The 55991-nt window shown below is 37.6% G+C and carries 73 protein-coding genes, 1 rRNA gene and 1 other annotated feature (1 of these 75 running past the window's edge); of the genes, 71 read left to right on the top strand and 3 right to left on the bottom strand.

All coding sequences use genetic code 11. The features are described 5' to 3' along the window. From cysS to D8M05_RS13445, 66 genes are all read left to right on the top strand, one after another. A protein-coding gene (gene cysS / locus D8M05_RS13765) for a cysteine--tRNA ligase (protein ID WP_121132772.1) crosses the window boundary here: on the top strand, window positions 1-1111 show its 3' portion. Its footprint begins 293 nt before the window's first position; only the last 1111 of its 1404 coding nucleotides appear in the window; the start codon falls outside the window, past its left edge; it ends in the stop codon at window positions 1109-1111. 6 nt (window positions 1112-1117) lie between these two features. Beyond that, window positions 1118-1516 (top strand): Mini-ribonuclease 3, encoded by a 399-nt coding sequence (locus D8M05_RS13760; protein ID WP_121132770.1) that lies wholly within the window; start codon window positions 1118-1120, stop codon window positions 1514-1516. A 1-nt stretch (window position 1517) separates the two neighbouring features. After that, window positions 1518-2264: a 23S rRNA (guanosine(2251)-2'-O)-methyltransferase RlmB gene (rlmB, locus tag D8M05_RS13755; RefSeq protein WP_121132768.1), complete on the top strand. Its 747-nt coding sequence runs from the start codon at window positions 1518-1520 to the stop codon at window positions 2262-2264. Next, a complete protein-coding gene (locus tag D8M05_RS13750; RefSeq protein ID WP_121132766.1) occupies window positions 2264-2773 on the top strand; it encodes an NYN domain-containing protein in 510 nt (169 codons plus the stop codon). The genes rlmB and D8M05_RS13750 overlap by 1 nt, the downstream gene beginning before the upstream one ends. Before the next feature lie 195 nt (window positions 2774-2968). Next, complete coding sequence (gene sigH / locus D8M05_RS13745) at window positions 2969-3577, top strand: RNA polymerase sporulation sigma factor SigH (protein ID WP_121132789.1); 609 nt, start codon at window positions 2969-2971, stop codon at window positions 3575-3577. 125 nt (window positions 3578-3702) lie between these two features. Next, window positions 3703-3852, top strand: a complete 150-nt coding sequence (gene rpmG / locus D8M05_RS13740; RefSeq protein WP_220667589.1) for a 50S ribosomal protein L33 — start codon at window positions 3703-3705, stop codon at window positions 3850-3852. Window positions 3853-3886: 34 nt separating this feature from the next. Continuing rightward, window positions 3887-4054 (top strand): preprotein translocase subunit SecE, encoded by a 168-nt coding sequence (secE, locus tag D8M05_RS13735; protein ID WP_121132763.1) that lies wholly within the window; start codon window positions 3887-3889, stop codon window positions 4052-4054. A gap of 171 nt (window positions 4055-4225) precedes the next feature. Next, a complete protein-coding gene (gene nusG / locus D8M05_RS13730; protein WP_121132761.1) occupies window positions 4226-4759 on the top strand; it encodes a transcription termination/antitermination protein NusG in 534 nt (177 codons plus the stop codon). 192 nt (window positions 4760-4951) lie between these two features. Beyond that, window positions 4952-5377 (top strand): 50S ribosomal protein L11, encoded by a 426-nt coding sequence (rplK, locus tag D8M05_RS13725; protein ID WP_147405182.1) that lies wholly within the window; start codon window positions 4952-4954, stop codon window positions 5375-5377. Between the two features lie 185 nt (window positions 5378-5562). Next, on the top strand, window positions 5563-6255 hold the full coding sequence (rplA, locus tag D8M05_RS13720; RefSeq protein WP_121132757.1) for a 50S ribosomal protein L1: 693 nt from the start codon (window positions 5563-5565) through the stop codon (window positions 6253-6255). A 47-nt stretch (window positions 6256-6302) separates the two neighbouring features. Beyond that, window positions 6303-6447, top strand: a sequence feature (ribosomal protein L10 leader region). A 31-nt stretch (window positions 6448-6478) separates the two neighbouring features. Continuing rightward, a complete protein-coding gene (rplJ, locus tag D8M05_RS13715) occupies window positions 6479-6979 on the top strand; it encodes a 50S ribosomal protein L10 (protein WP_121132755.1) in 501 nt (166 codons plus the stop codon). A gap of 58 nt (window positions 6980-7037) precedes the next feature. After that, window positions 7038-7403, top strand: a complete 366-nt coding sequence (gene rplL, locus D8M05_RS13710) for a 50S ribosomal protein L7/L12 (protein ID WP_121132753.1) — start codon at window positions 7038-7040, stop codon at window positions 7401-7403. Window positions 7404-7512: 109 nt separating this feature from the next. Beyond that, window positions 7513-8121, top strand: coding sequence for a class I SAM-dependent methyltransferase (locus tag D8M05_RS13705; protein ID WP_121132751.1), 609 nt, complete (start codon window positions 7513-7515; stop codon window positions 8119-8121). Between the two features lie 403 nt (window positions 8122-8524). Then, a complete protein-coding gene (gene rpoB / locus D8M05_RS13700; RefSeq protein ID WP_121132750.1) occupies window positions 8525-12061 on the top strand; it encodes a DNA-directed RNA polymerase subunit beta in 3537 nt (1178 codons plus the stop codon). 91 nt (window positions 12062-12152) lie between these two features. Then, entirely contained in the window at window positions 12153-15761 is a 3609-nt protein-coding gene (gene rpoC, locus D8M05_RS13695) for a DNA-directed RNA polymerase subunit beta' (RefSeq protein ID WP_121132748.1), read from the top strand. A 148-nt stretch (window positions 15762-15909) separates the two neighbouring features. Continuing rightward, window positions 15910-16161: a ribosomal L7Ae/L30e/S12e/Gadd45 family protein gene (locus D8M05_RS13690; RefSeq protein ID WP_121132746.1), complete on the top strand. Its 252-nt coding sequence runs from the start codon at window positions 15910-15912 to the stop codon at window positions 16159-16161. 137 nt (window positions 16162-16298) lie between these two features. Continuing rightward, complete coding sequence (gene rpsL / locus D8M05_RS13685; RefSeq protein ID WP_121132744.1) at window positions 16299-16718, top strand: 30S ribosomal protein S12; 420 nt, start codon at window positions 16299-16301, stop codon at window positions 16716-16718. Between the two features lie 38 nt (window positions 16719-16756). Next, on the top strand, window positions 16757-17227 hold the full coding sequence (gene rpsG / locus D8M05_RS13680; RefSeq protein ID WP_121132743.1) for a 30S ribosomal protein S7: 471 nt from the start codon (window positions 16757-16759) through the stop codon (window positions 17225-17227). Between the two features lie 42 nt (window positions 17228-17269). Continuing rightward, complete coding sequence (fusA, locus tag D8M05_RS13675) at window positions 17270-19348, top strand: elongation factor G (protein WP_121132741.1); 2079 nt, start codon at window positions 17270-17272, stop codon at window positions 19346-19348. A 117-nt stretch (window positions 19349-19465) separates the two neighbouring features. Next, on the top strand, window positions 19466-20656 hold the full coding sequence (gene tuf, locus D8M05_RS13670; protein WP_121132739.1) for an elongation factor Tu: 1191 nt from the start codon (window positions 19466-19468) through the stop codon (window positions 20654-20656). 430 nt (window positions 20657-21086) lie between these two features. Beyond that, window positions 21087-21395, top strand: coding sequence for a 30S ribosomal protein S10 (gene rpsJ / locus D8M05_RS13665; RefSeq protein ID WP_121132737.1), 309 nt, complete (start codon window positions 21087-21089; stop codon window positions 21393-21395). A gap of 30 nt (window positions 21396-21425) precedes the next feature. Then, complete coding sequence (gene rplC / locus D8M05_RS13660) at window positions 21426-22058, top strand: 50S ribosomal protein L3 (protein ID WP_121132735.1); 633 nt, start codon at window positions 21426-21428, stop codon at window positions 22056-22058. Between the two features lie 26 nt (window positions 22059-22084). Further along, a complete protein-coding gene (gene rplD / locus D8M05_RS13655; RefSeq protein WP_121132734.1) occupies window positions 22085-22708 on the top strand; it encodes a 50S ribosomal protein L4 in 624 nt (207 codons plus the stop codon). Beyond that, a complete protein-coding gene (rplW, locus tag D8M05_RS13650; protein ID WP_121132732.1) occupies window positions 22708-22995 on the top strand; it encodes a 50S ribosomal protein L23 in 288 nt (95 codons plus the stop codon). Before rplD ends, rplW begins: the two co-directional genes overlap by 1 nt. 27 nt (window positions 22996-23022) lie before the next feature. Beyond that, window positions 23023-23853 (top strand): 50S ribosomal protein L2, encoded by an 831-nt coding sequence (rplB, locus tag D8M05_RS13645; RefSeq protein ID WP_121132730.1) that lies wholly within the window; start codon window positions 23023-23025, stop codon window positions 23851-23853. Between the two features lie 55 nt (window positions 23854-23908). After that, the gene (gene rpsS, locus D8M05_RS13640) at window positions 23909-24187 is read left to right on the top strand and encodes a 30S ribosomal protein S19 (protein ID WP_121132728.1); all 279 of its coding nucleotides are present in this window, start codon (window positions 23909-23911) and stop codon (window positions 24185-24187) included. 18 nt (window positions 24188-24205) lie between these two features. Then, window positions 24206-24547: a 50S ribosomal protein L22 gene (gene rplV / locus D8M05_RS13635; RefSeq protein ID WP_121132726.1), complete on the top strand. Its 342-nt coding sequence runs from the start codon at window positions 24206-24208 to the stop codon at window positions 24545-24547. Window positions 24548-24550: 3 nt separating this feature from the next. Continuing rightward, window positions 24551-25192, top strand: a complete 642-nt coding sequence (gene rpsC / locus D8M05_RS13630; RefSeq protein WP_121132725.1) for a 30S ribosomal protein S3 — start codon at window positions 24551-24553, stop codon at window positions 25190-25192. 20 nt (window positions 25193-25212) lie between these two features. Then, window positions 25213-25647, top strand: coding sequence for a 50S ribosomal protein L16 (gene rplP, locus D8M05_RS13625; protein WP_121132723.1), 435 nt, complete (start codon window positions 25213-25215; stop codon window positions 25645-25647). Continuing rightward, the gene (gene rpmC, locus D8M05_RS13620) at window positions 25637-25837 is read left to right on the top strand and encodes a 50S ribosomal protein L29 (protein WP_047185895.1); all 201 of its coding nucleotides are present in this window, start codon (window positions 25637-25639) and stop codon (window positions 25835-25837) included. The genes rplP and rpmC overlap by 11 nt, the downstream gene beginning before the upstream one ends. Before the next feature lie 27 nt (window positions 25838-25864). Further along, window positions 25865-26128 carry a 30S ribosomal protein S17 gene (gene rpsQ, locus D8M05_RS13615; protein WP_121132721.1) on the top strand — a complete coding sequence of 88 codons (264 nt, stop codon included), beginning with the start codon at window positions 25865-25867 and terminating at the stop codon, window positions 26126-26128. A 45-nt stretch (window positions 26129-26173) separates the two neighbouring features. Continuing rightward, entirely contained in the window at window positions 26174-26542 is a 369-nt protein-coding gene (gene rplN, locus D8M05_RS13610; RefSeq protein WP_121132719.1) for a 50S ribosomal protein L14, read from the top strand. Between the two features lie 36 nt (window positions 26543-26578). Continuing rightward, window positions 26579-26890 (top strand): 50S ribosomal protein L24, encoded by a 312-nt coding sequence (gene rplX, locus D8M05_RS13605; RefSeq protein ID WP_121132717.1) that lies wholly within the window; start codon window positions 26579-26581, stop codon window positions 26888-26890. 26 nt (window positions 26891-26916) lie between these two features. Then, complete coding sequence (gene rplE / locus D8M05_RS13600; protein WP_121132715.1) at window positions 26917-27456, top strand: 50S ribosomal protein L5; 540 nt, start codon at window positions 26917-26919, stop codon at window positions 27454-27456. A 29-nt stretch (window positions 27457-27485) separates the two neighbouring features. Further along, complete coding sequence (locus D8M05_RS13595; RefSeq protein WP_047185890.1) at window positions 27486-27671, top strand: type Z 30S ribosomal protein S14; 186 nt, start codon at window positions 27486-27488, stop codon at window positions 27669-27671. 29 nt (window positions 27672-27700) lie between these two features. After that, the gene (gene rpsH, locus D8M05_RS13590) at window positions 27701-28099 is read left to right on the top strand and encodes a 30S ribosomal protein S8 (protein WP_121132713.1); all 399 of its coding nucleotides are present in this window, start codon (window positions 27701-27703) and stop codon (window positions 28097-28099) included. Window positions 28100-28130: 31 nt separating this feature from the next. Beyond that, window positions 28131-28667: a 50S ribosomal protein L6 gene (rplF, locus tag D8M05_RS13585; protein WP_121132712.1), complete on the top strand. Its 537-nt coding sequence runs from the start codon at window positions 28131-28133 to the stop codon at window positions 28665-28667. A 27-nt stretch (window positions 28668-28694) separates the two neighbouring features. Then, window positions 28695-29057, top strand: a complete 363-nt coding sequence (gene rplR / locus D8M05_RS13580) for a 50S ribosomal protein L18 (RefSeq protein ID WP_121132710.1) — start codon at window positions 28695-28697, stop codon at window positions 29055-29057. Between the two features lie 21 nt (window positions 29058-29078). Then, the gene (rpsE, locus tag D8M05_RS13575; RefSeq protein ID WP_121132708.1) at window positions 29079-29582 is read left to right on the top strand and encodes a 30S ribosomal protein S5; all 504 of its coding nucleotides are present in this window, start codon (window positions 29079-29081) and stop codon (window positions 29580-29582) included. Window positions 29583-29598: 16 nt separating this feature from the next. Further along, window positions 29599-29781, top strand: coding sequence for a 50S ribosomal protein L30 (rpmD, locus tag D8M05_RS13570; protein WP_121132706.1), 183 nt, complete (start codon window positions 29599-29601; stop codon window positions 29779-29781). A gap of 31 nt (window positions 29782-29812) precedes the next feature. After that, a complete protein-coding gene (gene rplO, locus D8M05_RS13565) occupies window positions 29813-30253 on the top strand; it encodes a 50S ribosomal protein L15 (RefSeq protein WP_121132704.1) in 441 nt (146 codons plus the stop codon). Continuing rightward, window positions 30253-31542: a preprotein translocase subunit SecY gene (gene secY, locus D8M05_RS13560; RefSeq protein ID WP_121132702.1), complete on the top strand. Its 1290-nt coding sequence runs from the start codon at window positions 30253-30255 to the stop codon at window positions 31540-31542. Before rplO ends, secY begins: the two co-directional genes overlap by 1 nt. Window positions 31543-31576: 34 nt before the next feature. Next, complete coding sequence (locus D8M05_RS13555) at window positions 31577-32221, top strand: adenylate kinase (RefSeq protein ID WP_121132700.1); 645 nt, start codon at window positions 31577-31579, stop codon at window positions 32219-32221. A gap of 137 nt (window positions 32222-32358) precedes the next feature. Then, a complete protein-coding gene (locus D8M05_RS13550; RefSeq protein ID WP_121132698.1) occupies window positions 32359-32685 on the top strand; it encodes a KOW domain-containing RNA-binding protein in 327 nt (108 codons plus the stop codon). After that, on the top strand, window positions 32672-32890 hold the full coding sequence (gene infA / locus D8M05_RS13545) for a translation initiation factor IF-1 (protein WP_010095735.1): 219 nt from the start codon (window positions 32672-32674) through the stop codon (window positions 32888-32890). Before D8M05_RS13550 ends, infA begins: the two co-directional genes overlap by 14 nt. 31 nt (window positions 32891-32921) lie before the next feature. Beyond that, entirely contained in the window at window positions 32922-33035 is a 114-nt protein-coding gene (gene rpmJ, locus D8M05_RS13540) for a 50S ribosomal protein L36 (RefSeq protein WP_121132696.1), read from the top strand. Window positions 33036-33055: 20 nt separating this feature from the next. Then, on the top strand, window positions 33056-33421 hold the full coding sequence (gene rpsM, locus D8M05_RS13535) for a 30S ribosomal protein S13 (protein ID WP_121132694.1): 366 nt from the start codon (window positions 33056-33058) through the stop codon (window positions 33419-33421). An 18-nt stretch (window positions 33422-33439) separates the two neighbouring features. Continuing rightward, complete coding sequence (gene rpsK, locus D8M05_RS13530) at window positions 33440-33829, top strand: 30S ribosomal protein S11 (protein ID WP_121132693.1); 390 nt, start codon at window positions 33440-33442, stop codon at window positions 33827-33829. 195 nt (window positions 33830-34024) lie between these two features. Then, window positions 34025-34969, top strand: coding sequence for a DNA-directed RNA polymerase subunit alpha (locus D8M05_RS13525; RefSeq protein WP_121132691.1), 945 nt, complete (start codon window positions 34025-34027; stop codon window positions 34967-34969). A 44-nt stretch (window positions 34970-35013) separates the two neighbouring features. After that, window positions 35014-35367, top strand: coding sequence for a 50S ribosomal protein L17 (gene rplQ / locus D8M05_RS13520; protein WP_121132689.1), 354 nt, complete (start codon window positions 35014-35016; stop codon window positions 35365-35367). A gap of 243 nt (window positions 35368-35610) precedes the next feature. Then, complete coding sequence (locus D8M05_RS13515; RefSeq protein ID WP_121132687.1) at window positions 35611-36450, top strand: energy-coupling factor ABC transporter ATP-binding protein; 840 nt, start codon at window positions 35611-35613, stop codon at window positions 36448-36450. Beyond that, window positions 36426-37295 carry an energy-coupling factor ABC transporter ATP-binding protein gene (locus tag D8M05_RS13510; protein WP_121132685.1) on the top strand — a complete coding sequence of 290 codons (870 nt, stop codon included), beginning with the start codon at window positions 36426-36428 and terminating at the stop codon, window positions 37293-37295. The genes D8M05_RS13515 and D8M05_RS13510 overlap by 25 nt, the downstream gene beginning before the upstream one ends. Then, window positions 37289-38092: an energy-coupling factor transporter transmembrane component T family protein gene (locus D8M05_RS13505; protein WP_121132683.1), complete on the top strand. Its 804-nt coding sequence runs from the start codon at window positions 37289-37291 to the stop codon at window positions 38090-38092. The genes D8M05_RS13510 and D8M05_RS13505 overlap by 7 nt, the downstream gene beginning before the upstream one ends. 17 nt (window positions 38093-38109) lie before the next feature. Next, entirely contained in the window at window positions 38110-38862 is a 753-nt protein-coding gene (gene truA, locus D8M05_RS13500; protein WP_121132681.1) for a tRNA pseudouridine(38-40) synthase TruA, read from the top strand. Window positions 38863-39047: 185 nt separating this feature from the next. Beyond that, entirely contained in the window at window positions 39048-39485 is a 438-nt protein-coding gene (rplM, locus tag D8M05_RS13495; RefSeq protein WP_121132679.1) for a 50S ribosomal protein L13, read from the top strand. A 21-nt stretch (window positions 39486-39506) separates the two neighbouring features. After that, window positions 39507-39899 carry a 30S ribosomal protein S9 gene (gene rpsI / locus D8M05_RS13490; protein ID WP_121132677.1) on the top strand — a complete coding sequence of 131 codons (393 nt, stop codon included), beginning with the start codon at window positions 39507-39509 and terminating at the stop codon, window positions 39897-39899. A 646-nt stretch (window positions 39900-40545) separates the two neighbouring features. After that, entirely contained in the window at window positions 40546-40923 is a 378-nt protein-coding gene (locus D8M05_RS13485; protein ID WP_281271917.1) for a group II intron maturase-specific domain-containing protein, read from the top strand. Window positions 40924-41213: 290 nt separating this feature from the next. After that, a complete protein-coding gene (locus tag D8M05_RS13480; protein WP_121132675.1) occupies window positions 41214-42668 on the top strand; it encodes a polysaccharide deacetylase family protein in 1455 nt (484 codons plus the stop codon). Window positions 42669-43592: 924 nt separating this feature from the next. After that, a complete protein-coding gene (locus tag D8M05_RS13475) occupies window positions 43593-44363 on the top strand; it encodes a spr1630 family ClpXP-sensitive toxin (protein ID WP_147405181.1) in 771 nt (256 codons plus the stop codon). Window positions 44364-44383: 20 nt separating this feature from the next. Next, complete coding sequence (locus tag D8M05_RS13470; RefSeq protein WP_121132671.1) at window positions 44384-45571, top strand: spr1629 family repressor/antitoxin; 1188 nt, start codon at window positions 44384-44386, stop codon at window positions 45569-45571. Between the two features lie 97 nt (window positions 45572-45668). Continuing rightward, window positions 45669-45812: a hypothetical protein gene (locus D8M05_RS20245; RefSeq protein ID WP_183072800.1), complete on the top strand. Its 144-nt coding sequence runs from the start codon at window positions 45669-45671 to the stop codon at window positions 45810-45812. A gap of 372 nt (window positions 45813-46184) precedes the next feature. Continuing rightward, complete coding sequence (locus D8M05_RS20760; protein ID WP_121132669.1) at window positions 46185-47015, top strand: methyl-accepting chemotaxis protein; 831 nt, start codon at window positions 46185-46187, stop codon at window positions 47013-47015. 263 nt (window positions 47016-47278) lie between these two features. After that, on the top strand, window positions 47279-48691 hold the full coding sequence (gene gndA, locus D8M05_RS13460) for an NADP-dependent phosphogluconate dehydrogenase (RefSeq protein ID WP_121132667.1): 1413 nt from the start codon (window positions 47279-47281) through the stop codon (window positions 48689-48691). Between the two features lie 200 nt (window positions 48692-48891). Then, window positions 48892-49302: a methylglyoxal synthase gene (gene mgsA / locus D8M05_RS13455; protein WP_121132666.1), complete on the top strand. Its 411-nt coding sequence runs from the start codon at window positions 48892-48894 to the stop codon at window positions 49300-49302. A 191-nt stretch (window positions 49303-49493) separates the two neighbouring features. Then, the gene (locus D8M05_RS13450) at window positions 49494-49910 is read left to right on the top strand and encodes a DUF948 domain-containing protein (protein ID WP_121132664.1); all 417 of its coding nucleotides are present in this window, start codon (window positions 49494-49496) and stop codon (window positions 49908-49910) included. 22 nt (window positions 49911-49932) lie between these two features. After that, a complete protein-coding gene (locus D8M05_RS13445) occupies window positions 49933-50358 on the top strand; it encodes a DUF948 domain-containing protein (protein WP_121132662.1) in 426 nt (141 codons plus the stop codon). 31 nt (window positions 50359-50389) lie between these two features. Here D8M05_RS13445 and D8M05_RS13440 read toward each other — a convergent pair whose 3' ends face one another. After that, on the bottom strand, window positions 50390-50803 hold the full coding sequence (locus tag D8M05_RS13440) for a DUF948 domain-containing protein (protein ID WP_121132660.1): 414 nt from the start codon (window positions 50801-50803) through the stop codon (window positions 50390-50392). Between the two features lie 167 nt (window positions 50804-50970). Here D8M05_RS13440 and cwlD point away from each other — a divergent pair, with 167 nt between their 5' ends. Together cwlD and D8M05_RS13430 are read left to right on the top strand one after the other, a co-directional pair. Further along, complete coding sequence (cwlD, locus tag D8M05_RS13435) at window positions 50971-51702, top strand: N-acetylmuramoyl-L-alanine amidase CwlD (protein WP_121132658.1); 732 nt, start codon at window positions 50971-50973, stop codon at window positions 51700-51702. 90 nt (window positions 51703-51792) lie between these two features. Beyond that, complete coding sequence (locus tag D8M05_RS13430; RefSeq protein ID WP_121132656.1) at window positions 51793-52851, top strand: Mrp/NBP35 family ATP-binding protein; 1059 nt, start codon at window positions 51793-51795, stop codon at window positions 52849-52851. Between the two features lie 36 nt (window positions 52852-52887). Here the strand turns inward: D8M05_RS13430 and gerD are convergent, their stop codons facing one another. Then, the gene (gene gerD, locus D8M05_RS13425) at window positions 52888-53529 is read right to left on the bottom strand and encodes a spore germination lipoprotein GerD (RefSeq protein WP_121132654.1); all 642 of its coding nucleotides are present in this window, start codon (window positions 53527-53529) and stop codon (window positions 52888-52890) included. A 138-nt stretch (window positions 53530-53667) separates the two neighbouring features. On the opposite strand from gerD, the gene D8M05_RS13420 reads away from it, so the two are divergent. After that, window positions 53668-54306: a KinB-signaling pathway activation protein gene (locus tag D8M05_RS13420; protein ID WP_121132652.1), complete on the top strand. Its 639-nt coding sequence runs from the start codon at window positions 53668-53670 to the stop codon at window positions 54304-54306. Between the two features lie 25 nt (window positions 54307-54331). Here D8M05_RS13420 and pdaB read toward each other — a convergent pair whose 3' ends face one another. Continuing rightward, window positions 54332-55090 (bottom strand): polysaccharide deacetylase family sporulation protein PdaB, encoded by a 759-nt coding sequence (gene pdaB / locus D8M05_RS13415; protein ID WP_121132650.1) that lies wholly within the window; start codon window positions 55088-55090, stop codon window positions 54332-54334. 227 nt (window positions 55091-55317) lie between these two features. On the opposite strand from pdaB, the gene D8M05_RS13410 reads away from it, so the two are divergent. Together D8M05_RS13410 and D8M05_RS13405 are read left to right on the top strand one after the other, a co-directional pair. Further along, a complete protein-coding gene (locus D8M05_RS13410; protein WP_121132648.1) occupies window positions 55318-55539 on the top strand; it encodes a hypothetical protein in 222 nt (73 codons plus the stop codon). A gap of 355 nt (window positions 55540-55894) precedes the next feature. Then, window positions 55895-55991: ribosomal RNA gene (locus tag D8M05_RS13405) — 16S ribosomal RNA — on the top strand; the annotation flags it as partial.

Genomic DNA, 55991 nt, shown 5'->3' with positions numbered 1-55991 from the left:
AGAGGACGTTAAGAAGCTAGGTGTGAAGGAAGCAACCCATCATCCACGTGTAATGGATACAATGGAGGATATTATTGCATTCATTGATGCGCTTGTGCAGCAGGGGTTTGCATACGAAGCACAAGGTGATGTATATTTTAAACCGCGAGCTTTTGACGGATATGGTAAATTATCCCACCAATCAGTAGATGAATTACGTTCAGGTGCCCGTATTCAAGTTGGCGAGAAGAAAGAAGACCCGCTCGATTTTGCCTTATGGAAAAAAGCAAAGGATGGAGAAATAGCTTGGGAATCACCATGGGGAGATGGACGGCCTGGTTGGCATATTGAGTGTTCCGCAATGGCTAAAAAATACCTTGGAGATACGATTGACATCCATGCAGGTGGCCAGGATCTAACTTTTCCGCATCATGAGAATGAAATTGCTCAATCAGAAGCGCGAAATGGGAAAGCGTTCGCTAATTATTGGATGCATAATGGATATATTAATATTAATAATGAAAAAATGTCTAAATCGCTCGGCAACTTTGTTTTAACAAGAGAACTGATTGAAATGCATGATCCAAAGGTATTACGATTCTTCATGTTAAGTGTCCATTATCGTAACCCGATTAATTTTACAGAGGAATTACTCGAAAGTGCGAAACATAGTTACGACCGCATAAAAACAGCTTATCACAACCTTGAGCACCGAAAGGCTTCCAGTATGAATTTAGTAGACGATGATCATACATGGTTACAGGAAATTGATTCGCGTAAGAAACAGTTTGAAGCGGCAATGGATGATGACTTTAATACAGCGAATGCTATCTCTGTTCTATTTGACCTAGCTAAAGAAGCGAATCTTTACTTGAAATTAGAACAGACATCTACAAAAGTTATAGAAGCATTCCAAGAAACAATTGTCTCCTTGTTCAATATACTAGGGATTCAGATAACAGAAGAAGAAAAGGAATTACTTGATGAGGATATTGAAAATCTAATTAAGGAAAGAAATAATGCTAGAAAGAGCCGTGACTTTGCGCGTGCAGATGAAATAAGGGATATGCTAAAACAAAAAGGCATTATATTAGAAGATACCCCCCAAGGAGTGCGCTGGAAACGAGGATAGTAACAGATGAATGTAGACGTAAAACAAATGAAAAGCTTAAGCCTTGCATATATGGGTGATGCGATATATGAGGTGTATATTAGAGAGCACCTAATACGAAATGGGCTAGTGAAGCCAAACAATTTGCACCAGTTAGCGATTACCTTTGTATCCGGGAAAGCCCAAGCAAAGGTAATCTTAGATTGGATAGAAAAGGGTATACTAACAGAAGAGGAAGAACGAGTTGTAGCAAGAGGTAGGAATGCAAAATCAGGCTCAACACCTAAGAATATTAGTATTCAAACCTATCGTTACAGTACAGCCTTCGAGGCGTTAATCGGATATCATTATTTAGCAAATAATGAACAAAGACTAAAGGATTTATTGCAAAAAGCAGTTCAATTCATTGAGGAAAGGAGTGAATAAGGTGGATCAAGAATTCATTGTTGGGAAAAACCCAGTAATAGAAGCATTAAAATCAGGCAGATCAGTAAATAAAGTACTTGTTTCCGAACAATTAAATGCAAATACCCAAGGAAAGCTTCGTATGTTAGTGAAAGAGGCAGGTACAGTTATACAGAAGGTGCCTAGGAATAAGCTAGACCAAATTACTTCAGAAAATCATCAAGGTGTTATTGCATATGTTGCTTCTTATCAATATGCTACACTTGATGACCTATTTAATCGTGCGACAAAGAGAAATGAAGATCCCTTTTTTATTATTCTCGACGAGCTAGAGGATCCGCATAATTTAGGTTCTATTTTACGTACAGCAGATGCAGTCGGAGCACATGGGGTGATTATTCCAAAAAGGAGGTCTGTTGGTTTAACAGCCACGGTTGCGAAGACAGCTGCTGGAGCCATGGAACATATTCCGGTCGCAAGAGTAACAAATATTGCAAATACAATTGATGAACTAAAGGAGCGAAATGTCTGGGTAGTTGGGACGGAAGCGGAAGCAACGCAAGATTACAGAAGACTAGATGGTACATTACCAATTGCGGTTGTAATTGGTAATGAGGGCAAGGGCATGAGCAGATTAGTACAGAAAAAATGTGATTTTACGGTAAGTCTTCCGATGAAAGGGAAAGTATCTTCCCTTAATGCATCTGTTGCTTGTAGCTTACTACTTTATGAAGTATATAGAAAAAGGTATTCGTTAGGTGAATCGTAATGGTTATCGTTGTAGTGGATGGATACAATATTATTGGGGCGTGGGAAGAACTAGAGCGTTTAAAAGAAAAAGATATCTCTCAGGCGAGGGACCGCTTAATAGAGTTAATGGCAGAATATCAGGCATACTCAGGTTACCGAGTGATTATTGTGTTTGATGCATACTACGTTCGGGGTATCTCGAGTAAACTAAAGGAATTAAAGGTAGAAATTATTTATACCAAAGAAAAAGAGACTGCTGATGAATGCATTGAAAAACTTGTAAGGAAATTAAAAAATATAAAAACACAAGTATATGTGGCTACATCTGACTATGCGGAGCAACGGACGATTTTTGGGCAAGGTGCACTAAGAAAGTCAGCACGTGAATTATATATAGATTTAAAAGATATCGAACGCCAAATTAATGAGAATATAGAAAGTCATCAATACCAGAAGCCACAATCTAAAATAGAACTAGATGAGGAATTGCTTGAAAAATTTGAGAAAATGAGGCGTGGAGAAATATAGGTATCTTTAAAGATGGAAAATCTACACAGTTCCCCTGGTGTGAAATTTTTAGCCTTTTCTATATTTTTCTGCAAATTTCTAGACCTTTATTGACGATTTCTGAATCCTTGCTGTATAATGGCGATAAAGTGGCTATAGTTGGGGGTATTTTTCTTGAAGATCGAGCGATTAGACGAAATTACTAAAAACATACATATGCTTGATGATGAAGAAATTATACGCTTAATCCATCAAGGGGAAAGTCATGCCCTTGATTATCTAATTAATAAATATAAAAACTTTGTTCGAGCAAAAGTGCGAACGTACTTCTTAATTGGAGCCGATAAAGAAGATATCATTCAAGAAGGAATGATTGGGCTTTATAAAGCAATTCGAGACTATGATGTGGACAAGCTCTCTTCATTTAAGGCTTTTGCTGAATTATGTATAACAAGACAAATGATAACAGCAATTAAAACAGCAACGAGACAAAAGCATATTCCCCTTAACTCCTATATTTCGTTAGATAAACCAATATATGACGAAGAATCGGATCGAACGTTACTAGATGTTATTGCTGGTTCAAGAGCTATTGATCCACAAGAATTATTAGTAAATCGTGAGAAAATGGGGGATATGGAGCTAAAATTATCTGAATTGTTAAGCGAGTTAGAGAAGCAAGTCCTTCACTTATACCTTGATGGACAGACATATCAGGAGATTTCTGTAGAATTGAAAAGACATGTGAAATCAATCGATAATGCTCTCCAACGAGTAAAACGAAAATTAGAGCAATTAATGGATGCAAATGAGATTCATTTCTAACGATGTGAATGTTATCATCTAACAACTGAATAATAGTGTTTTGATGCTTTTAATGACGTTGACATAATATGCAGAAACATGCTACATTATATGAAGAAAAAACCTCTAGTTTTGGGGTGAGAAATGTGAGTGTAAAGATAACTCTAGCGTGTGCAATCTGTTCAAGTAGAAATTACACAACGGATAAAAATGTATCTACACAATCTACTCGTTTAGAGGTACGCAAATATTGCAAAACATGTGGGAAACATACATTGCATCGCGAGACAAAATAAATAGCGCAGTAAGGTAGAGTTGGGGGGTACAACCTTGTTTAAATTTCTAAAAAATGTTTCAAAAGAAATGAGAAAAGTTAGTTGGCCTAAAGGTAAGGAACTAACGAACTATACAGTGATTGTTCTAGCTTCAGTTATTTTTATGGCGATATTCTTTATGATTGTTGATCAATTAATCTCGTTAGGATTAAACTTGTTATAATGTACTTGAATACATTTAACAAGTTTATGCTATAATGTAAGTAAATACTTGATTTTGTGAAACCCGGTGCAACGGGTTTTTTAAATTGCATAAAAATGTAAAGGAAATAATTAACATCCTTATAATAAATGCTTTAAAGGGAGGGAAGGACAAGTATATTGTCCTGTCTAAATGGAGAAAAAATGGTATGTGCTACATACGTACTCAGGCTATGAAAACAAAGTGAAAATGAATCTAGAGAAACGTGTAGAAACAATGGGTATGGAAGATAAAATTTTCCGAGTGATTGTTCCTGAAGAAGAAGAAACAGAAATAAAAAATGGCAAAAAGAAAGTTGTCAAAAAGAAGTTCTTCCCCGGATACGTCCTTACTGAAATGATTATGACAGATGATTCGTGGTATGTTGTTCGCAACACGCCTGGAGTGACTGGTTTCGTTGGGTCCAGTGGTCACGGCTCTAAGCCAACTCCGTTATTACCAGATGAAGTAGACACATTGTTAAAACGCATTGGAGTAGCGTCTCCTCGAGTTGAAGTTGATTTTGATATAAAGGAAAATGTACGAGTGAAGGAAGGTCCCTTTAAGGACTTCTCTGGTACAATTGAACAGATTGATGTTGATAAACAGAAAGTTAAGGTTCATGTAAATATGTTTGGAAGAGAAACACCAGTAGAATTAGAGTTTTCTCAAATAGAAAAATTGTAGATTTGGGCAAAGTCACATAAATGAACATAGGGAAGTAAGAGGATAAAAGGGAGAAAATCTTTCAAAACCTTGCATTATTTTTCTGTTCATGGTAAAATTCCTATGTTATTCATGCTCGTTAGGAGCATTCAAAAATGAGTGGGAGGGGAATACCCCCTATTACCACATCACGGACTTAAGGAGGTGTGTCACGTGGCTAAAAAAGTAATTAAGGTAGTTAAATTGCAAATTCCAGCTGGTAAAGCAAACCCAGCACCACCAGTAGGGCCAGCTCTTGGTCAAGCAGGTGTAAACATTATGGGATTTTGTAAGGAATTCAATGCGCGTACACAAGAACAAGCGGGTTTAATTATCCCAGTAGAAATTACGGTATTTGAAGACCGTTCATTTACATTTATTACAAAAACTCCACCTGCAGCTGTATTGTTGAAAAAAGCAGCTGGGATCGAATCAGGATCAGGTGAGCCAAATAGTAATAAAGTCGCTACTGTAAAACGCGACAAAGTAAAAGAAATCGCAGAAACAAAAATGCCTGACCTAAATGCGGCTGATGTTGAAGCAGCAATGCGTATGGTAGAAGGAACTGCAAGAAGCATGGGAATTGTTATTGAAGACTAATTGAAAAGCGGAAATATTCGTTTGAAATTAGGCTAATTCTTTTTTAAATACGGTATAGGTTGCGAATAAGCTCGCAACCTTTTTCGTGAGTGTGATGAGCGTGCTTGTCATACGTTATAAAGGCTTATTAGCTTTTATAAGTGGGAGGTATTACCGTTATAACCACATTAGAGGAGGAAATATAAATGGCTAAAAGAGGTAAAAAGTATCAAGAAGCAGTAAAGCTTGTTGATAGCAGTAAACAATATGAAATAACAGAAGCTGTCGCTCTAGCGAAAAAAGCTGCAAAAGCAAATTTTGACGAAACAGTAGAAGCTGCATTCCGTCTTGGAGTTGACCCTAAGAAAGCAGACCAACAAATTCGTGGAGCTATGGTTTTACCGCATGGTACTGGTAAAACACAACGCGTATTAGTGTTTGCAAAAGGTGAAAAAGCGAAAGAAGCAGAAGCTGCGGGTGCAGATTATGTTGGAGAATCTGAATACATTAACAAAATCAACCAAGGTTGGTTTGAATTTGATGTAATTGTTGCAACTCCAGATATGATGGCTGAAGTTGGTAAACTAGGACGTGTACTTGGACCAAAAGGTTTAATGCCGAACCCTAAAACTGGAACAGTTACTTTTGATGTGGAGAAAGCTATCAAAGATATTAAAGCTGGTAAAGTAGAATATCGCGTTGATAAATCTTCAAATATCCATGTGGCAATTGGTAAGATTTCTTTCGATGATGAGAAATTAGTAGAAAACTTTGTTGCGCTTACTGAGCAAATAGTTAAAGTAAAACCACAAGCTGCTAAGGGTGTTTACATGAAGAATGTTTCTGTTGCATCAACAATGGGTCCTGGAATCAAGATTGACGTTTCAAGTTTCCGCTAAATCATTATTGACATTTAGCTGGTAACTAGTTATAATTAACTTCGTTGTAAAAAATATAAGATGTACCGTAGACAGTAGGGGCGCATAAGCTTAATCAACCTACCGAGGTGTTTATAAACAAACAGATTAATGTGTTTTTAATGTTTGTATATAAAGCTCCCATGTCTACATGGGAGCTTATTTCATGTGGATACGGTATAAAGAATGTTTAGGAGGTGGAATAATGTCTAGTATCATTGAAAAGAAACAACAATTAGTAGAGGAAATTACTGATAAATTACGTAATAGCCAAACAAGTGTTGTAGTAGATTACCGTGGTCTTGACGTTAGTGAGGTAACTGCATTACGTAAAGAATTACGTGAAGCGGGTGTAGAATTAAAAGTTTACAAAAACACGATGTCACGTCGTGCTGCTGAAGCTTGCGAATTAAGTGAACTAAATGACACATTAGTTGGCCCAACAGCTATCGCTTTCAGTAATGACGATGCAGTAGCTCCTGCTAGAATTCTTAAAAACTTTGCTAAAGATCATGAAGCACTAGAAATTAAAGGTGGAGTAATCGAAGGCAAAGTAGCGACACTTGAACAAATCAAGGAATTGGCAGACCTACCAAACTACGAAGGTATGGTATCTATGTTGCTTAGCGTATTACAAGCACCAATTCGTAACCTTGCTTATGTTACAAAAGCTGTTGCAGAACAAAAAGAAGAACAAAGCGCATAATTTACTGTTTTTTGAACGTGCTATTTAAAAATATAATATATTCAGGAGGAAATAAATCATGACTAGAGAAGAAATGATCAGTGCAATTAAAGAAATGACTGTATTAGAATTAAACGATTTAGTTAAAGCAATTGAAGAAGAATTTGGAGTTACAGCTGCTGCACCAGTTGCAGTTGCAGGTGGAGCTGCAGGCGGAGAAGCTGCTGCAGAACAAACTGAATTTGATGTAGTGCTTACAAGTGCTGGAGCATCTAAGATTAAAGTTGTTAAAGCAGTTCGTGAAATCACTGGTTTAGGTCTTAAAGACGCTAAAGACTTAGTAGATAACGCTCCTAAAGCAGTTAAAGAAGGCGTTTCTAAAGAAGAAGCTGAAGAAGTTAAAGGTAAACTTGAAGAAGCTGGCGCTGGTGTAGAAGTTAAATAATTAAGCATAGAATTATACTAGAGCTCGCCCGAATTTCGGCTGAGCTCTTTTCAACTATCTAAGCATCTTTCCTTTCTTCAATAATTACATTAAAAAGTAGGTGCCCAAAATGTCTGAGCATTACTTCTCGCAACAACCTCATTCCAAAAGTTCGCCAAAAAATTGGGATTTCACATTAAGAAATAAAGTGTATACATTTACTAGTGATGTTGGTGTATTTTCGAAAAAAGAAGTGGATTATGGTTCGAGGCTACTTATCGAAAAATTCTCAGAACCGATAATTTCAGGTGATATTTTAGACCTTGGATGTGGGTATGGTCCGATAGGTATAACATTAGCGGACAACTTCCGAAACAGAAAAGTATTAATGGTGGATATAAACGAAAGGGCAGTATCTTTGGCTGATTTAAATGCTAGTAATAACAAAATTGAAAATATTGAATCTATTCAAAGTGATGGATTCTCTAATATTATTAATCGTAAATTTGCTGTCGTTGTTACAAATCCTCCAATTAGAGCAGGTAAAAGCGTTATTTATCAAATGTTTGATGATTCGCAAAAGGTATTATTACATGGTGGTGAATTGTGGGTAGTTATCCAAAAGAAACAAGGAGCTCCATCTGCGTTAAAAAAACTAGAAGCGTTGTTTAAAGAGGTAGAAATCGTTGCAAAAGATAAAGGTTACTATCTATTAAAGGCAAAAAAAGAAGTCAAATAAAAGTTTGACCAAATATTACACTTATGATAAGATAGGAAAATGCTAATAATGGGATATTTATGTCAAGAAATTTTTTGTGAGCAATAAATGTATATTTCATTGACTAACGGTAAAACTGGTAGAATCGGGCAAAATATAGCTCTATTTATGAATCCTTTAACCTACTTTTTCTCATTATAACGTTTATCGGTTAAATCTGTAAACTATTATTTACAAAATATTAACCGATTTAAACCTTTACATATTGTCATGTAAGGATTACAGTTCAGCTTTTGTCTGAACTAGCAATATAGTTGGTTTCAAAAACAAAACTGGTTTATGGTTTCATCCAGTTATGTTTTTTCCATATAAAAACCTTTTTAAGATCATTTTACGAAAACGTATCATTTAAGGGGTGAAGCAGTTGGTAGGTCAACTAGTTCAGTACGGACGGCACCGAAAGCGCAGAAGCTATGCGCGTATTAGTGAAGTATTAGAATTACCAAATCTAATCGAAATTCAAACTTCTTCTTATGATTGGTTTCTGGAGGAAGGATTACGAGAAATGTTTCAAGATATTTCTCCTATCGAGGATTTCGCGGGTAACCTATCACTAGAATTTGTGGATTATAGTTTAGGTGAACCGAAGTACGATGTAGATGAATCAAAATCAAGGGATGTAACGTATAATGCGCCACTTCGCGTTAAGGTTCGCTTAATTAATAACGAAACTGGTGAAGTGAAAGAGCAAGAAGTGTTTATGGGTGACTTTCCTTTAATGACAGATACAGGGACGTTTGTGATAAATGGAGCTGAACGAGTAATCGTTTCACAGCTTGTACGTTCGCCGAGTGTCTATTTTAATGCGAAGATTGATAAAAACGGAAGAAGGGGTATTACGGCAACTGTTATCCCTAACCGAGGAGCATGGTTGGAATTTGAAACCGACGCTAAGGATGTTGCGTATGTCCGTATTGACCGCACACGTAAGTTGCCTATAACTGTACTACTACGTGCGCTAGGATTTGGAACGGACCAAGAAATCGTTGAACTAATCGGGGAAAATGAATACCTTAGTAATACACTTGAAAAGGATAACACAGAAACGACGGAAAAAGCGTTATTAGAAATCTATGAACGCTTACGTCCTGGTGAACCACCAACTGTTGAAAATGCCAAAAGTCTACTTGTTTCAAGGTTCTTTGACCCTAAACGTTATGACTTGGCGCGGGTTGGTCGCTATAAGATGAACAAGAAATTAAACATTAAAAATCGCTTGTTTAATCAAGTTTTAGCTGAGTCAGTTGTTGATCCTGAAACAGGAGAAGTTCTAGCTGAAAAAGGCGATAAATTAGAGCGTAAATTACTAAATAAGATTATTCCTTATTTAGAACGCAAAGAAGATATGGTGGGTGAAAAGACTTTCCAACCACATGATGGCGTGTTGGAAGATGAAATCATTCTTCAAACGGTTAAAATTTATGACCCAACAGATCCTAGTGGTGAACGTGTACTAACGGTTACCGGCAATGGGAATGTTGATAGAGGATTTAAGCATATCACTCCTGCTGATATCTTATCTTCTATTAGTTATTTCTTTAATCTACTTCATGAAGTAGGAGATACAGATGATATTGACCATCTAGGGAATCGTAGACTTCGTTCGGTTGGTGAATTGTTACAAAATCAATTCCGAATCGGGTTATCTCGTATGGAACGTGTTGTTCGTGAGCGAATGTCTATCCAAGATACATCAAGTGTTACACCACAACAGTTAATTAATATACGTCCGGTTATTGCATCAATTAAAGAATTCTTTGGTAGTTCACAGCTATCGCAATTTATGGACCAAACAAATCCTTTGGCTGAGCTAACGCACAAACGCCGTTTATCAGCTTTGGGACCTGGTGGGCTTACTCGTGAGCGTGCTGGGTTTGAAGTGCGAGATGTTCACTATTCACACTATGGCCGTATGTGTCCAATTGAGACACCGGAAGGACCTAATATCGGTCTAATTAATTCATTATCTAGTTATGCAAAAGTGAATGAATTTGGGTTTATCGAAACACCATATCGTCGTGTGGATGCTGAAACAGGGCAAGTAACGAAGCAAATTGATTACTTAACTGCTGATGAAGAAGATAACTTTATTGTAGCCCAAGCAAACTCGTTGTTAACAGAAGATAATTATTTTGAGAATGAAGAAATTATTGCACGTTTTCGTGGAGAAAACATCGTTGTAAAACGTGAGAAAATTGATTACATGGATGTTTCTCCGAAGCAGGTTGTATCAGCTGCAACAGCGTGTATTCCGTTCTTAGAGAATGATGACTCTAACCGTGCACTAATGGGTGCCAACATGCAGCGTCAAGCAGTACCTTTGTTGCAACCGAGGTCTCCAATTGTCGGTACAGGTATGGAGTATGTTGATGGGAAAGATTCAGGTGCAGCCTTAATATGTAAACATCCAGGTATAGTTGAACGTGTTGAAGCAAAAGAAGTTCTTGTTCGCCGCATTGCGGAAGTTGATGGAAAAGAAGTAGAAGGCGATCTTGACCGGTATAAATTACAAAAGTTTATCCGTTCTAACGCTGGAACATGTATTAATCAACGACCAATTGTAGCGAAGGGTGACCGTGTTACAAAAGGTGAAGTATTAGCAGATGGCCCATCAATGGAAGACGGTGAACTTGCATTAGGTCAAAATGTCTTGGTTGCTTTCATGACTTGGGAAGGTTACAACTATGAGGATGCAATCATTATGAGTGAAAGATTGGTTAAAGATGACGTATACACTTCGATTCACATTGAAGAGTATGAATCAGAAGCCCGTGATACAAAACTTGGACCAGAAGAAATTACTCGTGATATTCCAAATGTTGGTGAAGAGGCGCTTAAGAATTTAGACGAGAATGGTATTATCCGTGTTGGTGCAGAAGTAACAGATGGAGATATTTTAGTCGGGAAGGTAACACCTAAGGGCGTTACAGAGCTTTCTGCAGAAGAACGTCTCCTACATGCTATTTTTGGTGAGAAGGCCCGTGAAGTTCGTGATACTTCATTACGTGTACCTCATGGTGCAGGCGGAATTGTACTCGATGTGAAGATATTTAACCGTGAAGACGGCGATGAGTTACCACCAGGAGTAAATCAGCTTGTTCGTGCTTATATTGTTCAAAAACGTAAAATCCATGAAGGCGATAAAATGGCTGGACGTCACGGAAACAAAGGGGTAATTTCTAAAATTATGCCTGAGGAAGATATGCCATTTTTACCAGATGGAACACCGGTTGATATCATGCTTAACCCACTTGGTGTACCTTCACGTATGAATATCGGGCAGGTATTTGAATTGCACTTAGGTATGGCAGCAAGGCAACTAGGTATTCATATTGCGACACCAGTATTTGATGGAGCAACTGAAGAAGACGTATATGAAACATTAGAGGAGGCAGGCATGTCTCGAGATGCCAAGACTGTCCTTTATGATGGAAGAACGGGAGAGCCATTTGATAATCGTGTATCTGTAGGAGTTATGTATATGATTAAACTTGCTCACATGGTAGATGACAAATTGCATGCTCGTTCAACTGGACCATACTCACTAGTAACGCAACAACCATTGGGTGGTAAAGCTCAATTTGGTGGGCAGCGCTTTGGTGAAATGGAAGTATGGGCACTTGAAGCTTATGGTGCTGCATATACACTTCAAGAAATATTAACTGTTAAGTCAGATGATATTGTTGGTCGTGTGAAAACGTACGAAGCTATCGTTAAGGGTGACGATGTACCTGAACCGGGTGTGCCAGAATCATTTAAAGTATTAATAAAAGAATTACAAAGTTTAGGCATGGACGTTAAGATGCTTAATAGTGAAGAGAATGAGATTGATATGAGAGAGCTTGAGGAAGATGAAAGTCAATCAGCGAATAAACTTAATCTAGAAGTTGAAGAAAAGTAATGAATGTTAGAGGGTTGGTCATAAGTGATTTAACCCTCTAGTTAAACGAATTATTGATTAATAAATGCACATTAAAAGGGAGGAAGGCTCCTTGCTAGATGTAAATAATTTCGAGTATATGAAAATAGGTTTGGCTTCACCAGAAAAAATTCGGTCATGGTCCTATGGCGAGGTTAAAAAACCAGAAACAATTAACTATCGTACACTAAAGCCAGAGAAAGATGGATTATTTTGCGAACGTATTTTTGGACCAACAAAGGATTGGGAATGTCATTGCGGAAAATATAAACGTGTACGCTATAAAGGTGTTGTTTGTGATCGATGCGGTGTTGAGGTTACGAAGTCAAAAGTGCGTCGTGAACGAATGGGGCACATTGAATTGGCCGCACCTGTTTCACATATTTGGTATTTCAAAGGAATCCCTAGCCGTATGGGGCTTCTTCTTGATATGTCACCAAGAGCGCTAGAAGAAGTAATTTACTTTGCTGCATATATTGTGACAGATTCTGGAAATACACCTTTAGAGAGAAAACAATTGCTATCTGAGAAGGAGTACCGTGCATATTACGACAAGTATGGCAATACGTTTAAGGCCCAAATGGGTGCAGAAGCAATACGTAAATTATTGCAAGATATTGACCTAGAAAAAGAAGTAGACTCCTTGAGAGAAGAACTGAAAACTGCTTCAGGCCAACGTAGAACAAGAGCCATTAAACGTCTAGAAGTGCTAGAAGCTTTCCGTAATTCTGGTAATGAACCAGCGTGGATGATCTTGGATGTACTACCAGTAATCCCACCAGAGATTAGGCCGATGGTTCAGCTAGATGGTGGACGCTTTGCAACATCAGATTTGAATGATTTATACCGTCGTGTAATTAATCGTAACAACCGTTTAAAACGATTGCTCGATTTAGGCGCACCTAGTATTATTGTACAAAATGAAAAGCGTATGCTTCAAGAGGCTGTAGATGCCTTAATTGATAACGGTCGTAGAGGACGTCCTGTAACAGGACCTGGTAATCGTCCGTTAAAATCACTTTCGCACATGTTAAAAGGGAAACAAGGTCGTTTCCGTCAGAACTTACTTGGTAAGCGGGTTGACTACTCTGGACGTTCTGTAATCGTTGTTGGTCCACATCTGAAAATGTATCAATGCGGATTACCAAAAGAGATGGCACTTGAATTATTCAAACCATTTATTATGAAAGAGCTTGTAGAAAGAGGACTTGCTCATAATATTAAGTCAGCAAAACGCAAAATTGAGCGTGTTCATCCAGATGTTTGGGATGTACTTGAAGATGTTATTGAAGAGCATCCAGTATTGCTTAACCGCGCCCCTACCTTACACAGATTAGGTATTCAGGCATTTGAACCAACATTAGTTGAAGGTCGTGCGATTCGTTTGCATCCATTAGTATGTACGGCATATAATGCTGACTTTGATGGAGACCAAATGGCTGTTCACGTTCCACTATCTGCTGAGGCTCAAGCAGAAGCTCGTTTATTAATGTTAGCTGCACAAAACATACTCAATCCGAAAGATGGTAAACCAGTCGTTACGCCGTCCCAGGATATGGTTTTAGGAAACTATTACTTAACATTAGAACGAGAAGGCGCTATCGGTGAAGGTGCTGTGTTTAAAGATATCAATGAAGCAAAAATGGCATATCATAACGGGTATGTACATTTACACACAAGAATTGCTGTGCAAGCTTCAAGTGTTAATAATAAGACATTTACAGCAGAGCAACAGTCACAATTATTGTTGACTTCTGTGGGTAAATTAATATTTAACGAGATATTACCGGAATCATTCCCATACATCAACGAACCAACAAAAGGTAATCTTGAAGAAAAAACACCAGAAACGTACTTCGTTGAAAATGGTACAAATGTTAAGGAAGAGATTAAAGAACGTGAGATTGTTAAGCCGTTCAAGAAAGGCTTCTTAGGCGACATTATTGCTGAAGTATTTAAGCGATTTAAAATTACAGAAACATCTAAAATGCTTGATCGAATGAAAGACCTTGGTTTTAGCTATTCTACCAAGGCTGGTATGACAGTTGGGATTTCGGATGTTATCGTATTGCCAGAAAAAGAGGAAATCCTTGAAGAGGCACAAGCGAAAGTTGATAATGTGTTGAAACAATTCCGTCGTGGTCTAATTACGGAAGAAGAGCGTTATGATCGTGTTATTTCCATTTGGACCCAAGCGAAAGACACCATTCAAAATAAACTGATGAAGTCACTAAGTGAACGAAATCCAATCTTTATGATGAGTGATTCTGGAGCGCGTGGTAACGCGTCTAACTTTACGCAGCTTGCAGGTATGCGCGGACTAATGGCAAACCCGGCAGGTAAGATTATTGAACTTCCTATTAAATCAAGTTTCCGTGAAGGTTTAACCGTACAAGAATACTTTATTTCAACTCACGGGGCTCGTAAAGGGCTTGCGGATACAGCACTTAAAACAGCGGACTCTGGTTATCTAACTAGACGACTTGTTGACGTTGCGCAAGATGTTATTATTCGTGAGGAAGACTGTGGAACTGATCGCGGCCTAATAGTCTCCGCATTAGTGGATGGTACAGAAGTAATCGAGCCGTTATTTGACCGATTAGTAGGGCGTACTGCATTCGAAACAGTAAAACATCCTGAAACAGGTTCAGTGATTGTAACTAAAAATGAATTAATTTCTCAAGATCAAGCAAAAGAAATTGTTGATGGTGGTATTGAAAAAGTCAACATTAGATCTGCTTTCACTTGTAATACCAAACATGGTGTATGCCAAAGATGTTATGGCCGTAACCTAGCAACTGGTTCTGATGTGGAAGTTGGGGAAGCTGTTGGTATTATTGCTGCTCAATCTATTGGTGAGCCAGGAACTCAGTTAACAATGCGTACATTCCATACTGGTGGGGTAGCTGGTGATGATATCACACAAGGTCTCCCACGTATTCAGGAATTGTTTGAAGCGCGTCATCCTAAAGGTCAAGCAGTGATCACAGAAATACACGGTAATGTTCTCGAAGTTCGAGAAGCGAAGGATAAGCAAGAAATCGTGATTCAAGGTGACGTTGAGCAAAGGGCTTATACTGTACCTTATAATGCAAGACTAAAGGTATCCATTGGCGAACATGTTAGTGCTGGTGAAGAACTTACAGAAGGTTCAATTGACCCGAAAGATCTATTACGTGTTAAAGGTGTGGACGGTGTTCAAGCCTATATCCTAAGAGAAGTACAACGTGTATATCGTATGCAAGGTGTTGAAATTGGAGATAAGCACGTAGAGGTTATGGTTAGACAAATGTTACGTAAAATCCGTGTTATTGATTCTGGTGAAACAGATGTATTGCCTGGATCATTACTTGAATTACATCAGTTCAAGGAAGCTAACAAAAAGGTTCTACTTAATGGCGGACAGCCAGCAACAGGAAGACCAGTATTACTTGGTATTACGAAAGCATCCTTGGAAACAGATTCATTCCTATCTGCTGCTTCTTTCCAAGAAACAACACGTGTACTTACAGATGCTGCAATTAAAGGAAAACGTGATGAACTCCTCGGCCTTAAGGAAAATGTTATTATTGGTAAATTGGTTCCTGCGGGTACGGGAATGCAACAATATCGCCGCATTAAGCCAATTTTAGATAAACCAGAGGTAGAAGTAGAAGAAATAGAAACAGAAACAGTGCAATAAACGATAGTCATTTAAGAAAACCTTTATAACAAGTGGAAAATAAATCGGAAGCAAAAAAATCCTAATTTATATTGACATAAAAATAATAGAATGTTACTATATTCAAGGTGCTTCCGATTTATTCTTGTTACTTTGGAGGATACGAAGAATGTCTTATGAAAGAGTAACAAATGTTAAGCCGAGCTTAATAATTGGAACAAAACAAACACTTAAAGCCATGAAAAATGGTGGAATAAGTGAAGTGTTTATTGCTGAAGATGCTGATGAGCATATAACACAGAAGGTTACTAGTTTAGCAACACAACTGAAAATACCTTGTAAATATGTAGAATCCAAGAAGGAACTAGGTATTGCTTGTGGTATCGATGTTGGGGCATCTACTGTAGCAGTGAAAAAATAATGATTTTATAGTGGATTTATCCGCTACGTTTTTTTGCTAAAAAATGAACCGCCTGGATGTGTGGGATTACAGGATGTATAAAAATAGACTAGTCACTAAGTTAATGTAATAAAACCATTTGAAGGGAGGACATAATAATGCCAACTATTAATCAACTAGTACGTAAAGGTCGAGTTAGCAAAACAAAAAAATCTAACTCTCCAGCACTTAACAGAGGGTATAACAGCTTCAAAAAGTCACTTACAAATCAAAACTCTCCACAAAAACGTGGTGTATGTACGCGTGTAGGTACTTTGACACCTAAAAAACCGAACTCTGCATTACGTAAATATGCACGTGTGCGTTTGTCTAACAACATGGAAGTAACTGCATACATTCCAGGGATTGGACATAACCTACAAGAACATAGTGTTGTTCTTATCCGTGGTGGTCGTGTAAAGGATTTACCAGGGGTACGTTATCACATCGTTCGTGGTGCGCTTGACACTGCAGGTGTTGACGGTCGTATGCAAAGTCGTTCTAAATACGGAACTAAAAGACCAAAAGAGAAAAAATAAATTAATAAGTGAACACACAATAGAAAGGAGGATGCGATATGCCTCGTAAAGGTCCAGTACCAAAACGCGATGTATTACCAGATCCGCTTTATAAATCTAAATTAGTAACCAGATTAATCAACCAAATTATGTCAGATGGTAAACGTGGAAAAGCACAAAAAATTCTTTATAGCGCATTCGAACTTGTTCAAGAAAGAAGTGGAAACAACCCGATGGAAGTCTTTGAACAAGCAATGAAGAATGTAATGCCTGTTCTTGAAGTTCGTGCTCGCCGTGTCGGTGGTTCAAACTACCAAGTACCGGTTGAAGTTCGCCCTGAAAGACGCCAAGCACTAGGGCTACGCTACCTTGTAAACTACTCACGTCTTCGTGGGGAAAAAACAATGGAAGAACGTCTTGCTAATGAAATCTTAGACGCTTCAAACAATACAGGAGCTTCTGTTAAGAAACGTGAAGAAATGCATAAGATGGCTGAAGCAAATAAAGCATTTGCTCACTATCGTTGGTAATAAGCAAACAGCAAAATTCACTATTAGAAAGGAGAAAAACACATGGCTAGAGAGTTCTCCTTGGAAAAGACACGTAATATCGGTATTATGGCGCATATTGATGCGGGAAAAACTACAACTACCGAGCGTATTCTTTTCTATACAGGACGTATTCACAAAATTGGAGAAACACATGAAGGTGCATCACAAATGGACTGGATGGAGCAGGAGCAAGAGCGTGGAATCACAATTACTTCCGCTGCTACAACTGCTGCATGGAAAGAACACCGCATTAACATCATTGATACACCAGGTCACGTGGACTTCACTGTTGAAGTTGAACGTTCATTACGTGTTTTAGATGGTGCGGTAACAGTACTAGATGCTCAATCAGGTGTTGAACCACAAACGGAAACAGTATGGCGCCAGGCTACAACTTATGGTGTACCAAGAATTGTATTCATTAATAAAATGGATAAAATCGGTGCTGATTTCCTTTATTCAACAAAAACATTAGAAGATCGCTTGGGTGCCAATGCACACCCAGTTCAGATGCCAATTGGTGCTGAAGATCAGTTTAATGGAATTATCGATCTAATCAACATGGAAGCACACTTCTACGTAGATGATCTAGGGACAAAAGCTGAATCACGTGAGATTCCAGAAGAACTTAGAGATCAAGCTGAAGAGTTAAGAGCTAACTTAATTGAAGCTGTTGCTGAGTCTGATGAAGAGCTTATGATGAAATATCTTGAAGGAGAAGAAATCTCCAACGAAGAATTAAAACAAGCAATTCGTAAGGCTACATTAAATGTAGAATTCTACCCAGTATTTTGTGGTTCTGCATTTAAAAACAAGGGTGTTCAATTAATGCTTGATGGTGTAATTGATTATCTTCCAGCTCCAACGGACGTTGCTGCAATCGAAGGTATCGTTCCAGGAACAGAAGAAAAAACAACCCGCCCATCAGATGATAAAGCACCATTCTCTGCACTAGCATTTAAAGTTATGACTGACCCTTACGTTGGTAAATTAACATTCTTCCGTGTGTATTCTGGAACATTAGAATCAGGTTCATATGTAAGAAACTCTGTTAAAGACAAACGTGAACGTGTTGGTCGTATCCTACAAATGCATGCAAATCACCGTGAAGAAATTTCTATCGTTTACTCAGGTGAAATTGCGGCTGCAGTTGGCTTGAAAGATACAACAACTGGTGATACATTATGTGATGAAAAAGATCTTGTTATCTTAGAATCAATGGAATTCCCAGAACCAGTTATCTCAGTAGCAATCGAACCTAAAACGAAAGCTGACCAAGATAAAATGGGTATTGCATTATCTAAACTAGCAGAAGAAGATCCAACTTTCAGAACGGAAACAAACGTGGAGACTGGACAAACAATTATCTCAGGTATGGGTGAACTTCACCTTGATATTATTGTTGACCGTCTACGTCGTGAGTTTAAAGTTGAAGCAAATGTTGGTGCTCCGCAGGTTGCATACCGTGAAACATTCCGTGCTACTGCTGATGTCGAAGGTAAATTCGTTCGTCAATCAGGTGGACGTGGACAATACGGTCATGTTTGGATTAAATTTGAGCCAAACGAAGCTGGAGCTGGATTCGAATTTGAAAACAAAATCGTCGGTGGGGTTGTTCCACGTGAATATATTCCTGCTATTGAGCAAGGTGTTAAAGAATCAATGGCAAACGGTGTATTAGCTGGTTATCCATTAATCGATGTAAAAGCTTCATTATTCGATGGTAGCTATCATGACGTTGACTCAAATGAAATGGCATTTAAAGTTGCCGCATCTATGGCGCTTAAAGCTGCTAAAAACAAGTGTAACCCTGTTATTCTAGAACCAATTGAAAAAGTTGAAATTGTTGTTCCAGAAGAATACATGGGTGACATCATTGGTGACGTAACTTCTCGTCGTGGTCGTATGGAAGGTATGGAAGCGCGTGGTAATGCTCAAGTAATTAGAGCGTTTGTGCCACTTTCCGAAATGTTTGGTTATGCAACATCATTGCGTTCAAACACACAAGGTCGTGGAACATACACAATGCATTTTGATCACTATGAAGAGGTACCAAAATCAATCTCTGAAGAAATTATTAAGAAAAACGCTGGAGAATAATTGATTTTTTCTCCGATGTAACGTATAACAATTAGTGAAGACTAAGAATTTTAATAGAATTTCTTAGCTGAACATAAATTAAAAAATACTTTTATTTATTTAAAGGAGGAACTATAAATGGCTAAAGAAAAATTCGACCGCTCGAAAAGTCACGTTAACGTTGGAACAATTGGACACGTTGACCATGGTAAAACTACTCTAACTGCTGCAATTACTACTGTTATGGCTAAGAAAAGTGGTAAAGGCTTAGCAATGGCTTATGATCAAATTGATGGAGCTCCAGAAGAAAAAGAACGTGGAATTACAATTGCTACTTCACACGTTGAATATGAAACTGAAACTCGTCACTATGCACACGTTGACTGCCCAGGTCACGCAGACTATGTTAAAAACATGATCACTGGTGCTGCTCAAATGGATGGTGCTATCTTAGTAGTATCAGCTGCTGATGGTCCAATGCCACAAACTCGTGAGCACATTCTATTATCTCGTAACGTAGGTGTACCTACAATTGTTGTATTCTTAAACAAAGTAGATATGGTTGACGATGAAGAATTACTAGAATTAGTAGAAATGGAAGTTCGTGATCTATTGTCAGAATACGATTTCCCAGGCGACGATGTTCCTGTAATTAGTGGTTCTGCACTAAGAGCACTTGAAGGTGACGAAAAATACGAACAAGCAATTGTTGATTTAATGGCTGCTGTTGATGAATACGTTCCAACTCCAGAACGTGACAACGACAAACCATTTATGATGCCAGTTGAGGATGTATTCTCAATTACTGGTCGTGGTACAGTTGCAACTGGTCGTGTTGAACGTGGTCAAATTAAAGTTGGGGATGAAGTTGAAATTGTTGGTCTTGCTGAAGAATCAAGCAAAACAACTGTAACTGGTGTAGAAATGTTCCGTAAGCTTCTTGACTATGCAGAAGCTGGAGATAACATTGGTGCATTGCTTCGTGGTGTTTCTCGTGAAGATATCAACCGTGGTCAAGTTTTAGCTAAACCTGGTTCAATCACACCACACACTAACTTCAAAGCTGAAGTATATGTTTTATCAAAAGAAGAAGGTGGACGTCATACTCCATTTTTCACTAACTACCGCCCTCAGTTCTACTTCCGTACAACGGATGTAACTGGTGTAATCAACCTTCCAGAAGGTACTGAAATGGTAATGCCTGGTGATAACACTGAAATGATCGTTGAACTAATCTCTCCAATCGCTATTGAAGACGGTACTCGTTTTTCAATCCGCGAAGGTGGACGTACAGTAGGATCAGGTGTTGTAACTACTATTCAAAAATAATTATCTAAAACAGGTAACGCATCCGTGCGTTACCTGTTTTATTTGTTGTGATGATTAAGATCTACAGATATATAGCCCATCTATTACCAGTAGTAAGACACTTGATCTTATGCTACTATTTAATGCGGAGGTATTTCTGCACCGTTTTATCTAAATTAGTATTATATGTATGATAGTACTTATAAAATTATTCATAGCATTACTTGCTTTTGGTGATGGAACTGTGTATAATACCTAGATGTGTAACTAATAAAAAGCTTCATATTAAGGTTGCACTGGCCAACTGAATCTGATATACTATTAATGTTGGTCATTAAAAGGCGATGAAGTGAGAGGTTGTTGGCACACCCGGCCCCTTTGCCATGGCGGGTGGTCAAGGAATTTTCACGGAGAATGTCTATATGGATATGGGCGAAAAGGAGGGAAAATAATGGCAAAAGAAAAAATTAGAATCCGTTTAAAAGCGTATGATCACCGTGTTTTAGATCAGTCTGCTGAAAAAATTGTAGATACTGCGAAAAGATCAGGAGCAAATGTTTCTGGACCAATTCCGCTACCTACAGAGAAATCAATCTATACTATCTTGCGTGCGGTTCATAAGTATAAGGATTCACGCGAACAATTCGAAATGCGTACACATAAACGTCTGATCGATATTGTTGATCCAACACCAAAAACGGTTGATTCGTTAATGCGTCTTGACTTACCATCTGGTGTGGATATTGAAATCAAATTATAAAACTGTGTTTAAATATAGGAGGTGTAACGGATGACGAAAGGAATCTTAGGTCGTAAAATCGGCATGACTCAGCTTTTTACTGAAAACGGAGAGTTAATCCCTGTAACTGTTGTTCAAGCTGAGCCAAACGTCGTATTGCAGAAGAGAACATTAGAAAATGATGGATATGAAGCAATACAAATCGGTTTTGCTGATAAAAAGGAATCACGTACTAATAAAGCGGAAAAAGGTCATGCTGAAAAAGCAAACACTGCCCCTAAGCGCTACGTTCGTGAATTCCGTGACGTTAATCTTGATGAGTATGAAGTAGGTCAAGAAATTAGCGTTGAATTATTTCAAACTGGCGAAAAAGTTGATGTAACTGGAACTTCTAAAGGTAAAGGATTCCAAGGTGCTATTAAACGCCACGGACAACAACGTGGACCAATGGGACACGGATCTCATTTCCATAGAGCGCCAGGTTCAATGGGTGTTGCTTACTACCCATCACATGTTAGAAAAGGGAAGAAATTACCGGGACATATGGGTTCTGAACAAATCACAATCCAAAACCTTGAAGTTGTTAGTGTAGATACTGAACGTAACTTGCTACTAATTAAAGGTAATGTACCAGGTGCAAAAAAATCTTATGTAAAAATCACAAGTGCGATTAAAGGTAATTAATCAAACGAACGAAGGGAGGATATGTCATGCCTAAAGTAGCACTATTCAAACAAGACGGAAGCAATGTTGGAGATATTGAGTTAAACGATGCGGTTTTTGGTATTGAGCCAAATACACATGTACTACATGAAGCTGTAGTTATGCAACGAGCATCTATGCGTCAAGGAACACATGATGTTAAAAACCGTTCCGAAGTACGCGGTGGTGGTCGTAAACCATGGCGTCAAAAAGGTACTGGTCGCGCGCGTCAAGGTTCAATCCGTTCTCCACAATGGGTCGGCGGTGGAGTTGTTTTTGGACCAACACCACGAAGCTATAGCTACAAACTTCCAAAGAAAGTTCGTCGCTTAGCTCTTAGATCCGCACTAACTTCAAAAGTAAATGAAAATAACTTGGTTGTTTTAGAAGGAATTTCAATCGAAGCTCCAAAAACAAAAGAAGTTATTAACATGTTAAATGCTTTAAGCGTAGATACGAAAGTATTAATCGTAACTGCAAATAAAGATGAGGTTGTTGTACGTTCTGCTAACAACTTACAATCTGTTAAAGTACTAACAGTAGAAGAAATGAACGTACTAGACTTGCTTTCGCATGACAAGCTTATCTTAACTAAAGATGCAGCGGAAAAAGCAGGGGAGGTGCTCGCATAATGCAAGATCCACGTGATGTTATAAAGCGCCCTGTCATTACTGAACATTCAGCTGATTTAATGGCAGAAAAGAAATATACATTTGAAGTATCTCCTAAAGCAAATAAAACTGAAATCAAAGATGCTGTTGAAGTAATCTTTGGAGTGAAAGTTTTAAAGGTTAATACAATAAATCTTAAAGGTAAATTTAAAAGAATGGGCCGTTACGGTGGTTATCGCCCAAATCGCAAAAAAGCTATTGTGCAACTATCTGCTGATAGTAAAGAACTAGACTTTTTTGAAAGCTAATCAACAAAAAGTGAAGGAGGGAAAAAGATGGCGATTAAAAAGTATAGAGCAACTTCAAACGGTCGTAGAAACATGTCTGTATCAGATTTTGCTGAAATCACTACAGACAGACCAGAGAAATCCCTATTAAGTCCATTAAGCAAACGTGGCGGACGTAATAACCAAGGGAAATTAACTGTTCGTCATCAAGGTGGCGGTCATAAACGTCAATACCGTATTATCGATTTCAAACGCGATAAAGATGGTATACCAGGACGCGTTGCTACAATCGAATATGATCCAAACCGTACAGCTAACATCGCATTAATTAATTATGTAGATGGTGAAAAACGTTACATTATAGCTCCAAAAGGATTAAAAGTAGGGCAACTTATTGAGTCTGGCGTAGAAGCAGATATCAAAGTAGGAAATGCTTTACCACTTCAAAACATTCCTGTTGGTACTATCATTCACAACATTGAATTGAAACCAGGAAATGGTGGGCAATTAGCAAGATCTGCTGGTGCTGAAGCACAAATCCTTGGACGTGAAGAAAAATATACGCTTGTACGTTTAGCGTCTGGAGAATCACGTTTAATCTTAAGCACTTGTCGTGCAACAATCGGGCAAGTTGGTAACCTTGAGCATGAGCTTATCCGTATAGGTAAAGCAGGACGTTCACGCTGGAAAGGCATCCGCCCAACAGTACGTGGATCTGTAATGAACCCTAACGATCACCCACACGGTGGTGGTGAAGGACGTGCGCCAATCGGTCGTAAGTCACCTATGTCTCCATGGGGCAAACCAACACTTGGTTACAAGACTAGAAAACGCAACAAACCGTCTGATAAATATATTGTTCGTAAACGTAAAAAATAAACGAAATACAGACGGGTAATAATCCCCGTCTCCACTTGCGGAAGGAGGTTTATCCATGGGTCGTAGTTTGAAAAAAGGACCTTTTGCAGATGACCATCTATTGAAAAAGGTTGAAAAGCTAAATGATGATAACAAGAAACAGGTTGTAAAAACTTGGTCACGTCGCTCAACAATCTTCCCTTCATTCATTGGTCATACAATCGCAGTTTATGATGGACGTAAACATGTTCCAGTTTATGTTACTGAAGATATGGTCGGACATAAATTAGGTGAATTCGCGCCAACCCGTTCGTATAGAGGGCATGCAGCGGATGACAAGAAAACAAAACGTTAAATGAGGAGGTGCTGAAAGATGCAAGCAAAAGCTGTTGCGAAAACTGTTCGTATAGCTCCTCGTAAAGTTCGTTTAGTCGTTGATCTAATTCGAGGAAAAAATGTTGGCGAAGCAATTGCAATTCTACGTCATACACAGCGTGGTGCTTCTCCCGTTGTTGAGAAAGTATTGAATTCCGCTATCGCTAATGCAGAACATAATTATGAAATGGACACAGATAATCTAGTAATATCTGAAGCATATGTTAACGAAGGACCAACGTTGAAACGTTTCCGTCCTCGTGCGCAAGGACGTGCAAGCAAAATAAACAAACGCACAAGCCACATTACAGTGGTTGTGACAGAAAAGAAGGAGGGGTAGTTAGTGGGTCAAAAAGTAAATCCAACAGGTCTTCGCGTAGGTATCATTAAAGACTGGGAATCCAAATGGTATGCTGGTAAAGACTATGCAGACTTACTACACGAAGATATTAAGATTAGAGAATATCTTGAAAATCGCTTAAAGATTGCTGCTGTTTCTTCTATCGAAATCGAACGTGCGGCTAATCGAGTAAACATTACTATTCATACTGGTAAACCAGGTATGGTAATCGGTAAAGGCGGTTCAGAAGTAGAAGCTCTACGTAAATCACTAAACGCTTTAACTGGCAAACGAGTTCATATTAATATTGTTGAGATTAAGAAAGTTGATCTTGATGCTAAATTAGTAGCTGATAATATTGCTCGTCAATTAGAAAATCGTATTTCATTCCGTCGTGCCCAAAAACAAGCAATCCAACGTGCAATGCGTGGTGGTGCGAAGGGTATAAAAACACAAGTATCTGGTCGTCTTGCTGGAGCAGATATCGCTCGTGCGGAACATTATAGCGAAGGAACAGTACCACTACACACTTTACGTGCTGATATTGATTATGGCACAGCTGAAGCTGACACAACTTATGGTAAGTTAGGTGTTAAAGTGTGGATCTATCGTGGTGAAGTCCTTCCAACTAAAAACGGAAAATAAAGGAAGGGGGCTTATTACTTATGTTAATGCCTAAACGTGTAAAATATCGTAGACAACATCGTGGTAAATTAACTGGACGTGCAAAAGGCGGTACAACCGTATCGTTCGGTGAATATGGTCTCCAAGCTTTAGAACCTGCATGGATCACAAGTCGTCAAATTGAAGCAGCTCGTATCGCAATGACTCGTTATATGAAACGTGGCGGTAAAGTTTGGATTAAAATTTTCCCAGATAAACCATATACGAAAAAACCTTTAGAAGTCCGAATGGGTTCTGGTAAAGGTGCTCCCGAAGGATGGGTTGCAATCGTTAAGCCTGGAAAAATCATGTTTGAAATCGCTGGTGTATCTGAAGAAGTTGCTCGCGAAGCGTTGCGTCTTGCTTCTCATAAACTACCGATTAAAACTAAATTTGTAAAACGTGAAGAAATTGGTGGTGAAAACAATGAAGGCTAATGAGATTAGAGATCTAACCACTGCCGAAATTGAACAAAAAGTAAAATCTTTAAAAGAAGAATTATTTAATTTACGTTTCCAACTTGCTACAGGTCAGTTGGAAAACACTGCACGTATCCGTGAAGTGAGAAAAGCAATTGCACGTATGAAAACCGTTATACGTCAACGAGAATTAAACGTAAATAACTGATTCAATAAGAGAGGAGGTTAGCCTCGTATGACAGAACGTAACAATCGTAAAGTTTATACTGGTCGCGTAGTGTCTGATAAAATGGATAAAACGATTACTGTAGTAGTTGAAACTTACAAAAACCATAAATTATACGGAAAACGCGTTAAGTATTCTAAGAAATTTAAAGCACATGATGAAAACAACCAAGCAAAAGTTGGAGATATTGTTCGTATCATGGAAACTCGCCCATTATCAGCTACAAAACGTTTTCGTTTGGTAGAAGTTGTGGAAGAAGCTGTAATTATATAATTAAAATGTTGACTCGGTTCTTATCCGAAGGGAGGTCACAGTGTTATGATTCAACAAGAAACTCGTTTAAAGGTTGCAGATAACTCTGGTGCTCGTGAATTGTTAACCATCAAAGTATTAGGTGGATCTGGTCGTAAAACAGCTAATATTGGTGACGTAATTGTTTGTTCTGTAAAGCAAGCAACACCAGGAGGCGTTGTTAAAAAAGGTGAGGTTGTTAAGGCCGTAATCGTACGTAGCAAATCTGGTGCGCGCCGTAAAGATGGATCATATATTCGTTTTGATGAAAATGCTGCCGTAATTATTCGTGATGATAAAAGTCCTAGAGGAACTCGTATCTTCGGACCTGTTGCACGTGAATTACGTGATGCTAAATTCATGAAAATCGTATCTCTAGCTCCAGAAGTTCTATAAGCATATAAATTGATTGCCTGAGGAGGTGCGTAAAGCATGCATGTAAAAAAAGGTGATAAAGTAAAAGTATTATCTGGTAAAGATCGTGGTAAAGAAGGCGTAATCTTGGAGTCTTTTCCGAAAAAAGATCGCGTTCTTGTAGAAGGTGTTAACATGATTAAAAAACACGCGAAACCTTCTCAAGAAAATCCACAAGGTGGAATTCTTAACATTGAAGCACCAATTCATGTTTCTAATGTTATGCCAATAGATCCAAAATCCGGTGAACCAACACGCGTTGGGTATGAAGTTCGCGACGGAAAGAAAGTCCGAATTGCTAAAAAGTCCGGTGAACCTTTAGATAAATAATTCGCTGGTGAAAGGAGGCCGACATGATGAACCAACTAAAACAAAAATATCAAGATGAAGTTGTATCATCTTTAATGAATAAGTTTGAATATAAATCTGTAATGCAAGTACCAAAAATCGAAAAGATTGTTATCAACATGGGTGTTGGTGATGCAGTTCAAAATTCTAAAGCATTGGATAGTGCTGTTGAAGAACTTTCGTTAATTTCTGGACAAAAACCACTTATTACTCGCGCTAAGAAGTCAATCGCTGGTTTCCGTTTACGTGAAGGTATGCCAATTGGTGCGAAGGTTACACTTCGTGGAGAGCGCATGTATGAGTTCTTACAAAAGCTAATTTCAGTATCTCTTCCACGTGTACGTGACTTCCGTGGTATTTCTAAAAAAGCTTTTGATGGCCGTGGTAACTATACATTAGGTGTGAAAGAGCAACTAATTTTCCCAGAAATTAATTACGATAAAGTAAATAAAGTTCGCGGTATGGATATTGTTATTGTAACAACTTCTAATACCGATGAAGAAGCTCGTGAACTTTTGGCTCAGCTAGGCATGCCTTTCCAAAAATAAGCTTTGAGCTAGTACAAGGAGGGAAAATTGTGGCTAAAAAATCAATGGTTGCGAAACAAAAACGCCCACAAAAATATCAAGTACGTGAATATACTCGTTGTGAACGTTGTGGTCGTCCACATTCTGTAATTCGTAAATTTAAACTTTGCCGTATTTGTTTCCGTGAACTTGCCTATAAAGGTCAAATTCCTGGTGTCAAAAAAGCAAGTTGGTAATCCCCGATTCGGGAAGGAGGTAATTAGTAATGGTTATGACAGATCCAATCGCAGATATGCTTACTCGTATTCGTAATGCAAACATGGTTAAACATGAAAAATTAGAGCTTCCAGCTTCTAATATCAAAAAAGAAGTTGCTGATATTCTTAAACGTGAAGGCTTCGTTAAAGACTATGAGGTAATTGAAGATAATAAACAAGGTGTTCTGCGTATTTTCCTTAAATACGGTCCGAATGAAGAACGTGTAATTACTGGAATTAAACGTATTAGTAAACCAGGATTGCGTGTTTATGCTAAAGCTAATGAAGTACCTCGCGTACTAAATGGCTTAGGCATCGCTGTCGTATCAACTTCAAAAGGTGTGTTATCTGATAAAGAAGCACGTTCACAAGCTGTTGGCGGCGAAGTTTTAGCATATGTTTGGTAATTAACTTTTTTATTTAGAGGAGGTGCAAGGAATGTCTCGTATAGGACTAAAACCGGTTGAAATTCTTGATGGTGTTGAAGTTAAACTCGATGGTAATACAATTACTGTAAAAGGGCCTAAAGGTCAACTAAGTCGAGAACTACACCAAGATATGATTGTTAAAGTTGAAGGCAATGTTGTCAATGTTGAACGCCCAAGCGATCACAAAAATCATCGCGCATTACACGGCACAACTCGTACAATTATTAATAATATGGTTGAAGGTGTAAGTAAAGGTTTTGAAAAATCACTTGAAATTATTGGTGTTGGGTACCGTGCACAAAAACAAGGAAATAAAGTTGTTATTAATGCAGGATATTCACATCCAGTTGAAATAGAAGCAATTGAAGGAATCGAAATTGATGTTCCTAAAAATACAGAGCTAACTGTTAAAGGTATTGATAAGCAACTAGTAGGTGCTGTAGCTGCAAATATTAGAGCAATCAGACCACCAGAGCCTTATAAAGGAAAAGGTATTCGCTACGTTGGTGAATATGTACGCCGTAAAGAAGGTAAAACTGGGAAGTAATAGTTAGACGCAGAAAGGAGACTTCAGATGATCACAAAACCTGATAAAAATGTTGTACGTAAAAGAAGACATAACCGTGTACGCAGAACGCTTTCAGGGACTGCTGTCCGTCCTCGTTTAAACGTATATCGTTCAAATAAACACATCTATGCTCAATTAATAGATGATATAAACGGAATAACTGTTGCAAGTGCATCAACTGCTGATAAAGAAATTAACCTTGAGTCACCAGGTAATGTTGACGCAGCAAAACAAGTCGGAGAATTGGTTGCTAAACGTGCTCAAGATAAAGGTTTTAAATCTGTGGTATTTGACCGTGGAGGATACCTTTATCATGGTCGTGTGAAAGCTTTAGCAGAAGCTGCACGTGAAGCAGGGCTTGAATTTTAATCAAAAGGAGGTAACCATTTAATGAGAACAAGTATCGACCCAAATAAATTAGATCTTGAAGAACGCGTTGTTTCGATTAACCGTGTTTCAAAAGTAGTTAAAGGTGGACGTCGCATGCGTTTTGCTGCTTTAGTAGTGGTCGGAGATAAGAACGGTCATGTTGGTTTTGGTACTGGTAAAGCACAAGAAGTACCTGAAGCTATTAAAAAAGCTGTTGACGATGCGAAGAAAAACTTAATTAGTGTGCCAATCGTTGGAACTACTATTCCACATCAAGTCAATGGAGTATTCGGTTCTGGTAAAGTATTGATGAAACCTGCTTATGAAGGTACAGGTGTTATCTCTGGCGGTCCAGTCCGTGCAATCTTAGAATTGGCTGGTGTTGGTGATATTCTTACTAAATCCTTAGGCTCGAACACACCAATCAACATGATTCGTGCAACAATGAACGGTTTAAGTCAATTAAAACGTGCAGAAGACGTTGCGAAATTACGTGGAAAGTCTATAGAAGAACTGTTAGGATAATAAGGAGGGAAACATTATGTCTAAAAATTTAGAGATCACCCTCACACGGAGTGTTATTGGTAGATTGGATAAACAAGTTAAAACTGTTGAAGCATTAGGCTTGAAAAAAATCCGCCAATCCGTAGTTCTCGAAGATACTCCAGCAGTACGTGGTATGATCAATAAAGTATCTCATCTAGTAACGGTGAAAGAAGTTTAATTAATACAATGTATAAAGAGGAGGTGCTCGCATGAAATTACATGAGTTAAAAGCAGCTGAAGGTTCACGTAAAAACAGAAACCGTTTTGGTCGAGGAATGTCTTCTGGTAATGGGAAAACTTCTGGAAGAGGCCACAAAGGTCAAAATTCACGTTCAGGTGGCGGTGTACGTCCAGGTTTTGAAGGTGGTCAAATGCCACTATTCCAACGTTTACCAAAACGTGGTTTTACGAATATTAACCGTAAAGAGTATGCAATTGTTAACATAGAAACACTTAATCGCTTTGAAGAAGGCACTGACATTACTCCTGAGCTTTTACTTGAAACTGGTGTCGTAAGCAAACTTAACGCAGGCATTAAAGTGCTTGGTAATGGTGCTATCGAAAAAAAACTAACAGTAAAAGCTCATAAGTTCTCTGCATCTGCAAAAGAAGCAATTGAGGCAGCGGGCGGTAAGACTGAGGTGATTTAATGTTTCGCACACTCTCCAATTTTTGGCGCGTAGCTGATATTAGACGGAAAATAATTTTTACATTGCTGATGTTAATTGTGTTCCGTCTTGGTACATTTATTCCGGTACCTTTTACGAATAATGATGCCATCGATTTTATGAATCAGCAGAATGTTTTCGGTTTTATGAATACTTTTGGTGGGGGAGCACTACAAAACTTTTCAATTTTTGCTATGGGGATCATGCCTTATATTACAGCTTCGATTATCATGCAATTATTGCAAATGGATGTTGTGCCTAAATTTACTGAATGGAAGAAACAAGGTGAAATGGGTCGTAAGAAACTAGCACAGTTCACACGCTATTTCACTATTGTTTTAGCATTTATTCAAGCTATTGCTATGTCCATAGGTTTTAACGCATTAGCGGGAGGTTTACTAATAGAGAATCCTAACTTTATGAAATTCCTTGTTATTGCAATTGTGTTAACAGCTGGGACAGCATTTTTAATGTGGGTTGGTGAACAAATTACTGCTAATGGTGTAGGAAATGGAATTTCTATTCTTATTTTTGCCGGTATCGTTGCAGCTGTTCCGAACGGAGTTGCGCAGCTGTATAGCCAGTATTTCGTTAACCCTGGTGATGAGCTATTCATAAATATAGTTATTGTTGTTTTAATTGCTCTCGTAGCTATAGCAGTTACTGTCGGTGTGGTTTACGTCAACCAAGCGTTACGTAAAATACCTGTTCAGTATGCTAAGAAACTTGTAAATCGTTCACCAGTTGGTGGAGGTTCTACACATCTACCTTTGAAAGTAAATGCAGCAGGTGTTATTCCAGTCATCTTTGCAATTGCATTTATGATGGCACCAAGTACAGTTGCTAGTTTCTTTGAAGGCGGAGTTGCAGCAACAATTACTGAAATATTTGATTATACAAAGCCAGTAGGTATGAGTGTGTATGCTGCGTTAATTATAGCCTTCACATATTTCTATACGTTTGTTCAAGTTAATCCTGAACAAATGGCAGAGAACCTACAAAAACAAGGTGGATATATTCCAGGAATTAGGCCTGGTAAGAATACGGAAACCTATTTAAATCGAGTGATGAACCGATTAACGTTTGTAGGTGCGATTTATTTAGCAGCTATCTCAGTATTACCTATGATCTTAGGTGGTCTTGCTAATCTACCTACCGCAGTACAAATCGGCGGCACGAGTTTACTAATCGTTGTAGGCGTTGCGTTACAAACAATGAAACAATTAGAAAGTCAATTAGTGAAGCGTCACTACAAAGGATTCATTAAATAATTTCCTGCTGCCACGAAAGAGCGAGGGGAAAACGTTGAACTTAATATTAATGGGATTACCTGGTGCTGGCAAAGGTACACAGGCAGAGAAAATTAATAATAAATATAATATCCCTCATATTTCAACTGGGGATATGTTCCGTCTAGCTATCAAAGAAGGAACTGACTTAGGAAAAAAAGCTAAGGAATTTATGGATCAAGGAAAACTTGTTCCAGATGAAGTGACAATTGGAATTGTGAAAGAACGTTTAAGTAAAGATGACTGTAAAAATGGATTCTTGTTAGATGGCTTTCCTAGAACAATTGCCCAAGCTAATAGCTTACAACTATTGTTAGCTGAGATGGACCAATCAATTGATTTTGTCGTACATGTAGAAGTACCAGAAGAGAAATTATTGGAGCGTCTAACTGGTAGAAGAATTTGTCCAACATGTGGAACTGCATATCATGTTGTATTTAATCCTCCAAAAGAAGAGGGTATTTGTGACAAAGATGGTTCACAGTTAATTCAACGTGATGATGACAAAGCAGAAACTGTCAAAACACGATTAGCTGTTAATATGGAGCAAACCCAACCGTTACTTGATTTTTATGAAGATAAAGGATATCTTATTAAGGTAAACGGAGATCAAGAGATTGATGATGTTTTTAATGATATCCAACGTTCTTTAAATAAGTAAAGAATTTCTACTCTTATAACTCGGAATAGATGCATTTCTATTTTTTAATCGTTATAATGAGTGTCAAAGTAATTTTAACAATTTGAATAACCTTTATAGGTGACAATCTAACTATAGCCTAAGTGCAGGTGATCTTGTTGAACGAAGGTGATCAGATTCCGCTGTTGGGTCATGTTGTTCGCATTTTACAAGGCCGTGAAGCGGGTCAATACATGATAATCATAGAACGTCTGGATGATCGTTATGTCCTCATAGCAGATGGGGAAAGGCGGAAAACGAATAGACCAAAGAAAAAGAATCTACATCACATTGAGATAATGGATTATATTTCCCCAGAAGTCCAAAACAGCCTTCTAGAAACTGGTCGGGTCACAAATGGAAAATTGCGATTTGCCATTTCTAAGTTTATGAGTGAGATTGTGACTGATTTGAAGAAGGGAGATCTACACGATGGCGAAAGATGATGTAATAGAAGTAGAAGGTACCGTAACGGAAACATTGCCTAATGCAATGTTTAATGTTGAGCTTGAGAACGGACATACGGTCTTGGCACATGTCTCTGGTAAAATTCGTATGCATTTTATTCGTATTTTACCTGGTGATAAAGTAACGGTTGAGCTTTCTCCGTATGATTTAACAAGAGGACGAATTACGTACCGTTATAAATAGACTCTCTCCATATAATAAGGAGGTAAAACTGATGAAAGTAAGATCATCTGTAAAACCAATTTGCGAGAAATGTAAAGTAATTAAGCGCAAAGGTAAAGTAATGGTTATTTGTGAAAATCCAAAACATAAACAAAAACAAGGTTAATAAGGAGGTGCTAGCAACTAATGGCACGTATTGCAGGTATTGATATTCCACGTGATAAGCGTGTAGTCATTTCATTGACATATATTTATGGAATTGGTAAAAAAACTGCACAGAAAGTCCTTAAAGAAGCAGGCGTTTCAGAAGACACTCGTGTACGTGATTTAACGGAAGACGAATTAGCTAGAATTCGTAAAGAATTAGACCATTACACAACAGAGGGTGACCTTCGTCGTGAAGTTTCATTAAACATCAAACGTTTGATTGAAATTGGATCATATAGAGGTTTACGCCACCGTCGTGGATTACCAGTTCGTGGACAAAACACGAAGAACAATTCACGTACTCGTAAAGGCCCTCGTAAGACAATGGCTAACAAGAAGAAATAATAGATAGGAGGTAAAACTATGGCACGTAAAACAAACACACGTAAACGCCGTGTGAAAAAGAATATAGAGTCAGGTATAGCACATATCCGCTCTACTTTTAACAACACAATTGTTACGATTACTGATAAACAAGGAAATGCTGTAGGCTGGAGCTCAGCAGGCGCTTTAGGTTTTAAAGGTTCTCGTAAATCTACTCCATTTGCTGCACAAATGGCTGCAGAAACTGCTGCTAAAACAGCAGTGGAAAATGGCATGAAAACTTTAGAAGTAACAGTTAAAGGCCCAGGTGCTGGACGTGAAGCTGCAATTCGTTCCCTTCAAGCGGCAGGTTTGGAAGTAACAGCAATTGTGGATGTAACACCAGTCCCTCACAATGGTTGTCGCCCACCAAAACGTCGTCGCGTATAATTTTACCGTATAGAATTTGTCACCCTGTCTATAATGGGTTATGATAGCTGAAATATTATTTCATCTACAGCATCTATGATAAAACAGTACGTAGAATATTGAGGTAGTGCAGAAACGCCTACTGCCTATTTGAGGAATTTCGGTTAGACAGTTGTCTAGCCGGGGTTTCGACGTTTTGAAGGAGGGTTTTATTTAATGATTGAAATAGAAAAACCAAAAATTGAAACGATTGAAATTAGCGAAGATGCTACATTTGGAAAATTCGTAGTCGAACCGCTCGAGCGTGGATATGGTGCCACTCTAGGAAACTCCTTGCGTCGTATCTTACTATCCTCACTTCCAGGTGCTGCTGTTACATCCGTTCAAATTGATGGGGCACTACATGAGTTTTCAACGGTTGATGGTGTTGTTGAAGATGTTACACAGATTGTGTTAAATCTAAAACGATTAGCATTGAAAATCTATTCAGATGAACCGAAAACATTAGAGTTAGATGTTCAAGGTGAAGGGAAAGTTACAGCCCGAGATCTTACTTACGATAGCGATGTAGAAGTTCTGAATCCAGATCTATATATTGCTACATTAAGCTCTAAAGGTAATTTGCATATGAGAATCACTGCTGAACGAGGTCGTGGTTATCGCCCAGCAGACGAAAATAAACGTGATGATCAGCCAATTGGTGTTGTGCCGATAGATTCGATCTTCACACCAGTATCAAGTGTTACGTATCAAGTTGAAAACACACGTGTTGGTCAAAATGGTAATTTTGATAAATTGACGCTAGATGTATCAACAGATGGTAGCATTCGACCTGAAGAAGCAATTTCATTAGGTGCGAAAATTATTACAGAACATTTTAATATATTCGTTGGCCTAACGGACGAAGCAAAGAATGCTGAAATTATGGTTGAAAAAGAAGAAGATCAAAAAGAAAAAGTAATGGAAATGACCATTGAAGAACTTGATCTTTCTGTTCGTTCTTACAACTGTTTAAAACGTGCTGGTATTAACACAGTACAAGAGCTTGCTAACAAGTCTGAAGAAGACATGATGAAAGTTCGTAATTTAGGACGGAAATCATTAGAAGAAGTAAAAGTAAAATTAAGTGAACTTGGATTAGGTTTACGCGAAGACGACTGAATATGACAGTCACCTAGATTTACAGGGAAAGGGAGGGATAGTCCATGGCTAGAAAATTAGGACGTACAACAGATGCCCGTATGGCACTTCTTCGTAACCTTGCTTCTGATTTAATTATTCATGAACGCATTGAAACGACAGAAGCAAAAGCGAAAGATCTAAAGTCTATTGTTGACAAAATGATTACTTTAGGAAAACGTGGTGATCTTCACGCACGTCGTCAAGCTGCAGCTTTCCTTTATAACAAAGAAGCTGACGATGAAAATAATGTATTACAAAAATTATTTGATGATGTAGCTGCACGTTACGAAGATAGACAAGGTGGATATACACGTGTTCTTAAGCTAGGCGAACGCCAAGGTGATGGAGCGAAAATGGCAATCATCGAGTTAGTTTAATAACAACATGCGGCAAGGGCAGGACTCAAACTCTCTTATGAGGTGAATCCAAGCCCTTTTTTTGTATACGCAAAAAGTATATTCATGTTATCATTGTCTATATTTATAGTTATGGCTCTTTTCTATAAGATTGTTTTTGACTCAATATATCAACTAAAATTCTTAAGAAGTTAGAAACATTACGAAAACCGCCATGTTTATTATTAGGAAGTTGAGATAGTAGAGATAGAGGAGAGCTGCTGCATGAGCAAGAAATTGATTGAATTTATAAATGTTTCATTTCGCTATAGTGAAGATAGTCCTTGGGTCTTGCGAAATGTTTCTTTTGATATTTATGAAGATGAATGGGTAGCAATTATCGGTCATAATGGTTCAGGGAAATCTACAATTGCAAAGCTAGTTAATGGTTTGCTGTTTCCCGGGGAAGGAAAGATCCTAATAGATGGCAGGGAAGTAAATGAGGATTCCATTTGGGAAATACGTAAAAAGGTAGGAATGGTCTTTCAAAATCCTGATAATCAATTTGTTGGAGCGACCGTACAGGATGATGTTGCTTTTGGTATGGAAAATCGCGGGGTTCCAAGAAGTGAAATGATTGAGCGCATTAAAAGTACATTAAATGCTGTTGGTATGCAGGATTATCGACTAACAGAGCCACACCGACTTTCTGGCGGACAGAAGCAGCGTGTAGCGATAGCAGGTGTTCTCGCTATTTCCCCTAGGGTTCTATTATTGGATGAGGCAACTGCAATGCTTGATCCTAAAGGGCGCAAAGAGATTATGCAGACTGTTTCTAACCTATTAGGAAAGAAAGGACTTTCTTTAATCACCATTACGCATGATCTAGAAGAGGTCGTACAAGCCGACCGTGTTATTGTAATGAATAATGGTGAAGTATGGGACGTGTCAAAACCTAGAGATATCTTTTTGAAAAAAGATGCGTTAAGAAAAATTGGACTTGATATTCCATTTGTAGCAATTTTAGCAGATGAACTTAGAGAGTCTGGTTTATCTATCTCAAGAGAACCATTAAATCACGAAGAGTTGTTGGAGGACTTATGGACATTATATTCGAAAATGTAACCTATATTTATCAGCCGAATTCTCCATTTCAACATATAGCACTGCAAGATGTAACCTTTCAAATTAAATCGGGCTCCTATGTTGCTATCGTTGGGCATACAGGTTCGGGTAAATCAACGCTAATAAGCCATCTTAATGGCCTTACTATTCCAACAGAAGGTACCGTATCAATTGGTGACTACTCTCTTTCTAAGGAACAGAAGCCGAATGATATGAAGGGATTGCGCAGTCGTGTTGGTGTTGTTTTTCAATACCCAGAACATCAATTATTTGAAGAAACGGTTGAAAAGGATATTGCCTTTGGACCAGACAATTTTGGCATCCCGAAAGAGGAAATAAAGAGACGTATGGAAGAGATCGTCCCAGCTGTAGGTCTTCCTACTGATGTTTTACAACGTTCTCCATTTGACCTTAGTGGTGGACAAATGCGCAGGGTAGCGATTGCTGGTGTGTTAGCTGTAAAGCCAGAGGTTCTCGTATTAGATGAGCCAACTGCTGGTCTTGACCCGCGTGGTCAAAGAGAGATAATGGACATGTTCTATCAGTTACACAAAGAGCAAAGTCTTACTACAGTACTTGTCACACATAGTATGGAAGATGCATTAAAATATGCCGACCATGTCATTATTTTAAACAATGGGAAGAAATATATGGAAGGCAAACCTGAAGAAGTCTTTACCCAGAAAGATGCACTACATAAAGTTCAATTAGATGTTCCAGAAATTGTACAATTCTTAATGAAATTTAATCATAAGTTTAGTACTTCACTACCCTTTAAGAAACAGACAATAAAAGAACTTGCAGAAACGATTCAGCATGTCGTAAGAGGAGCTGAGTCATCATGAATTCGTTAATTATAGGCCAGTATGTTCCAGGAGATTCTTATGTACATCGATTAGACCCGAGAACCAAGATTACAATTATATTCTTCTTTATCTTTGTAGTTTTTTTCGCGAATAACGTACCGAGCTATAGCGTTTTAGTCATTTTTGCATTAGCGAGCGTTATGTTATCTAGAGTACCGCTTCGTTTTATTATAAAAGGTTTAACACCTATTTGGTTTTTGGTTATATTCACTTTTATACTACACCTCTTTGTAACGAAGGAGGGTGAGGTCTTCTTTGACTTTTGGCACTTTGAATTTTATACAGGTGGGGTCGTTCAAGGGGTAGCTATCTCCATAAGGTTCTTCCTATTAATTCTAGTAACCTCCCTATTAACGTTAACAACGACACCGATTGAGATTACAGATGCGATAGAGGATATGCTAAGACCACTTAATAAAGTGAAGTTTCCTGTTCATGAACTTGCCTTAATGATGTCAATTTCGCTTCGATTTATTCCAACTTTGATGCAAGAAACAGAAAAAATATCTAAGGCGCAAGCATCCAGAGGCGTAGACTTTAAGACAGGTCCCGTTAAAGATCGGATAAAGGCAGTTGTCCCATTACTTGTCCCGTTATTTGTTAGTGCGTTTAAACGGGCGGAAGAGCTCGCAATGGCTATGGAAGCGCGTGGTTATCAGGGCGGTGAGGGAAGATCTAAATTAAGAGAATTAAAAATAGGTAAATTAGATATGATTATTTATATTATTTTTTTATCAGTGATTGCCGTTTTATTCTATACAAGAACATATGCTTAAGAAAGGCTGGTTTCAGGATGGAGAGGGTAAAATGTACGTTGCAATATGATGGTACGTTATTTCATGGTTTCCAAAGACAGCCGAATAAACGAACAGTCCAAGGAGAGCTCGAGAAGGTCTTAAAGGTAATACATAAAGGTCAAAGTATATCGATTGCAGCATCAGGTCGTACAGATGCAGGTGTTCATGCAAGAGGTCAAGTTATTCACTTTGATTCTGATTTAGGCATTCCTGAACGAGGATGGTTACATGCTTTAAATACACAGTTACCTGATGACATTCGTGTTCGTAGTGTTGAAAAGGTCACAGAAGCCTTTCACGCGCGTTATAGCGTAATAGAGAAGGAATACCATTACTTTGTCTTAAATTGCCAAGAAGCGGATGTATTTAAGCGACATTATAGTTATCACTTTCCATATGAACTCAATATGGAAAAGATAGAAGAAGCATGTCGTTATCTAGAAGGGACACATGACTTCACGACTTTTTCCTCTACGAAGTCTACTGTAAAAGGAAGTAAGGTTCGAACCATTTATGAAGCATCTGTAAAAAAGGAAGCTTCTGAAATTGAATTTATCTTTAGAGGTAGCGGATTTTTATACAATATGGTAAGAATTATGGTGAGTGTTTTATTAGATATTGGTCAGGGTAGGAGACAGCCAGAAGATATTCAATATCTATTAGAAAGAAATGATCGCAAACTTGTTGGTAAAACAATAGATGCCCATGGATTACATTTATGGAATGTTATATATAAGGAAATGGAGTAGAAAAATTCCTTGATAAACTTGACATTCCACATCAATCTGTTATATTATTATCTATGGCATTTTATTTCTTTAAAACCATGATTAGCCCCGGAATCTAATTATGTTGTATATAAGAAATCGAAGAATAATTGAGATTAACTGACATGAAAATTAAAATGAACGAACGATATATGGAGGGAAAAAATATGCGCACAACATTCATGGCGAATGAAAATAATATTGAACGCAAATGGCTTGTTGTGGATGCTGAAGGCCAACGTCTAGGTCGTCTAGCAAGTGAAGTTGCTACAATCCTTCGCGGGAAACATAAACCAACTTACACTCCACATGCTGATACTGGTGATTACGTAATCATCATTAACGCTGAGAAAATTGAATTAACTGGTAACAAACTTAATGATAAAATGTATTACAATCACTCAAACCACCCAGGTGGCTTAAGAGCACGTACTGCTGGTGAAATGCGTACAAAATACACAGAGGAAATGTTGGAAAGAACTGTTAAAGGTATGCTTCCAAAAGGTCCTTTAGGTCGTAAAATGGCTAAGAAATTACACGTGGTCAGAGGTTCTGAGCACAATCATCAAGCACAAAAACCAGAAGTTTACGAACTTCGCGGGTAATTATAAAAGGAGGTAAAACAATTGGCACAAGTACAATATTACGGCACAGGTCGTCGAAAAAGCTCAACTGCACGTGTACGTTTAGTACCTGGTACAGGTAATGTAACAATTAATGGTCGTGATGCAAGAGACTATTTCCCATATGAAACACAACTTCTAATTCTTAACCAGCCTTTAGCTGCTACAGAAACAGAAGGCACTTATGACGTATTAGTAAACGTTCATGGTGGTGGATTTACTGGTCAAGCTGGAGCAATCCGTCACGGTATTTCTCGTGCACTACTTGAAGCAGATCCAGAATATCGTTCTACATTAAAACGCGCTGGATTCTTAACTCGTGATGCTCGCATGAAAGAACGTAAGAAATACGGTCTTAAAGGCGCTCGTCGTGCACCACAATTCTCAAAACGTTAATAGAAACAATGATATATCAGTGTTTACAGAGCTTTTTTGGTTCAAGTTGGTTCAAATCGACTTGAACCTTATAAAGCACTTAACAGATTTAAAGCATCGGCATCTTGCTGGTGCTTTTTTTCGTGCGCCCTGCATGTGCGAAAACTTGGTGGTGAAAGTCCACTACAGGCTTGGCAGTAGGAACTGTTAGCGAAAGGCAAGGTGGCCATCGTGAGGTAGTGGCTGAAGGAAGCTGGACGCAAACTCCTGAACTGACGAACAGAAACTAGATAGAAGGCTGAATTAGGTTGGATAAGTCTGCGAACAAGACAAAGTCCAACACTGCCTGAAACTTATACAGTAAATCTAGCTGTTACATGGGAGGAAAGTTTTCGCTCTTACAAGAGGGAGGTCTTGTGGGGGTGCGGTGGGAGTTGAATGATAACGAATTAGCACAACCAAAGCGGTGACGTTTTGGTGAATCACAAGAAGTCAGCAGAGGTCATAGTAATGTGAACTAACGAAACATGAAGGACCGAACGGTAGTAATTTTGGAAGCTCTTTGAAACGAAAGTTTCTTGGTTTCTGTCTATTAGCCACGAAGAAAGGGGCTAAAATTCGTCCTCATAACAAATCAAAAGTGACCGTAAAAGAGAAACTAAAATGAATCACTAAAGGCAATCGTGGACGAAGTCTTGAAGTGATTCTAAAAGAAGTCCAGCAACTTATGACTGGGTGGATAAACTCCTATGGCATAGGGGAAATGAAAGGATTTTTGAAGAATCTCAATGGCTGGCTGAAACGAAGGATTAGACAATATATCTGGAAGCAGTGGAAAAATCCACGCACGAAAAAAGAAAGACTAAGTAGTTTAGGTGTCGATAAACAAAAAGCTTATGAATGGTCGAATACAAGAAAAGGTTACTGGGTTATATCTAGTAGCTATGTACTCCATCGTTCATTAACAGACAAAGGAACTGGCATTGAGAGGGGCGGAAAGTTACTTAACTTTTCCCTCTACTCGATTGCCATTAATTCTAGATAATATTGTGTGTGGTTGTATGTTTATGTGTCCTTTTGATACATATGCAATCGTCTATATTTTGAGCAATTAAAATGATGCCTGATTATCCCTTAAAACGTGAAAAGTCGTTTTTTTAATGTTTAATTCCGTTAAAAGTTCGAATTGCTTAAAACGCTCAAAGCTAAAAATATAATCGTTTCTTTAACAGGGCTTTTACGAATAAGCTGATACAATTCGCTTCTTTGTTTATAGCTTTGATTATGATAAAATAGTATTCTATTAAACTAATAATTAAAAGGAAATGAGCTATCATGATAAGACGTATAAAATTACCTGGATGGATTGTTATTGTTTTTCTACTTTTTGGTATTACTTTTGGAGTAAATCAAGCGATTGCCCAGGTTTTAAAGGAATCTTCTGAACCGAATGAACCGAATGAGAAAATTGCAGATTCCAGCGTTTATCCGGGTTTGAACATCAAAACGAAGACGAAAGAAACGAATCTCTATACATTTTCAGTCAGTCAGCCGTATACAGAAAACAAACAGATTAATAAACCCATAGATGAGTGGATTGACCAACAGAAAAAAGAATTTACAACCAGTATAAAAGAACATAAAAACACGCTTGAGGAGAATGATTTCCGTGCGCACTTAAATATACAATTAGAAACGGAAAAAATAGCCGATAAAATCTATACGCTCGAATTCGAGGCGTATCATATAACAGGTGGAGCTAACGGAATGACAAAAATGAAGTCATTCGTCATTGATCTGAATCAAAACAAACTCTTACAACTGGATGATGTTTTTCAGTTGAATGAAGCGTCGGTCAAGGACATCCAAAAGCTTATTTTGGATGAGTTACACAGCAATCAAGAAATCAGCATCTATATCTTTGATGATATGGCAGAAAAAGTTTTAAAGGACCCCGAAAAATGGGAGTGGTCAGTCAGTCGTAAGGGCATGACATTTTATTTTGATGAATATGAAATTGCAGCAGGTGCAGCGGGTGCAATAAAAGTGGAAATTCCAATGAAGAAAATCAAACCGTATCTCAATAAGAAATTCGCGGAAAAAATAGATGTGAAGATTCCTGAAAAGGAAAAAGGCAAGGAAGAAGAACAGCATCCGGAGGACATAGCGAAACTTGACCCGGATGGAAAATACGTTGCATTAACATTTGATGATGGTCCACATCCGGAAGTGACACCAAGAATTTTAGATACACTGAAAAAGTATAATGCCAAAGCAACATTTTTTATGCTTGGAAGTCAGGTGGAATATTATCCATCCCTTGCTGCTAAGGTGGCGGAAGAAGGTCATGAAATTGCAAACCATACAATGAACCATCAAGACTTAACGATCTTAGGGTTGAATCAAATCAAAGAAGAGGTGCGACAATCCAGCAATATTATTGAAAAAGCGACCGGTAAGGCTCCAACCTTATTACGTCCGCCTTATGGTGCATCGAACAGTGATGTAGAAAAGGCTGCAGCAGATTTGGAAGCTCCTATTGCCATGTGGTCAGTTGATTCATTTGACTGGAAAAGCCGTAGTGCAGAAGCAGTAAATGAGGAAGTGATGTCCAATGTTGCACCAGGATCAATTGTATTACTGCATGATATTCATCCTTCAACTGCAGATGCATTGCCACAGCTATTGACCTCACTGGATAAGCAGGGGTATCAGATGGTAACTGTTTCACAGCTTCTTGAACTGTGGAATGAAAAAGGTGTCGGGCCGCATTACGGTAAAATACGTTAGAATAAGTATTATTGCCTTCATGCCCCATTCATGTACCATCAGATTGAAAAAGTATGAATATGTTTGAAAGCTTACTTTTAGAAAGCATATAAATAAGCCTTTTGAATAGGTATGACATAAGATGAAGTTTAAGAGAATCAAGTTTAAGATGGAAGACAGTATCGAATAATACCTTAACCCCCTGTTACAACAGTATTTGTGACAGGGGGTTTTTACTTGTGCCCATTTGTGGCCCATTCAATCATTATTCGTAAAAAGTATTCAACTAACATCTATCATTTTGGTTCAAATTGGTTCAAGTAATATCATTTTCAATACTTTCCTTTACATCTTTATCCATTGGAATTTACATTAAACGTTGATATAAATGGATTGCGATGTATTCAATACACTTAGAATTTATCTGTATATTTCTTAAAATGTTAATAAACCTTATATACCAAGGGTTTGCCCTCTTTGTTCTTATGGAGCAGAGAAGAGGGATCGAAGCACGGGCTGCAAACAACAAACTGGCAAGTGTATGCCACCAGAAGGCGCAAATAGTTATCTATGGCATCTGCTGAGAAAGGCACTGCGCTGTTTGTAAGAAGAGGTTTTCCGCGATTTTCAAGTGGGAAGGAAAGAGCGGTTATACGAGCGTAGTGAGCAAATCAAGAAAAACCATCGACCGATGCAAGACCCGCTTGAAAACCGCTGGTTACTCTTAATTAGACGGCTTTTTGTGTGACTTCTGCGCGGGAAGCCCATTCGAGAAGTTCCATCATACGTATTTCTTACGCACACACCATATGAACGCCTATTTACGTACCGTATGACATACAGAGTGCGCTTAGGTATTAAACTTTAAGAAAAGTATATACAAATCATATTTTCTTTAATAAAATGGTATTAATGTTGAAGTTTTAGAGAGAATATGGGGGGATTATGCTTATGGGAGAATTTAAATTATCTACAGAATTAAATGAATATATAGTCGATGGTTTAATGGAAGGGTATCGTGAATATCTTGAAATACGAAGAGAAAAAGCAAGGAAAATGAAAGTTAGTGGTGCGTATGCTTGGGTTAAAGGTAATCATATTGATGACCAAGTAGCTAGGGCTTGCAAACCATATGGTGTTGAAAGTAAACTAGCTAAGGCAGGATTAACGTGGCAATACTTACAATTCCAACATCAAGATGAAAAGATATTATTTATCGTGAAAAATTCGAGATATTTTCATGAGGAACAGGTTGATCGGGGAAGAGATGCTAATGGAAAAATAAGAAATGGAAAAATGTCTTATATGGAAAACTTAATGAAAATTAATTCAGAGATAGACTTTTCCAATATAAAAACAGATAATACTAACGACTCGGTGCAACTGCAACTTTTTGAAGACAATCTTCTTAGTGAAGAAGATAATGTTGAGATAGCAAAAATAGAATCTAATTATGATCGTTTCTATATAATAACATATGAAATTGATGAGAGTCAGTTAATTTCTGGAATTTCTCTATTTATGCCAAATCCTATTGATAATAAAGCTTATTTAATCGATGATTTAACAACATATATTAATCCTGAAAGTATTCAAATCGATGATGAATTAAAAGAAGTATTATCAAATGATGTGGATTCTAACAATAACTATGATGCATATAGGTTCGATATTGGTATAAATGAGGAAACCAAGGAGATAGATAGGAAAAGTTAAGAAATAAGGAGGTATAGCCTGTGTTCATAGGTAAAAGCTTGAACAACATTAGGATACTCAATAATATGAGTAGAAATCAGTTGGCGGATAAAATCAATGTTACTGAACAGGCTATTTGGCAGTACGAAAATGGATACGTTTCTCCAAAATTAGAAGTAGTAAATAAACTAAAAGCAATTTTTCATGTTAAATCATCATATTTTTTGAATAATGATATACTAGATGAATCAGATATGCAAAATATACAAGTAGATAACATCGCATATAGATCTGAGACAATTAATTCATTAAATAAATCTCAAAGTGAATCAATGCATGTGAGATTCCTTGATGCTTTTTTAAAAAAAGTTGAAGGTAAGATTAATTACCCTAAGAATACTCTTCTGGAATTGAGAAATGATGCAATTTTGTTTATGAATAATAATCCAGACATGGATAGAAACGCTCAAATTAAATGTATTGCTAAATTAGTTCGTCAAAAAATAGGTTTAGATAATTACTCTAATAAAAATTTACTCTTCTTATTAGAAAAGTCAGGAGCATTTGTTTTCGAAAAAGAAATTGGTGATACAATTGATGCATATAGTCTTTGGAGTGAAGATCATAGACCGTTTATAATTTTAGGATCAATTAAAAAATCAGCTGTAAGAAGGAATTTTGATTTGGCGCATGAACTTGGACACCTTATGCTACATTATAAAGTAGAGTTTACAATGCAAGACAAGAAAAACTATAGAGCTCTTGAAGATGAAGCCAATTATTTTGCGTCTGAATTTCTTTTGCCAGAAGAGCAATTTCTACTAGATTGTAGCAATATAGTGAAAAAATCTAATCCAGACTCCTATATTGATATGAAACAAAAATGGAGGGTTTCACTACAAGCTATTGCAATTAGGGCTTTTAAATTAGGGGTCATAGATTATCAAAAGTATAGATATTTCTATATGGTAATCAATAAAAAAGGATATAAAGTCAACGAGCCATTAGATAATCAAATACCTATTGAGCGGCCGACTAAGGTAAAAAGTATCTTACAGTTACTTTTTGATGAAGGTTTGTATTCAGTCACTGAGTTGATGGATGAATTAAAAGTTGACCAGAGCTTTCTAACCATTTTGACTGGTATAGAAGAGGGCTTTTTCATTACTAACCGTCAAAAGGAGAATAAAAAATTTACGGTTAATGAGCTAGGATTTAAAGTAAATTAACATTATGTTCTACAAGTTAACTGGAGGACACTGAATGACGCACTAAGCGTTATTTGGTGTTCTATTTTTATTGTAAAACACTTGAGGGGTGGGTAAAATGAACAATCAGGAATTAGAGAATTGGGCGGATCAATTACTAGCAGAGTATGAAGATAGTCGCAGATATTTAGGAAGAATGAAAGACAGTTTTGACCATGCGATCAATGAACTAATGAAATTGATATGGAAACAATATCAATAGTTGAATACAATCAGCAAGATAAAAAACAAATTAACATGATAGAATGGCAAGCATCTATTAACTGGAACAAGAGGGGATGGAAATAATTGGGTACGCCTGAAAAGTTGAAGCTTAGTTTTTTTTATGTTAAAATTTGACCTTATTGTATAACTTACTATAAATCTTATATAAAGTTTGTAGAGGTCGTCGAACACTTCAGCTGTCAACGTATTAATATTAACTATTTAAGGGATCTTAACCAATTAAGTTGGGGATCCTTTTTATTTTGAAATGTATTATTGTCCCATAGGGTTATGTGTTGTTTACTGTGTAAACCTTTATTCAATTGATACTATCTTTATATATAATTTATTTGCAGGAAGGAAGTTTAATATGGATCTTGTTCAATCTATCATTCATTCAGTTCCAATTATAAAAAAGATTATGCGTGAGGAAGTTATGCTCACCATTTTTGATCATGAAAAATATGTATTCTATTCTCCAAGTGCTGATCTCGATTTTAAGCATCAACCAGGGGAGCCATTACCACCTAAATATAAAAATTTTGGGATGGTCGATCCTGTAAATACGGTTACTGTAAAAGTGCCAGAAGAGGAATACGGCATCCCTTTTGATAGTATTTCCATCCCTATTACTAATGAGCAGGGTGAGCTTATAGCTGGATTAAATGTTGCTGTAAGTACGAGAAACCAACAGCAGCTTAACAATATTATTATTACAATTGAAAATACCACAACCACCTTATTAGCTACGGTTCAGCACATAGCCGCTCATTCAGAGGAGCTATCTGCGACAACGGGACAAATATCCTCCAACGTACAAAATGCGGTCGATGAGTCGATAAAGGTAAATGAGGTAACCAATTTTATAAAGGGGATAAGCAACCAAACTAATCTTCTAGGTTTAAATGCATCGATAGAAGCTGCTAGGGTCGGTAGTGCTGGAGCTGGCTTTGGTGTTGTTGCTAATGAGGTTCGTAAACTATCCGAAGAAACGAAGCGTGCCACAACAAATATTGAGGATACTTTGAAAAACATTCAGGAAACGATGAGGGGGATGCAGACCGATTTCAAGGAGATTGCTGACTCTACTCAGGAAGAAGCCAAATTGATCACCAATTTCATGGGTGAAATTGAGAATCTTAATAAGGCCTCGCAGGATCTTAAATACTTCATGACTCAATTGATTGGACATGAGTCGTAAAGGATAGTCTACTATGGGTTTTATTTTATATTTTAAATAGCCCTCCATGCTACAATGATATAATTTAACTGTTTACAGTTCTAGGCTCTTTTCACCTCGGTGGAAAGGGTCTTTTTCGTTCCTGGCACCTTATACGTCATAGTGGTATAATAATATAATTAAAAGTATAATGGACCAAATAAATAGTTTGTTTGCCTTGGTATGTAGATTTGGTATATATATGGTATAAAAATAATGCATTTTAAACAGAAAGGAAATGACCTATGTCTAAACAACAACAGATTGGTGTTATCGGATTAGCTGTAATGGGCAAAAATCTAGCATTAAATATCGAAAGCAGAGGGAATTCAGTAGCGGTATATAACCGTACATATGAAAAAACACAAGAGTTTCTTGCAAATGAAGCGAAAGGCAAGGACTTTGTCGGAGCGAAGACGATTAAAGAGTTCGTTCAATCATTAGAAAAGCCACGTAAAATTATGATGATGGTGAAAGCTGGTCCTGCTACAGATGCAACCATTGATTCCTTGATGCCATATCTTGAGAAAGGCGACATTTTAATTGATGGTGGTAATACATTGTATGAAGATACGATGCGCCGTAATCAAAAATTGGATGAATCAGGAATCCACTTTATTGGTACAGGAGTTTCGGGTGGAGAAGAAGGCGCACTTAAAGGTCCTTCCTTAATGCCTGGTGGACAGAAGGAAGCATATGAATTAGTTGCACCTATCTTTGAAGCTATTTCAGCAAAAGTAGAAGGTGATCCGTGCGTAACCTATATTGGACCAAATGGTGCTGGGCACTTTGTTAAAATGGTTCATAACGGGATTGAATATGGAGACATGCAATTAATTGCTGAGGCTTATCATATTATGAAGAACGTACTTGGAATGGATGCAGATGAACTTCATGAAGTATTTACCGAATGGAATAAAGGTGAATTAGATAGTTATCTGATTGAAATTACTGCAGATGTATTTACGAAGAAAGATGATGAAACAGGTAAACCGCTTGTGGACGTCATTATGGATAAAGCTGGCCAAAAAGGTACGGGTAAATGGACAAGTAAAAATGCATTAGATTTAGGTGTTCCACTACCACTAATTACCGAATCTGTATTTGCACGCTTTATTTCAAGCTTAAAAGATGAACGTGTAAAAGCAAGTAAGGTATTAAATGGTCCTGAAGCAGTAACTTATGAAGGTGACCGTAAAGAATTAATTGAAGCAATTAGAAAGGCATTATATATGAGTAAGATTACTTCTTATGCACAAGGCTTTGCACAGTTGCGTGCAGCGTCAGAAGAATATGGATGGGATCTTAAATATGGCGACATCTCAATGATTTGGCGAGGTGGTTGTATTATTCGAGCACAATTCCTACAAAAGATTAAGGATGCATTTGATCGCGAAGCCGAATTGGCTAACTTGATGTTAGATCCATATTTCAAGGAAGTCGTAGAAAATTATCAATCGGCATTACGTGAAGTAATTACAATTGCAATGAAACATGGCATTCCAGTTCCAACATTCTCTAGTGCGATTGCCTACTATGATAGTTATCGCTCTAGTGATTTACCGGCTAACTTAATTCAAGCACAACGTGACTACTTCGGCGCACATACTTTTGAACGTAAAGATAAAGAAGGCGTCTTTCACGCAGAGTGGTTCTAATAAAATGAAATAATAAATGTACTAATATCAGGAAGAGCTAAATTAGTGGAGGCAATACACGTAGACTGAAAAAGAAAGGTACTTTTTCTTCGTGCGATGTAATGCTGTCGAAGCTTTTCTTTTCCTACGGGAGGAAAGGCTCAGCAGCCGCCCGTGGAAAACGAAGTGTATTGCCAGAACGGTTAACAGGGGGACGTACAATGAAAATTGCATTAATTGCTCATGATAAAAAGAAAGATGATATGGTTCGATTTACACAAGCTTATAAATATAGTCTAGAGAAACATGAATTATATGCTACAGGCACTACAGGCCTTAGAATTTCCGAAAATACTGGACTGTCTGTACACCGTTTTCAATCAGGTCCATTAGGTGGAGATCAACAAATTGGTGCACTTGTTGCAGATAATAATATGGATGTTATTATCTTTTTCCGAGATCCTCTAACTGCACAGCCGCATGAACCTGATATATCTGCTTTATTAAGGCTTTGTGATGTGTATTCCATTCCACTAGCAACCAATATGGGTACAGCTGAATTAATCATTCATGCAATGGAACGTGGAGATTTGGAATGGCGTGAAATTATTAAAGAACGTAATAATAAATAAACTAGAAAAGGCTTTGGGGTTCTCCTGAAGCCTTTTTACAGGACAGTATTGTTTATCGCATTAAATAGTAGGAATTGGAAAAGGTATTAATGATGACTAATTAGAAAGAATCTTAGCCTAGAATATGATGCATCATCGTGTTTTAATTATAATTACAAATGGTATAATATCTCTAGAAGGAGGGACGGTAGATGGAAGCAATCTATATTGGCATTTTACTTTGTTCTATTGCTTTCTTTGTAGCGGTCATTTATATTTCGCTGGTATTAAAGCGAGTAGCAACTGTTACAAGATCACTTGGCACTACTTTGAAAGAAGTAGAAAGGCAATTCGGATATGTTACACCAGAATTAATCAATACACTAAAAGAAACAAATAAAATACTTGATGAAATGGGAGAAAATATAAAAGCAACAGATAGCGTCTTTGATTCTGTACATAATGTTGGTAAATCAATCAACACCCTCAATTCAACCTATAAAAACTATCAGGAAAAGGTAAGCGGAGATCAATTCAAGAAGCAAATAAAACAGGTTGTAGAGGGAGTAAAATGGGGAGAGGCTGTTACACAAGTTTTTTCAAAGTGGAAAAAGGCAAATCATTCTTAATTGAAGGGAAAGGTAATTAGAGATGACTTTAATTGGTATTGGAGTAATTATTATTGGAATTGCGGTACTTATTTTGTCCATTTTTATTGGACATGCTTTAAATAACTTAGCAAATGTACTACAAGGTGTGGACAAAACGGTAGAGCAATTACCTAAGCAGCTAGATGATATTATGAAAGAAACAGCAGGAATGATTAGCGAAAGCAACAATACATTAGTAGATGTAAATGATAAACTACGACAACTTAGCCCATTATTCTATGTTGTTGGTGATGTTGGTAAGGTGACACGGAAATTCTCTTCCTCTTTAGTCGATGCGACAGAATCTGTTAAAACAAAAACAGAAGGGGAAGCGGATGGAACGGAGAAGGACAAAGCGGGTGGTATATATGGTACCTTTGCACTTGCATATTACTGGCTAAAGAAACGTAAGGAAATGAAGTCATAATAGGGAAAATAGGTTGTACGATTTGTACAGCCTATTTTTTATTTCCGTTAAATAATAAATATAATAGTGCAATCAACCCGTAAAGCCCCTGTAGACCATTGCTTTTATGAGCTGTTCCATCTGCATCTATTTCTTCTGTGTGTGTAACTTTGCTTACAATCTGAGAAGTTAATTTGTTGGTGGAACGTCCAATATCGCCAATCGTGTGAAAAAGCGGGCTGAGTTCCTTCACTTGCTCATTTACTTGATGAAGTGTATCAACTCCTGTACCGATAGCTCCCTTTGCTTGCGTCGTAATTTCATGAACGGTAGACGGCAAGGTATCTGTCGTCTTTTGTAGGCTTCCAAAGACACCAGATAATTTGAGTAGTGGTTTTATTATAGCGATTGCTACAATTAGTAATGCTACACCAATTATTAATACACCAATACCTAACCAAAGCATATATATCCCCCTTTCCACTCTAATTTCTTATAAGTATATCTTAAACGAATTCTTTTAAAGCATACCATATTTTCGTTTACATGAAATCCATGACGATTCATTCCGTTGTCATAAACCTTGGCCTTGTCCCATAAAATAATGGAAGCAAAGGTTAAGGGGAGAATAAAATGACGAAAAGGATAAAAATAAGCTTATGGGTAGTCGGTTTAGCAATATTGGTTTTCCTTATACAATATCCTATTACAAAAAGTGGAGATGCCTGGGATTCGGAATTCTCTCTACCATTATCGGGAAAGAATATTGTACTTGACCCAGGCCACGGTGGACCTGATGGTGGGGCAGTAGGAGCGGATGGAACATTAGAAAAGGGAATAACACTGAATGTTTCTAAGAAGCTACAAAATTATTTAGAGCAAGCTGGTGCGAATGTTTTCCTAACGAGGGAAGTTGATAAGGATTTAGCTGCAGAAAGTACAAAAGGATTATCACGAAGGAAAAATGAGGATATTCGTAATCGACTACAGTTTATCAAGGATAATGAGGCAGATTTCTTTTTAAGTATACACTTAAATGCGCTACCATCTACTAAATGGAGGGGGGCACAATCCTTTTATTACCCACAGTTTGATGAGAGCAAACATTTAGCAAAGGTGATCCAAGCGGAAATTATTCGTAACCTAGAGAATACAAAACGAGAGGCATTAGCAATTAATGGTATGTATTTATTAAAGCATGCAGAAGTTCCTGGTGCGCTAGTTGAGATTGGCTTTTTATCAAACGAAGAAGAACGTGAATTATTAAAAGATGACAACTATCAGGACAAACTCGCAGCAAGTATTTATGAAGGCGTTTTAAGATATAGTACAGAGGATGAAGAAAAGTCAGAAGAAGCGGAATGATTGATGCACATCACTTAGATTTTTCGTTATTTATGTTATACTAGCTATTGACATAAATAAAACGCTTTAATTTAAGGGATGGTGACTAGAATGTTAACAAAAGAAGAAGTGGTTGAACTACTTAACCCTGTCAAAGACCCGTTTTTACATATAACATTACAAGAGTCTGGTGGTATTAAAGAAGTAACAATAAAGGAAGAAAAGAAACATGTCAGTGTAAAGGTTGGCATATCAAAAACAAATACCGGAGAACAAATGCAATTACAACAGGAGATTGTTGGCATTCTAAAAAGAAATGGTGCTACAACCGTGGGCTTACGTTTTGAAAAATTGCCAGATGAGGTAATTAGAGAATATCAAGCAGCGGTAGAGCAAGAGCAAGAATCAACATTAATGGGTGGAAATTCAAATACGAAATTTATCGCAGTTGCTAGTGGTAAAGGTGGAGTTGGGAAATCAACTGTAACCGTAAACCTTGCGATGGCACTCATGCGACTTGGTAAAAAAGTAGGTGTTATCGATGCGGATATCTACGGTTTTAGCGTTCCTGATATGATGGGAATCGAAAATCGCCCAGTTGTCAGAGGGAAGAAGATTATCCCTGTTGAGCGTTTTGGTGTAAAAGTCATTTCAATGGGTTTCTTTGTTGAGGATAATTCACCAATCATCTGGCGTGGACCAATGCTTGGTAAAATGATCAATAGTTTCTTTTCTGAAGTAGAATGGGGAGACTTAGACTATTTATTACTCGACTTACCACCAGGTACTGGCGATATTGCGATGGATGTACATGAACTGTTGCCATCGTGTAAAGAAATTATAGTTACTACTCCACATCCAACAGCTGCTTTTGTTGCAGCACGAGCAGGACAAATGGCTATGAAGACAGAACACGAAATCTTAGGTGTTATTGAGAATATGTCATATTTTGTAAGTAAGAAAACCGGAGAAAAAGAGCATGTATTTGGACAAGGCGGGGGCAAAAAGTTAGCTGAAGTATTGGAAACTAAGGTTCTAGGTCAACTACAGCTACAACAACCATATATGGATGAAGAAGAATTTGCACCTTCTGTATACCAAGAAGATCATCCAAATGGTAAAGAGTTCCATAAGATTGCTGCAAAAGTGATTGCAAAAATAGAAGGATAAAACGAAAGAGGGCGCCTATGTAGCGTCCTCTTTCGTTTATGATTCACCGCCACCGCCGCCGCTGTTTTTCTCTTCTTCACCGCTTCCACCGCCACCACTTTTTTCAGATTCTCCACCGCCGCCTTGTCCTTGCTTTTCGGCAGCCTTTAATAATATATCTTGAATCTTCGCTTGGAATGTTGGTGTCTCAAGTGTTTCTTGAATGGTTTTCTCTAAGTGTGCCCGAAATTGTTGCCCTTTTAGCACGGTTAACATTTGCTCATCTATTTCAGGGTTTTGCAATAAATCCAGCATCTTTTTCTGGTATTCGGAATCAGTCATTAAACTCTTTTGTAGGTCCATTTGTTGCTCTTCCATTGATTTCGTATAACCTTCGACAAATTTTGGATCTTCAAATAATGCCTGCCACATTTCTTTTCCTTTATCAGAAACAAGCGTCTCATTAATCGTTTGTTTTACTACTTCAGAATTTAAAACAAGCTCTTCTTTCATTTTTTCATCAGACAGTATTTCAGTTAATGCCTTCTTTCCTTCTTCTGTCTGTAATATATCTACGACCATCTTCTTTGTCTGTTCATAATCACCTTCACTTGCAGAAGCATTTCCTCCACCACCTCCGCAGGCAGTTAACAACAAGAAGCAAAATCCTATAACTAAGATTGGAATGAATCGATACAATAGGAATTCCTCCTTCCTTATATGTTTAATATGAGTGACAAATAAACAAACTATACACTTAATTGAGGAAAAATGTCTCCCTTCATGATAAAATACGGATGTACTTATATTTCTGCCTTATAATAGGAGGATTTTATATTGAATTTCCGGAATTTAGTCAACTTTTTGTTTAGAACAGCGCTAATTGGTGGAGCTGCTGGCTTAATTATTAGTTTTTTTGTACAAGCAGATGTCTATGGTGCAAATTTAAATCCATTTAATTTTATGGAACTTTTAGGGTTAATTTTATTTAATATTGGTTTGGGCTTAACTTTTAGTGTGGTGAGCATGACTGGCTTTTTTGCGTATTTATTCATCCATCGTTTTGGTCTAAACTTATTTCGCTCGTTTTGGGGGGCCGTCCAAGTATTGTTAATTGCTTTTGTTATATTTGACCTCATCTACTTCCCATATCAAGGAGCAAATGGCGATGTGTCTCTGTTTTGGTTTGTTTTAATGGCTTTTGGGATTTTGGCCTATGGATGGATTGTTGCTAAGGTAAAAGTAAAAGCAACGAATAAGAAGGCATTTATTCCAGCACTCTTTCTAATGGTAGTTATAACGTCAGTAGAGTGGGTCCCAGGTCTCCAAGTTGAAGGTACAGATTATGCTTGGTTGATGATTGTCCCACTTTTAGCCTGCAACACATACCAACTACTCGCTTTACCGCAAGTCACGAAGGATTATAAGAAAAAAGAAGAGAATACGAAAACTAGCAAGAATGCTAAGAAAGCATAAAAAAAACCATCAGCTGATGGTTTTTTTATTCTACTAATTCTGAATCGGCATGTGCTTGGTTAATTAGTTCGGTCATGGAAACAAATTGGAATCCTTTGTTTTTTAACCCAGGTAATATCGTACTTAGTGCATCAGCTGTCTGTTTAGAAGAATCTGAAGCATGCATTAAAATAATATCTCCATTTGTTGTATCTTTCATCACTGTGTCAACAATTGCATCTGTACCAGGATTCTCCCAATCATTCGTATTAACGTTCCAGTGAATCACGTTATAATTCAGCTGGTTTGCTAATTCAAGAACATCCTCATTAAATTGCCCACTTGGTGGTCTAAGCAGTTTCATTTCTTCATAACCTAGTTTATTAAAGATTTCATTCGCATAAGCTAAATCTTTTCTTACCTGGTCAATTTCCTGGTCAAGATAGCTCTTATAACGATAACCCAACATCCCTAACTCATGTTCTCCCTCGGATATCTTTTCAAGGATAGTCGGATGTCTTTCTGCCCATTCTCCACTTACGAAAAAGGTAGCCTGTACCTGATGTTGTTCTAATTTCTCCAGAATATCGTGAACTCGTTCTTCCCCCCAGCTAATATTAAAAGTTAAAGCAATATTTGGTTCGTCTGCATTTCCCTTCGTAAGTGCCACGGGTTTTTCCTTAGAAAAAACAGATAACACCCCATTTTCCCCAATAGTTAATAAAACTGCTGTAAATAATGCTAATATCACGATAAGTAGCCACCGTTTAATGTGTTTAATTTTAAATACATAAAAGTTATTCATTAATATCCCCCCAACTACAGTACTCCTTTAATAAATTCTATGAAGGATAACAAGAAATATGAACAAGCCTCTTAAGAAGTAATAATATAAATTTATAATGTGTGCTTGAAAAAAACTGAAATTGGGAATAGTGGTATTACATGACTTTACATATGAACCATAACCGCCAAAGTCACACAATATTAAAGAAGTTGTGTAAGTTAATTTATTTCCTGAGGTGAAGAACAATGATGGGATTATTGATAAACGAAATGGAACAAAGAGAAATAGAATACTTATTAAAGAGGGAATTAGAAGAGACACTCATTGATTTAGAAGATTCGAGGATAGATCATAATGTGAAACGTGTCATGCGAGAAAGGTATCAAACACTCTTTCAGTTATTGCGCAGGCTCGCAACAGAACAAGAATGTATGAAGTATATACTGAAACGTAGTGGAAATAGATAGAAATAACGTATATTGGTATTGATGGAGATTAGCACCCTGAAGTGAAGGTGGCTAGTCTGAATTATAAGTCTTATTTATTTGCTATTGCACAACTAAATAATCTATGATATTATAAATTTCGTTGTCAGTTAAAACAACTCAACAAGTTTTGAGATAAACTTCGACAGGTGTTGACAACTGATGAAAAACGTGATAAATTATGTTTTGTCACAAAAAATAAATTGCTCTTTGAAAACTGAACAAAACAACCAGTATGATTTATTATACAAAAGAAACGCTAGTTTCTTTCTATAGAAGGTAACACTTCTAAAAGCTAAGACTCGTCTGATTAATTGGTGTTAATCAGATACAAACTTTTTTGGAGAGTTTGATCTTGGCTCAGGACGAACGCTGGCGGCGTGCCTAATACATGCAAGTCGAGCGCGGGAAGCAAGCAAACATCCTTCGGGATG

It is taken from the genome of Oceanobacillus bengalensis (assembly GCF_003628445.1).
GTDB lineage: Bacteria > Bacillota > Bacilli > Bacillales > Amphibacillaceae > Oceanobacillus > Oceanobacillus bengalensis.
This window is presented reverse-complemented; position numbering and strand designations above follow the sequence as displayed.

Coding starts and splice junctions, on each gene's coding strand:
- sigH (WP_121132789.1), top strand. CDS start 2,969: ATGCTTGATGATGAAGAAATTATACGCTTAATCCATCAAGGGGAAAGT.
- rpmC (WP_047185895.1), top strand. CDS start 25,637: ATGAAGGCTAATGAGATTAGAGATCTAACCACTGCCGAAATTGAACAA.
- D8M05_RS13445 (WP_121132662.1), top strand. CDS start 49,933: ATGACTTTAATTGGTATTGGAGTAATTATTATTGGAATTGCGGTACTT.
- secY (WP_121132702.1), top strand. CDS start 30,253: ATGTTTCGCACACTCTCCAATTTTTGGCGCGTAGCTGATATTAGACGG.
- rplD (WP_121132734.1), top strand. CDS start 22,085: ATGCCTAAAGTAGCACTATTCAAACAAGACGGAAGCAATGTTGGAGAT.
- fusA (WP_121132741.1), top strand. CDS start 17,270: ATGGCTAGAGAGTTCTCCTTGGAAAAGACACGTAATATCGGTATTATG.
- rplO (WP_121132704.1), top strand. CDS start 29,813: ATGAAATTACATGAGTTAAAAGCAGCTGAAGGTTCACGTAAAAACAGA.
- rpmJ (WP_121132696.1), top strand. CDS start 32,922: ATGAAAGTAAGATCATCTGTAAAACCAATTTGCGAGAAATGTAAAGTA.
- rplL (WP_121132753.1), top strand. CDS start 7,038: ATGACTAGAGAAGAAATGATCAGTGCAATTAAAGAAATGACTGTATTA.
- rplM (WP_121132679.1), top strand. CDS start 39,048: ATGCGCACAACATTCATGGCGAATGAAAATAATATTGAACGCAAATGG.
- rplC (WP_121132735.1), top strand. CDS start 21,426: ATGACGAAAGGAATCTTAGGTCGTAAAATCGGCATGACTCAGCTTTTT.
- D8M05_RS13440 (WP_121132660.1), bottom strand. CDS start 50,803: ATGCTTTGGTTAGGTATTGGTGTATTAATAATTGGTGTAGCATTACTA.
- tuf (WP_121132739.1), top strand. CDS start 19,466: ATGGCTAAAGAAAAATTCGACCGCTCGAAAAGTCACGTTAACGTTGGA.
- nusG (WP_121132761.1), top strand. CDS start 4,226: ATGGAGAAAAAATGGTATGTGCTACATACGTACTCAGGCTATGAAAAC.
- rpsS (WP_121132728.1), top strand. CDS start 23,909: ATGGGTCGTAGTTTGAAAAAAGGACCTTTTGCAGATGACCATCTATTG.
- pdaB (WP_121132650.1), bottom strand. CDS start 55,090: ATGAATAACTTTTATGTATTTAAAATTAAACACATTAAACGGTGGCTA.
- rpsG (WP_121132743.1), top strand. CDS start 16,757: ATGCCTCGTAAAGGTCCAGTACCAAAACGCGATGTATTACCAGATCCG.
- rpsQ (WP_121132721.1), top strand. CDS start 25,865: ATGACAGAACGTAACAATCGTAAAGTTTATACTGGTCGCGTAGTGTCT.
- rplR (WP_121132710.1), top strand. CDS start 28,695: ATGATCACAAAACCTGATAAAAATGTTGTACGTAAAAGAAGACATAAC.
- D8M05_RS13515 (WP_121132687.1), top strand. CDS start 35,611: ATGAGCAAGAAATTGATTGAATTTATAAATGTTTCATTTCGCTATAGT.
- rplQ (WP_121132689.1), top strand. CDS start 35,014: ATGGCTAGAAAATTAGGACGTACAACAGATGCCCGTATGGCACTTCTT.
- rplW (WP_121132732.1), top strand. CDS start 22,708: ATGCAAGATCCACGTGATGTTATAAAGCGCCCTGTCATTACTGAACAT.
- rplF (WP_121132712.1), top strand. CDS start 28,131: ATGTCTCGTATAGGACTAAAACCGGTTGAAATTCTTGATGGTGTTGAA.
- rpsL (WP_121132744.1), top strand. CDS start 16,299: ATGCCAACTATTAATCAACTAGTACGTAAAGGTCGAGTTAGCAAAACA.
- D8M05_RS13760 (WP_121132770.1), top strand. CDS start 1,118: ATGAATGTAGACGTAAAACAAATGAAAAGCTTAAGCCTTGCATATATG.
- rplJ (WP_121132755.1), top strand. CDS start 6,479: ATGTCTAGTATCATTGAAAAGAAACAACAATTAGTAGAGGAAATTACT.
- D8M05_RS13690 (WP_121132746.1), top strand. CDS start 15,910: ATGTCTTATGAAAGAGTAACAAATGTTAAGCCGAGCTTAATAATTGGA.
- rpmD (WP_121132706.1), top strand. CDS start 29,599: ATGTCTAAAAATTTAGAGATCACCCTCACACGGAGTGTTATTGGTAGA.
- mgsA (WP_121132666.1), top strand. CDS start 48,892: ATGAAAATTGCATTAATTGCTCATGATAAAAAGAAAGATGATATGGTT.
- rplV (WP_121132726.1), top strand. CDS start 24,206: ATGCAAGCAAAAGCTGTTGCGAAAACTGTTCGTATAGCTCCTCGTAAA.
- D8M05_RS13475 (WP_147405181.1), top strand. CDS start 43,593: ATGCTTATGGGAGAATTTAAATTATCTACAGAATTAAATGAATATATA.
- D8M05_RS13510 (WP_121132685.1), top strand. CDS start 36,426: ATGGACATTATATTCGAAAATGTAACCTATATTTATCAGCCGAATTCT.
- rpsJ (WP_121132737.1), top strand. CDS start 21,087: ATGGCAAAAGAAAAAATTAGAATCCGTTTAAAAGCGTATGATCACCGT.
- gndA (WP_121132667.1), top strand. CDS start 47,279: ATGTCTAAACAACAACAGATTGGTGTTATCGGATTAGCTGTAATGGGC.
- rplP (WP_121132723.1), top strand. CDS start 25,213: ATGTTAATGCCTAAACGTGTAAAATATCGTAGACAACATCGTGGTAAA.
- D8M05_RS13480 (WP_121132675.1), top strand. CDS start 41,214: ATGATAAGACGTATAAAATTACCTGGATGGATTGTTATTGTTTTTCTA.
- rplB (WP_121132730.1), top strand. CDS start 23,023: ATGGCGATTAAAAAGTATAGAGCAACTTCAAACGGTCGTAGAAACATG.
- D8M05_RS13430 (WP_121132656.1), top strand. CDS start 51,793: ATGTTAACAAAAGAAGAAGTGGTTGAACTACTTAACCCTGTCAAAGAC.
- truA (WP_121132681.1), top strand. CDS start 38,110: ATGGAGAGGGTAAAATGTACGTTGCAATATGATGGTACGTTATTTCAT.
- rplN (WP_121132719.1), top strand. CDS start 26,174: ATGATTCAACAAGAAACTCGTTTAAAGGTTGCAGATAACTCTGGTGCT.
- D8M05_RS13525 (WP_121132691.1), top strand. CDS start 34,025: ATGATTGAAATAGAAAAACCAAAAATTGAAACGATTGAAATTAGCGAA.
- cwlD (WP_121132658.1), top strand. CDS start 50,971: ATGACGAAAAGGATAAAAATAAGCTTATGGGTAGTCGGTTTAGCAATA.
- rplE (WP_121132715.1), top strand. CDS start 26,917: ATGAACCAACTAAAACAAAAATATCAAGATGAAGTTGTATCATCTTTA.
- rpsE (WP_121132708.1), top strand. CDS start 29,079: ATGAGAACAAGTATCGACCCAAATAAATTAGATCTTGAAGAACGCGTT.
- rpsM (WP_121132694.1), top strand. CDS start 33,056: ATGGCACGTATTGCAGGTATTGATATTCCACGTGATAAGCGTGTAGTC.
- D8M05_RS13750 (WP_121132766.1), top strand. CDS start 2,264: ATGGTTATCGTTGTAGTGGATGGATACAATATTATTGGGGCGTGGGAA.
- rplA (WP_121132757.1), top strand. CDS start 5,563: ATGGCTAAAAGAGGTAAAAAGTATCAAGAAGCAGTAAAGCTTGTTGAT.
- rplX (WP_121132717.1), top strand. CDS start 26,579: ATGCATGTAAAAAAAGGTGATAAAGTAAAAGTATTATCTGGTAAAGAT.
- D8M05_RS20245 (WP_183072800.1), top strand. CDS start 45,669: ATGAACAATCAGGAATTAGAGAATTGGGCGGATCAATTACTAGCAGAG.
- rpsK (WP_121132693.1), top strand. CDS start 33,440: ATGGCACGTAAAACAAACACACGTAAACGCCGTGTGAAAAAGAATATA.
- D8M05_RS20760 (WP_121132669.1), top strand. CDS start 46,185: ATGGATCTTGTTCAATCTATCATTCATTCAGTTCCAATTATAAAAAAG.
- rpsH (WP_121132713.1), top strand. CDS start 27,701: ATGGTTATGACAGATCCAATCGCAGATATGCTTACTCGTATTCGTAAT.
- D8M05_RS13410 (WP_121132648.1), top strand. CDS start 55,318: ATGATGGGATTATTGATAAACGAAATGGAACAAAGAGAAATAGAATAC.
- infA (WP_010095735.1), top strand. CDS start 32,672: ATGGCGAAAGATGATGTAATAGAAGTAGAAGGTACCGTAACGGAAACA.
- D8M05_RS13450 (WP_121132664.1), top strand. CDS start 49,494: ATGGAAGCAATCTATATTGGCATTTTACTTTGTTCTATTGCTTTCTTT.
- D8M05_RS13705 (WP_121132751.1), top strand. CDS start 7,513: ATGTCTGAGCATTACTTCTCGCAACAACCTCATTCCAAAAGTTCGCCA.